The organism is Streptomyces sp. NPDC030183, from assembly GCF_055573455.1.
Genome location: NZ_JBVIBK010000026.1, coordinates 57,672 through 114,793, shown reverse-complemented (window position 1 = coordinate 114,793; position 57,122 = coordinate 57,672). Strand labels below are relative to the sequence as shown.

At 70.8% G+C, this 57,122-nt stretch carries 43 protein-coding genes and 6 pseudogenes (1 of these 49 only partly in view); 22 read left to right on the top strand and 27 right to left on the bottom strand.

Translation table 11 applies throughout. The features are described from left to right. The 7 genes from ACZ4Z2_RS28910 to ACZ4Z2_RS28880 form a co-directional block, all read right to left on the bottom strand. On the bottom strand, positions 1-933 hold the 5' portion of the coding sequence (locus ACZ4Z2_RS28910; RefSeq protein ID WP_468079945.1) for a hypothetical protein. Its footprint begins 249 nt before the window's first position; only the first 933 of its 1,182 coding nucleotides appear in the window; its start codon is at positions 931-933; its stop codon lies off the left edge, out of view. Between the two features lie 2 nt (positions 934-935). After that, positions 936-3,272: a DUF4135 domain-containing protein gene (locus ACZ4Z2_RS28905; RefSeq protein ID WP_468079904.1), complete on the bottom strand. Its 2,337-nt coding sequence runs from the start codon at positions 3,270-3,272 to the stop codon at positions 936-938. 111 nt (positions 3,273-3,383) lie between these two features. Then, positions 3,384-3,539 carry a hypothetical protein gene (locus tag ACZ4Z2_RS28900; RefSeq protein WP_468079903.1) on the bottom strand — a complete coding sequence of 52 codons (156 nt, stop codon included), beginning with the start codon at positions 3,537-3,539 and terminating at the stop codon, positions 3,384-3,386. A gap of 514 nt (positions 3,540-4,053) precedes the next feature. Beyond that, a complete protein-coding gene (locus tag ACZ4Z2_RS28895; RefSeq protein ID WP_468079901.1) occupies positions 4,054-5,334 on the bottom strand; it encodes a DUF4241 domain-containing protein in 1,281 nt (426 codons plus the stop codon). A 494-nt stretch (positions 5,335-5,828) separates the two neighbouring features. Then, positions 5,829-7,847, bottom strand: a complete 2,019-nt coding sequence (locus tag ACZ4Z2_RS28890) for an esterase/lipase family protein (RefSeq protein WP_468079899.1) — start codon at positions 7,845-7,847, stop codon at positions 5,829-5,831. Positions 7,848-7,897: 50 nt separating this feature from the next. Next, positions 7,898-8,377 carry a hypothetical protein gene (locus ACZ4Z2_RS28885; protein WP_468079898.1) on the bottom strand — a complete coding sequence of 160 codons (480 nt, stop codon included), beginning with the start codon at positions 8,375-8,377 and terminating at the stop codon, positions 7,898-7,900. 408 nt (positions 8,378-8,785) lie between these two features. Continuing rightward, complete coding sequence (locus tag ACZ4Z2_RS28880) at positions 8,786-9,208, bottom strand: secondary thiamine-phosphate synthase enzyme YjbQ (protein ID WP_055713212.1); 423 nt, start codon at positions 9,206-9,208, stop codon at positions 8,786-8,788. Positions 9,209-9,360: 152 nt separating this feature from the next. Between ACZ4Z2_RS28880 and ACZ4Z2_RS28875 the strand changes: the two are divergent. The 3 genes and pseudogenes from ACZ4Z2_RS28875 to ACZ4Z2_RS28865 form a co-directional block, all read left to right on the top strand. Then, a pseudogene (locus ACZ4Z2_RS28875) lies at positions 9,361-9,643 on the top strand (ABC transporter permease subunit); the annotation flags it as partial. Further along, positions 9,637-9,935 (top strand): annotated as a pseudogene (locus tag ACZ4Z2_RS28870) (ABC transporter substrate-binding protein); the annotation flags it as partial. The pseudogenes ACZ4Z2_RS28875 and ACZ4Z2_RS28870, both read left to right, overlap by 7 nt. Positions 9,936-9,978: 43 nt before the next feature. Further along, positions 9,979-11,070: an NAD(P)-binding domain-containing protein gene (locus ACZ4Z2_RS28865; RefSeq protein WP_468079896.1), complete on the top strand. Its 1,092-nt coding sequence runs from the start codon at positions 9,979-9,981 to the stop codon at positions 11,068-11,070. A gap of 32 nt (positions 11,071-11,102) precedes the next feature. Here ACZ4Z2_RS28865 and mltG read toward each other — a convergent pair whose 3' ends face one another. Both mltG and ACZ4Z2_RS28855 read right to left on the bottom strand, forming a co-directional pair. Beyond that, the gene (gene mltG, locus ACZ4Z2_RS28860; RefSeq protein ID WP_468079894.1) at positions 11,103-11,987 is read right to left on the bottom strand and encodes an endolytic transglycosylase MltG; all 885 of its coding nucleotides are present in this window, start codon (positions 11,985-11,987) and stop codon (positions 11,103-11,105) included. A gap of 43 nt (positions 11,988-12,030) precedes the next feature. Further along, positions 12,031-13,992, bottom strand: coding sequence for an ABC transporter ATP-binding protein (locus ACZ4Z2_RS28855; RefSeq protein WP_468079892.1), 1,962 nt, complete (start codon positions 13,990-13,992; stop codon positions 12,031-12,033). A gap of 184 nt (positions 13,993-14,176) precedes the next feature. On the opposite strand from ACZ4Z2_RS28855, the gene ACZ4Z2_RS28850 reads away from it, so the two are divergent. Then, positions 14,177-14,632 (top strand): MarR family winged helix-turn-helix transcriptional regulator, encoded by a 456-nt coding sequence (locus ACZ4Z2_RS28850; protein ID WP_468079890.1) that lies wholly within the window; start codon positions 14,177-14,179, stop codon positions 14,630-14,632. Between the two features lie 124 nt (positions 14,633-14,756). On the opposite strand, the pseudogene ACZ4Z2_RS28845 reads toward ACZ4Z2_RS28850, so the two are convergent. From ACZ4Z2_RS28845 to ACZ4Z2_RS28835, 3 genes and pseudogenes are all read right to left on the bottom strand, one after another. After that, positions 14,757-16,148 (bottom strand): annotated as a pseudogene (locus ACZ4Z2_RS28845) (cation:dicarboxylate symporter family transporter). 186 nt (positions 16,149-16,334) lie between these two features. Further along, positions 16,335-17,183 (bottom strand): annotated as a pseudogene (locus ACZ4Z2_RS28840) (peptide-N4-asparagine amidase); the annotation flags it as partial. A gap of 97 nt (positions 17,184-17,280) precedes the next feature. Beyond that, a complete protein-coding gene (locus ACZ4Z2_RS28835; protein ID WP_468079943.1) occupies positions 17,281-17,991 on the bottom strand; it encodes a hypothetical protein in 711 nt (236 codons plus the stop codon). Between the two features lie 294 nt (positions 17,992-18,285). On the opposite strand from ACZ4Z2_RS28835, the gene ACZ4Z2_RS28830 reads away from it, so the two are divergent. The 3 genes from ACZ4Z2_RS28830 (at position 18,286) to ACZ4Z2_RS28820 (ending at position 22,739) form a co-directional block, all read left to right on the top strand. Next, a complete protein-coding gene (locus tag ACZ4Z2_RS28830) occupies positions 18,286-20,142 on the top strand; it encodes an ABC transporter transmembrane domain-containing protein (RefSeq protein ID WP_468079888.1) in 1,857 nt (618 codons plus the stop codon). Then, a complete protein-coding gene (locus ACZ4Z2_RS28825; protein WP_468079886.1) occupies positions 20,139-21,920 on the top strand; it encodes an ABC transporter ATP-binding protein in 1,782 nt (593 codons plus the stop codon). The genes ACZ4Z2_RS28830 and ACZ4Z2_RS28825 overlap by 4 nt, the downstream gene beginning before the upstream one ends. Positions 21,921-22,268: 348 nt before the next feature. Further along, complete coding sequence (locus ACZ4Z2_RS28820) at positions 22,269-22,739, top strand: DUF5709 domain-containing protein (RefSeq protein ID WP_468079884.1); 471 nt, start codon at positions 22,269-22,271, stop codon at positions 22,737-22,739. 50 nt (positions 22,740-22,789) lie between these two features. Here the strand turns inward: ACZ4Z2_RS28820 and ACZ4Z2_RS28815 are convergent, their stop codons facing one another. Next, on the bottom strand, positions 22,790-23,584 hold the full coding sequence (locus ACZ4Z2_RS28815; RefSeq protein ID WP_468079882.1) for a metal-dependent hydrolase: 795 nt from the start codon (positions 23,582-23,584) through the stop codon (positions 22,790-22,792). A gap of 166 nt (positions 23,585-23,750) precedes the next feature. Between ACZ4Z2_RS28815 and ACZ4Z2_RS28810 the strand changes: the two genes are divergently transcribed. Together ACZ4Z2_RS28810 and ACZ4Z2_RS28805 are read left to right on the top strand one after the other, a co-directional pair. Continuing rightward, positions 23,751-26,264, top strand: a complete 2,514-nt coding sequence (locus ACZ4Z2_RS28810) for a DEAD/DEAH box helicase (protein WP_468079880.1) — start codon at positions 23,751-23,753, stop codon at positions 26,262-26,264. Positions 26,265-26,304: 40 nt separating this feature from the next. Then, positions 26,305-27,180: an acyl-CoA thioesterase gene (locus tag ACZ4Z2_RS28805; protein ID WP_468079878.1), complete on the top strand. Its 876-nt coding sequence runs from the start codon at positions 26,305-26,307 to the stop codon at positions 27,178-27,180. Positions 27,181-27,232: 52 nt separating this feature from the next. Here the strand turns inward: ACZ4Z2_RS28805 and ACZ4Z2_RS28800 are convergent, their stop codons facing one another. Both ACZ4Z2_RS28800 and ACZ4Z2_RS28795 read right to left on the bottom strand, forming a co-directional pair. Further along, positions 27,233-28,267 (bottom strand): DUF6397 family protein, encoded by a 1,035-nt coding sequence (locus tag ACZ4Z2_RS28800; RefSeq protein ID WP_468079876.1) that lies wholly within the window; start codon positions 28,265-28,267, stop codon positions 27,233-27,235. A 126-nt stretch (positions 28,268-28,393) separates the two neighbouring features. Further along, positions 28,394-28,807: a roadblock/LC7 domain-containing protein gene (locus ACZ4Z2_RS28795; RefSeq protein WP_468079874.1), complete on the bottom strand. Its 414-nt coding sequence runs from the start codon at positions 28,805-28,807 to the stop codon at positions 28,394-28,396. A gap of 96 nt (positions 28,808-28,903) precedes the next feature. Between ACZ4Z2_RS28795 and ACZ4Z2_RS28790 the strand changes: the two genes are divergently transcribed. After that, positions 28,904-29,332 carry a PPOX class F420-dependent oxidoreductase gene (locus tag ACZ4Z2_RS28790; RefSeq protein WP_468079873.1) on the top strand — a complete coding sequence of 143 codons (429 nt, stop codon included), beginning with the start codon at positions 28,904-28,906 and terminating at the stop codon, positions 29,330-29,332. Between the two features lie 46 nt (positions 29,333-29,378). Here the strand turns inward: ACZ4Z2_RS28790 and ACZ4Z2_RS28785 are convergent, their stop codons facing one another. From ACZ4Z2_RS28785 to ACZ4Z2_RS28765, 5 genes are all read right to left on the bottom strand, one after another. Next, positions 29,379-29,984 carry a GTP-binding protein gene (locus tag ACZ4Z2_RS28785; protein ID WP_468079871.1) on the bottom strand — a complete coding sequence of 202 codons (606 nt, stop codon included), beginning with the start codon at positions 29,982-29,984 and terminating at the stop codon, positions 29,379-29,381. 213 nt (positions 29,985-30,197) lie between these two features. Then, a complete protein-coding gene (locus ACZ4Z2_RS28780; RefSeq protein WP_468079869.1) occupies positions 30,198-30,614 on the bottom strand; it encodes a DUF742 domain-containing protein in 417 nt (138 codons plus the stop codon). A 19-nt stretch (positions 30,615-30,633) separates the two neighbouring features. Further along, positions 30,634-31,071, bottom strand: a complete 438-nt coding sequence (locus tag ACZ4Z2_RS28775) for a roadblock/LC7 domain-containing protein (protein WP_468079867.1) — start codon at positions 31,069-31,071, stop codon at positions 30,634-30,636. Beyond that, a complete protein-coding gene (locus ACZ4Z2_RS28770) occupies positions 31,068-33,605 on the bottom strand; it encodes a sensor histidine kinase (protein WP_468079866.1) in 2,538 nt (845 codons plus the stop codon). The genes ACZ4Z2_RS28775 and ACZ4Z2_RS28770 overlap by 4 nt, the downstream gene beginning before the upstream one ends. Before the next feature lie 53 nt (positions 33,606-33,658). After that, positions 33,659-34,435, bottom strand: coding sequence for an MHYT domain-containing protein (locus tag ACZ4Z2_RS28765; RefSeq protein WP_468079865.1), 777 nt, complete (start codon positions 34,433-34,435; stop codon positions 33,659-33,661). A 152-nt stretch (positions 34,436-34,587) separates the two neighbouring features. On the opposite strand from ACZ4Z2_RS28765, the gene ACZ4Z2_RS28760 reads away from it, so the two are divergent. From ACZ4Z2_RS28760 to ACZ4Z2_RS28750, 3 genes are all read left to right on the top strand, one after another. Beyond that, positions 34,588-35,187, top strand: coding sequence for a class I SAM-dependent methyltransferase (locus ACZ4Z2_RS28760; protein ID WP_468079863.1), 600 nt, complete (start codon positions 34,588-34,590; stop codon positions 35,185-35,187). Positions 35,188-35,349: 162 nt separating this feature from the next. Continuing rightward, entirely contained in the window at positions 35,350-35,646 is a 297-nt protein-coding gene (locus tag ACZ4Z2_RS28755; RefSeq protein ID WP_468079861.1) for a hypothetical protein, read from the top strand. 136 nt (positions 35,647-35,782) lie between these two features. Then, a complete protein-coding gene (locus ACZ4Z2_RS28750; RefSeq protein ID WP_468079860.1) occupies positions 35,783-36,628 on the top strand; it encodes a hypothetical protein in 846 nt (281 codons plus the stop codon). 63 nt (positions 36,629-36,691) lie between these two features. Here the strand turns inward: ACZ4Z2_RS28750 and ACZ4Z2_RS28745 are convergent, their stop codons facing one another. Next, entirely contained in the window at positions 36,692-36,880 is a 189-nt protein-coding gene (locus ACZ4Z2_RS28745) for a hypothetical protein (protein WP_055521015.1), read from the bottom strand. A gap of 262 nt (positions 36,881-37,142) precedes the next feature. On the opposite strand from ACZ4Z2_RS28745, the gene ACZ4Z2_RS28740 reads away from it, so the two are divergent. Both ACZ4Z2_RS28740 and ACZ4Z2_RS28735 read left to right on the top strand, forming a co-directional pair. Further along, positions 37,143-40,025 (top strand): DEAD/DEAH box helicase, encoded by a 2,883-nt coding sequence (locus tag ACZ4Z2_RS28740; protein WP_468079941.1) that lies wholly within the window; start codon positions 37,143-37,145, stop codon positions 40,023-40,025. Beyond that, entirely contained in the window at positions 40,022-41,293 is a 1,272-nt protein-coding gene (locus tag ACZ4Z2_RS28735; protein WP_468079858.1) for an SWIM zinc finger family protein, read from the top strand. Before ACZ4Z2_RS28740 ends, ACZ4Z2_RS28735 begins: the two co-directional genes overlap by 4 nt. 214 nt (positions 41,294-41,507) lie before the next feature. Here the strand turns inward: ACZ4Z2_RS28735 and xylA are convergent, their stop codons facing one another. After that, positions 41,508-42,674 (bottom strand): xylose isomerase, encoded by a 1,167-nt coding sequence (xylA, locus tag ACZ4Z2_RS28730; protein ID WP_468079856.1) that lies wholly within the window; start codon positions 42,672-42,674, stop codon positions 41,508-41,510. A 145-nt stretch (positions 42,675-42,819) separates the two neighbouring features. Between xylA and xylB the strand changes: the two genes are divergently transcribed. The 4 genes from xylB (at position 42,820) to ACZ4Z2_RS28710 (ending at position 47,870) form a co-directional block, all read left to right on the top strand. Next, complete coding sequence (gene xylB / locus ACZ4Z2_RS28725) at positions 42,820-44,265, top strand: xylulokinase (RefSeq protein WP_468079854.1); 1,446 nt, start codon at positions 42,820-42,822, stop codon at positions 44,263-44,265. A gap of 89 nt (positions 44,266-44,354) precedes the next feature. After that, positions 44,355-45,563 (top strand): ROK family protein, encoded by a 1,209-nt coding sequence (locus ACZ4Z2_RS28720; RefSeq protein ID WP_468079853.1) that lies wholly within the window; start codon positions 44,355-44,357, stop codon positions 45,561-45,563. 328 nt (positions 45,564-45,891) lie between these two features. Next, on the top strand, positions 45,892-46,491 hold the full coding sequence (locus tag ACZ4Z2_RS28715; protein ID WP_468079851.1) for an N-acetylmuramoyl-L-alanine amidase: 600 nt from the start codon (positions 45,892-45,894) through the stop codon (positions 46,489-46,491). A gap of 101 nt (positions 46,492-46,592) precedes the next feature. After that, positions 46,593-47,870, top strand: coding sequence for a GAF domain-containing protein (locus tag ACZ4Z2_RS28710; RefSeq protein ID WP_468079849.1), 1,278 nt, complete (start codon positions 46,593-46,595; stop codon positions 47,868-47,870). A gap of 100 nt (positions 47,871-47,970) precedes the next feature. Here the strand turns inward: ACZ4Z2_RS28710 and ACZ4Z2_RS28705 are convergent. Further along, positions 47,971-48,270 (bottom strand): annotated as a pseudogene (locus tag ACZ4Z2_RS28705) (transposase); the annotation flags it as partial. Between the two features lie 196 nt (positions 48,271-48,466). On the opposite strand from ACZ4Z2_RS28705, the gene adh reads away from it, so the two are divergent. Further along, positions 48,467-49,990, top strand: coding sequence for an aldehyde dehydrogenase (adh, locus tag ACZ4Z2_RS28700; RefSeq protein WP_468079848.1), 1,524 nt, complete (start codon positions 48,467-48,469; stop codon positions 49,988-49,990). 554 nt (positions 49,991-50,544) lie between these two features. Here the strand turns inward: adh and ACZ4Z2_RS28695 are convergent. Next, on the bottom strand, positions 50,545-51,219 hold the full coding sequence (locus tag ACZ4Z2_RS28695; protein ID WP_468079846.1) for a lytic polysaccharide monooxygenase auxiliary activity family 9 protein: 675 nt from the start codon (positions 51,217-51,219) through the stop codon (positions 50,545-50,547). 858 nt (positions 51,220-52,077) lie between these two features. On the opposite strand from ACZ4Z2_RS28695, the gene ACZ4Z2_RS28690 reads away from it, so the two are divergent. Together ACZ4Z2_RS28690 and ACZ4Z2_RS28685 are read left to right on the top strand one after the other, a co-directional pair. After that, complete coding sequence (locus ACZ4Z2_RS28690) at positions 52,078-52,818, top strand: class I SAM-dependent methyltransferase (protein WP_468079845.1); 741 nt, start codon at positions 52,078-52,080, stop codon at positions 52,816-52,818. 310 nt (positions 52,819-53,128) lie between these two features. Next, positions 53,129-53,890 carry a class I SAM-dependent methyltransferase gene (locus tag ACZ4Z2_RS28685; protein ID WP_468079843.1) on the top strand — a complete coding sequence of 254 codons (762 nt, stop codon included), beginning with the start codon at positions 53,129-53,131 and terminating at the stop codon, positions 53,888-53,890. Positions 53,891-54,114: 224 nt separating this feature from the next. Here ACZ4Z2_RS28685 and ACZ4Z2_RS28680 read toward each other — a convergent pair. From ACZ4Z2_RS28680 to ACZ4Z2_RS28670, 3 genes and pseudogenes are all read right to left on the bottom strand, one after another. Further along, a pseudogene (locus ACZ4Z2_RS28680) lies at positions 54,115-54,360 on the bottom strand (acetoacetate--CoA ligase); the annotation flags it as partial. A gap of 162 nt (positions 54,361-54,522) precedes the next feature. Continuing rightward, positions 54,523-56,013 carry an alpha/beta hydrolase gene (locus tag ACZ4Z2_RS28675; RefSeq protein ID WP_468079939.1) on the bottom strand — a complete coding sequence of 497 codons (1,491 nt, stop codon included), beginning with the start codon at positions 56,011-56,013 and terminating at the stop codon, positions 54,523-54,525. 222 nt (positions 56,014-56,235) lie between these two features. Then, entirely contained in the window at positions 56,236-56,898 is a 663-nt protein-coding gene (locus ACZ4Z2_RS28670) for an ABC transporter ATP-binding protein (RefSeq protein WP_468079842.1), read from the bottom strand. Between the last annotated feature and the right edge of the window lie 224 nt (positions 56,899-57,122).

Genomic DNA, 57,122 nt, shown 5'->3' with positions numbered 1-57,122 from the left:
GGCCGGCCGCAGCCGGTCCGCCGGTGCGAGGTGGACGGGGGACCGCGGGGCGGGCACGGGTTCCAGGGCGGCGGCGCTGACCCGGCGCGCCCACAGGATGCGCAGGACACGGCCGAGCCGGTCCTCCTCGGTGATGTCGCGCAAGCCTGTCCCTGTCTCGGCGAGTTCGGGTACCTCGGGCACCTGCGCCTCGCCGTCGGCGGGCGGGTACGGCAGGTAGGGCACGCGGTCGTGGCCGCGCCGCTCGTGCAGCATCCCGGCGACCACGTCCTTGAGCGCCTCGGTCAGCAGGCGGGCGTCGCCGGGCACGAGCAGCCGCAGCGCCAGGGTCCGCGGGCCGTAGCGCAGGACGTGCGGCCGTCCGGCCGGCCAGTGCAGCAGGTCTCCGGCACGGGCGGTCAGGGCCGGCCCGTCCTGCGCGCGCTCCGGGGCGGCGGTGACGGTGCCGTGCAGCACCCGGACGAGGCTGGAGTGCACGGGTTCGCGCCGCAGTCCGTCGCCGTCCGTGATCCGCTCCCCGAGGACGAGTTCGGCGACGACCGGCAGCACGGGGTGCCCGATCCGGTCCCACAGCGGTGCGACGAGATCGCGTACCTGGGCCCACAGGGCGTGGTCGAGCAGGAGCGGCTGTTCCACGGCGAGCAGCCGGCCCTTCCCGCCCGTCCGGGCGTCGACGCGCTCGGCGTACCGCTCGGCCGTGCTGTCCTCGGGGCCGGGCAGCAGATCGCCCGGGGCCCGGATGTGTCCGTCCTCGACGAGGAAGCGCACGTCGGGCAGGGCCCGGAACCGGGTGCCGGCCCGGAAGGGGCGCGCCGCCTCGACGATGACCGTGTACGCGCGGTGGGCGTCGATGTCGGCCGGCCCGCACGGCGCGGGCAGTACGGCGGGCTGCCGCCCCCAGTGGTGGGCGGCGAAGTCGTCCCAGGCGGACACGGTCAACAGGTCCGGATCGGATACCGGCGGCGCAGGCGGGCGGCGTAGCGGGCGAGCGGTTCCATTCCCAGGCTGCGTCGCAGTTCGTCCACCCGGTCGGGCTGTTCGATGGGACACGGCTCCAATTCCCCCTGGTTCATGCGGAACTTGGTCCCGTACACCTGCGGTCGGCCTTCTCCGACACGCAGCGCGTCGGTGACGTACGCCACCTGACGCCACGGCAGGTCCCCGTCGCGGGCGGCCTGTTCGATCAGTTGCAGGCACTCGTGCCGGAAGGCGAGCGGACCCTCGGCGTGCTGGACGAGACGGCAGGCGGCGGCCGCCGCGGTCGGCCCGACGAGGGCGCGCCCCGGCCAGCCGTGCCGTGCCACGACGTCGGCCAGCCAGCGCAGACCGGCGGTGGTCAGGGCACGAAGCCGCTTCTCGGCCTCCTCGTCGTCGAAGCCGGAGGCCACCCAGCGCTCGCGCAGGGCTGCGTCGACCCGGTCGGTGCGCAGCAGGCGCCGCCGCACGTCCGGTGCGGGGGCGGGACGGGTGAAGGGCTCCGTGCGGATCCGGACCGTGTCCCGGTCCCAGGTGTAGACGAGGCGCCGTCCCGCCTCGGCCCAGGTGAAGTCGGCCTCGCCGGTGTGCCGGTCGGTGACCTGGACGCGGACGCCGTCCCCGTGCAGCGTGCCGGGTCCCACGGTGTCGTACGCGTACGCGACGGCGTCGCGCAGCGCCACGCCCAGTCCCGCCAGGTCGCGGCCCCGGTCGTTCGCGACCGCGGCGGAGGGTGGCCACTCGGGGTGCGGCTCGGCGGAAACGGGGAGGTGCGCGGGGCCTGCGGCGCACAGCAGCGGGCCGCCGCGCGTGGAGCGGAAGAAGTAGGGGACGTCCCCGGCGTCGAGCTGGGCGGTCTCGGCCGGGCCGAAGTCGGCCCGGGCGGTGGCCCCGGAGGTGGTTCCGGTGAGGCGGTCGGCGAGGACCTCGGTGTAGGCCGCCGTCGGCTTGAGCAGCACGCGCACGTAGGCGTCCCGCGCGGCCCGGTCGAGGACGGCGCGGAGCCGGTCGTGGTGGCGGGACATCAGCGTCCAGGCGTCGAACATGCCGCGCAGGAAGGAGGGCAGGTAGGGGCCGTACCCACTGCGGCCCTGGGTGTCGGCGACGACCGTGCGGGTGGTGGTGCGGGTGCAGGGCCGGCGTCGCCCCACCAGTCGCAGGCCGCCGTCGGCGGTCTCGGTGAAGCAGGCGACGGGTCCGTCGACCGTGCACCAGCGGGGCCGGTCCTCCAAGCCCGGGTGGTGATGGTCCCCGGCGGCGGCGTCGGCGACGAGGCCGGTGTCGTACAGACGCCGCAGCGGCGTGAGGAAGATCTCCAGGTCGACGGGGTGGAGCAGGGGCTCCTCGTCCTCCGGTCGCGTCCCGGCCAGGAGGTTGCCCTCGCCGAGGTCGGCGATGCCGAAGCGGAACGCGGCGGCGGCGAGTGAGCCCGCCCGGTGCCAGAACCGTTCCGCCTGGCGGCGGCCGAGGCGGGTGCCGTGCAACCGCCGTCCCGGCGTCGAGCGGATCACGCCCCACTGCGCGGGCGGCTCGATCCACTCCTGCCAGGTGTACTCCCTCCCGTCAGGGCCGGAGCCCGGCGTGCAGCGCAGCACGGGCAGGCGTACCGGACCGGAGGCCGGCGGCAGGGCGTTCAGGAAGGAGAACACGGAGTCGTCCGGGGCGAGGAAGAGGACTTCGCCGCCCACCGGGCGTGGCTTGTAGGCGATGCTGCCGCCGCCGCTGAGGCGCACGCGCAGCACCCTGCGGCGGCCGTTGTGGGTCTCCCCGCCCTGAGCCTCGATACCGGTCACCGGCAGCCGCAGGCCGGGGTGGCCGAACCAGGACGTGCCGATGTCCCGGCCGAGGCGTTCCAGGAACCGGTCGAGAAAGCCCGTCCACCGGGCGCACTCCTCTTCGGCGGCATGAGCGACGCCCGCCGCGCAGGCGGTGAATGCCTCGCTCACCAGCGGCCCGAACAGAGCGCCGTCGGTGACGTCGGGGAGGCCCGGAGCGAGCAGCGTGGGGTAGCGGGTGGCGGTGCGGCGGCACCAGGCGTCGAGGGAGTCGAGCAGCGTGCGGAGCGGAGCGAAGCGGGGGGCGGTGAGTGCGGACGTCAAGAGCGCGGCGTCCGTCTCTCCCGACAGGTAGCGCTCGTGGGCGAGCAGGCCGTCGTCGAGGGACCGCAGCACCGGCGGGAACAACGGGCCGGCGCTCCCCGTCCGCACGGCCTCGATCACCCTGCGCACGGCGGGACTGTCCACCGGCGTGCTCTCCCCACCGGTCGGTGTGACGGCCTCCCACAGCACCTGGGTCATGGCGTCCTCAGCACCTGGGTCATGGCGTCCTTCCTGCGCGGTGCCGCCCCGCACTCGGCGGGACGGCACCTGGCTACCGTGCCCGTGGCCCGTTCTCGGCCGCGGCTGGTGTCAGAGGCAGTAGACGCGGATACAGGTTCCGGCCGCCGCCCCGGAGCGGGCCGGGATCTCCTGCTCGAGCTCGCCGATGACGAGGTCGAGCTCCTCCTCGGTGGTGGACACCGCTTCGGTGCGGGACTGGCCTTCGTGGGTGATGGCCTGGTTCATGGTGGTGGTCCTCCTGGGTCGTCAAGGGACACGCGTGCTGCCGCGGCAACTTGGCTGAGCTTAGGCAGCCGGGGACCGAGCGAAACAGGGGTGGAGTCGATGACTTCTGGCCAATTACTGACCGATTTGTTCCTCTGTCGTGGTGAACAGCCACGCGGTCGGCGTCACCACCTGGATGAACCGGCCCGAATCGCACAGTTCGGACTCGTCGACGCGACGTGCGGTTCGAACGCGTCGACGGCGAAGGGGTGATGTCGTCTCAGCCCAGGAAGCTGAGACGGACCTGCCGGTCGGGGTTGTCCTTGTTGGTGTCCGCCAAACTCCGTTAGGACAACCTCGATCGTAGCCATTCGGGCCGACCTGCTGACGAGGCGTTCGGCCACCACAACGGCGCTGCTCACCGTTCCATTGGGGGCGAAATCCTCGATAGAAGTGGCGAACCGGGCGAGATCCGCGTCGGCTTCCTCCGCACGACCGCAGCGCGTCAGGACGTCGGCACGCGCAAGCGTATCGATCAGGCCGGCCGCAGATCCGCCAGCCATGATGTGATCACCGCGACGGCGACCAGTTCGCCGGAATCGGAGCGGCCCAGCCAGACCGGGTGGATTCCGTCCCCGCCGGTGTGGAAGGACACCAGGTCGCCGCCCGATTCCTCGTCGGCTGTGTGTATGCAGCCGTCCGCGATGTTCTCGGCCGCGCTTCTGTCCCTGTCCATCAGGAAGCGACGGTACTTCGCGGACAGCGTCGCCCAGCCGGAAGCGTCCGCGAAGCTGCCGGCCGCGCCGTCGGTGCCGAAGCCGTAGGCGTGGCCGTCCAGGAGCAACCGGGGATCTTCGCCTGCGCTGAGGCCCATCTCCCAGGTCACCGGCGGTTCGTCGCCGATCAGCAGCCGTACGGCGGGCTGCTCCGTGACCGGGAACCGTTCGCCGTGGTAGTCGCCCTCACCAACGAGTATGGCGGCCTGCACGGGATACTCACCGGGCGGGACGCGCTCGATCAGTTCCCTGGGGCTGTGCTGTTCCATGGCGTCTGCGACGACCAGTCGGCCGCTGGGGATGCGGAGAGTGGCGATGTGCTGGATCTCAGCGACTGTCATCTCGCCCCAGGACTCCGAGATGAAGCAGGTGCCCGACCGGAAGACTTCGTTCAGAGCCAGCCCTGGCTTCCCCGGGCGGGGAGGCCGCCACGGGGATTCACGCTTCCCCACTTCCCCGTCGGCATTCCCGGTGGCTGCCGGGGATGGTAGGACGGCGGCGTCCAGGACTCTGGGCCGTTCCCGCCCGGCCGACCCGCAAAGGTTCGGGCTCCCGGCCGCATGCACGCCAAACCCCGACCGCGGGTACCACCGCTGCGGCTCCGGCTCGTCGGCGAGCGTGTGGAACGATCCGCCACCCTCACCGCACTCCTCGAGCACCTTCCTTCCCCTCTCACCGGGAAGGAGGTGCACGGTGAGACGCCACGCGTCGCGCGCGCGGTCGGACTGGTCAGTGGAGGAGTACCTCCGTTCCAGGTACTGCCTTGCGAACAGGCGGTCCGGTTCGAGCAGCCTCAGGTCCACCTCGTGGGTCCGGCGGCCCAGCTCGTCGTAGGCCCATATCCCGACGTAGTGGTCGCGCCAGGACACGAGGTGCACCTCCAGCGGCGCCGGGCGCCCCGGCACACGACGGACCACCACATACGGTTCCCCGCTCCTGTCCCGCGCCTCCGCCTCATCGGATGACAGCGGCCCGAACTCGCAACGGGCGTCGGCATCCCAGCCCTCCGCGTACGAGACCTCCACCACGGCCATACCCATCCGCGCCTCCCGCCCCGGCCCAGCCCCGGAGAGGCCGAACGATGTGCTTCCCTGATCAGCTAGGAGCACCGTAACGGCCACCTCCGACAAGATCGGCCGGGACCTCATCCGCGCGGAAGCCGAGAGCCTGCTGCGGATGGAAGGCAGGTATGCGCCCGAACTCACCGAGGCGGATTGGACTCCGCTGTCTGCGTGCGGCGGGCTGCCAGCGCACACAGGCCGGGGTGAGGCTGTGCCCGACCACGGGCTCGTCCTCGGCGAGGACACCACCCCCAGCGCCTACCCGCCGCTGGGTCCCGGCCCTGCCCCGTCATGCTGAGGGGCGGCAGCCGGATTCTTCCGGCTGCCGCCCCTCACTGGCCTGGTGACTCGGAGCCCCACGACGGAGTTACCGGCCTTCGGAGACAGCGGTTTCGCTTTTCGGGCGGGTGGCCTGTGGAGAGCCGGAGGCGATGAGGGCGGAGCCCGTGGCCGGGACCTTCTGCCGGCGTGGATCAGGTCACGTTGAACGAGGAAACCTGCCAGCGCTGAAATCCGGTCTTCGCCATGCCGAGCACGACGTACTCGCCGCCCTCGGCGGAGGTGGGCAGCAGACAGTAGCGTTCGGCGTCCACGATCTCCGGTACTCCAGTGCCGCCAAACCCTCCGGCGTTCGGCGGGAAGTCGCTGTTCGGGCCGTAACACGTCGGTTCGGCAGCGAGCGCATGAGGGTAGAAGCGGAACCGCTCGGCAGAGTTTGCGCCGACGCCGGGAGCGGCCATCGCGGACGCGGCCGAGGTGTCGTTCCTGCGCAAAGCGCTGAGGAAGCGGCCCACCGTGGCGCGCTCGGTGGTGACGCTGATACCGGAGGCGGCAACGGCGTTGCCGTCCCAGCGGAGCGTTGCGGTGTAGTCGAGGGTTGCGCTCGCCGCCGGGTCACCGTCCTGCTGGGTTGACCACTGAGTGACGACACCGCCGTCGGTGTACCGCAGGCGATGCACGTGCGCGTTCTGACCGGGGTCGTGTCCGGGCAGGTTGATGGTGCTCAGGCTTACGGACCCGAGCAGCGTGGGGCCGCGCTCGTAGAAGGCGATGATCTCCGGCCAGGACACGCCTCCCGCGTTGCAGTAGAGAGTCGCGGCGGCGTCGCTGGCACCATCCCTGTTCAGATCCCCGAACGCCAGCAGGTCAGACCGAGGCCGATCGGTCTCCACCCAGCTGAGCCCCATCACCCCATGTGTTTCGGGGATGCCGGGCAGTTTGCCGTCGACGAGTTTCCCTGCCCGGTGGCCACACGCCGCCGGAACAGGGGCGGACAGCAGACTCTTAGCTGTCACCGGCTGGCGGGACTCGATGTCGTCCGACACCGCCCCCAGCGCCTCGTTGGTGAGTTCGATGCTCCGCATGAGGTCGGGGTGGAAGCACGGACCCGACATTGCCTTCAACGGCACATCGGCGACATCGGCCTTGCTCGCCAGCCCGAACGTGAGCGCCAGCGAATCCATCGCCCCGCGGACCGCGTTGAGCTGATACGAACAGGAGACCGGCCTGGTCGAGTCAGCGCCCTGGAACGCGGAGGCGGTCGTGACGATCAGATCCCCAGTGTCCACGGACTTCGTGCTCCACGGCAACGCGAACCAACCCATGTCGGGGACCTGGAAACGAGTCTGCCCGCCCACCGCATTCACGTTGATCGACTTCGGCCATGGCTTCAGCGCCCGCAGCTCTGCGGAACCGGCGCGCAGTGCCCGGCCGGCCTTCGACTCGAACGCGCTGACCGGTGCGGGGAGCCGATCGCACAGTGTCCCCGTCACGATGTCGCCGCTTGTGAGCTGGCCGCAGGCGGCGAGAATCGTCCGTACGACGGCCAGCAGTTCGCTCGTCGCCGCACCGGCGTCCAGGCCGGCCTCAGTGAGCAGTGCAGCAACCGATCCGGTCTGCGGGGTCCCGAAGGTCACGACGGTGCTGATCTCGGCCGCCCGGTCGGAGCCGGACACACCGGGGTGGGTCGCCGCGTACCGCGCGATGAGGCCGCCCATCGAATGTCCAACGACGATTACTTTCTGGCCGCTGGCCTGGTAGAGGCAGTCGATGACTTTGCCCAGAGCGGGCCCCAGGTGGGCGTCGTCGACCCAACGTGCCGAGTAAGCGTGGTAGTCGAAGGTGAAGACCGCCGCGCCGGGTAGCGACTGGAACTGTCCGATCAGTGATCGGGTGGTGGTCACCTTGCCCAGTCGGTTGGCCGTGAGGTCGATGCGGTGCGAGAACGCGCCCAGACCCGCGTCGTCGTGTGTGCTGCTGCCGGTCCAGCCGTGCACCATGACGATCGGCGTGTAGGTGCCCCGCGTGTCGGGGGAATACGCGACCGGGGCCCCGTCGGGGGTCTTGTCCCTGGGCATGGCCGGCGCGAGCTGGACAGTGTCTTTGTCCAGCCCGAGCTTCGCCGACCCGCACCGCTCGCCCCACTCTGCGGGAGGATTCCGGATGGGTGCGGCAGAGGCTGCTGCCGTTACGCCGAGTTGACTTCCGGCCATGAGCGCAAGGGTGACGGCAGCGAGCACCGCCCGCCCAGTCCGCATGCACCTCATGGCGCCACCACCGCAGGGGTGGCCGTCGTGGGCCTCGCATCGGGCAGCTTCATCGTGGCCAGGACCTTCCAGGCGCCGTTCTCGTTCACCATCACCGCCGCGTAACTCACCGTCGGCCCACCCGGAGCAGCAACGGTGACCGCCATCACCCCGCCTCCCACGCCGTCCGGCGCCCACGTCGCGGGTTCTGGCGTGACCTTCGAACCCTTCGGCACGCCCTGGGCAGCGCGTCCCATGACCTCCGCCTGGGCGCCGGCCGCGACCAGCGATGAGGGGTTGGTAGCGAGCTTCTCCAGTGCGGCGGCGACCTGCTGCGCCTGCTCGTGCGAATCGGTGACCGGCGCCCGGCCATCCCCCTTCGACTCACCGACGGCGGTATCGTCCCCCGGCCTGATCAGCAGGACTACCAAGAGAGCGAGCAGGCTCGCCACCACGACGGACACCCCGACCAGCAGACCACGACGCGCACGCGCCACGCCAACTCCCCCCAGCTGTAGGGAATGAGGATGAGCGTATCGACCGCAATTGCGCAATACTCAGTTGACGCCTTTTCGTGACGTTCGATGACGATCCACCGCTGCCGCGCCCGGCCCTGCGCCTGTCAAGCGAACAGCAACTGTTCGCTTCATCCACGATCTGCGAGTGGCCGGCTCCTCTGGCTGTCGTGTGCGGCTGGCTGGGCAGTCAGCCTGCACCTGAGACAGTCCTTCGTACGACTCCAGATGACCAGTGGACGGTTGGCCATGCTGGGCGCGCAAGGTCTCCAACCGGCGCCGCCAGGAGGGCACCGTCGGGCGGCGCCGGACCAGGGAGCAGTTCGCCAGCCCCGCTCCCTGCCCCGTTCGGTGCGGCCGGACTTTCCCGCTACAGTCCCGCCACAACACCTAACCGAGGAAGCTCAGCCGGACCTGGCGGTCTGGGTTGTCCTTGTTGGTGTCGACGAGGCACACCGACTGCCAGGTCCCCAGTTGCAGGCTGCCGCCGACGACGGGAAGCGTGGCGTGGGGCGGCACGAACGCCGGGAGGACATGGTCCCGGCCGTGGCCGGGGCTTCCGTGGCGGTGCTGCCAGCGGTCGTCGGCGGGCAGCAAGGTGTGGAGGGCGGCGAGGAGGTCGTCGTCGCTGCCGGCGCCCGTCTCGATGATCGCGATGCCGGCGGTGGCGTGCGGGACGAAGACATTGAGGAGGCCGTCCCGGCCGGCGGCCGCCTCGCGGAGGAACGCCTCGCAGTCGCGGGTGAGATCGACGACCCGCTCACGGGAGCCGGAGGCGACGTTCAGGACTCGGGTGGTGAAGGCATCGGACATGACTCCATCCTCGCGCACGCCGAAGTCGTGACAGGGGAGCGGCAACACAGAAACAACAACACGGGAACGACGACACGAGAACGACGACGGGGAAGCCGCTCTCACTCACCGAGCGAGACCCTTCTCCTTCGGGCACCCCTCTACCAGGGCCGCTGATCGAGGCCGGGGAGTCCCTCGGGCTGTCGCGCTGGGGGCTCGTGCGGCACGTCGGGGTCCGGGAGTGCTGCCCGGGGCGATGACCGGGCTGCGCTACTCCCTCGGCATCGCGTGGCTCGCGCCCGTCTTCGCCGAGCAGATCAACGCGGGGGTCGGCATCGGCTTCCTCATGGTGCAGGCGGGACTCCCTGCGGACCGACGTGATCGTGGCCCGCCTGATCGTCTACGCCCTTCCTCGATCTCCTCGCCGACTTCATCGTCCGCTCCCTCGAAAGGCTCGGCGCGCCTACCGGTGGGTGTACGCGTACGAGGAGGAGTGGGCAAAGGTGTGGGCGAAGGACACGGGCCTGCCTGAGGATGTGGCGCCGGCGGCGGTGAAGCGGACGTACAAGACCCGGGTCGCGGTCGCCGTGGAGGGCGGCTCATCGCCTCCGAACAGCAGATCGCCGATACCTTCACGCGGCTGAAGCTGATCGCCCGCGAGGTCGACTTCGGTGACTTCACGGACCAGCGGTTCAACGGTGGCCTCCCGCCGTCGACCACCGCACCCCGGCCCTCCGAGGGCTCCTGACCGGCCGGGGAAGATCCGGGGCCCACCCCTGGTTAGTACAAGCGTGAACAATGTGCGTGAGGTCGAGGTGGTCGTCATAGGCGCCGGTCAGGCAGGACTGGCCGGTGCCTATCACCTGCGGCGCGCCGGTTTCGAACCGGAGCGCGACTTCGTGGTGCTCGACCACTCCCCCGGCCCCGGCGGCGCCTGGCAGTTCCGCTGGCCCTCGCTCACGTACGGCAAGGTCCACGGGATGCACGCCCTGCCGGGCATGGAGCTGACGGGTGCCGATCCCGCACGGCCGTCCTCCGAGGTCGTCACGGAGTACTTCGACAGCTACGAGCGCACCTTCGACCTGCGGGTACGGCGTCCCGTGGAGGTGCGCGCGGTGCGCGAGGGTGAGGGCGGGCGGCTGCTCGTGGAGACCTCGGACGGTACGTGGTCGACGCGGGCGCTGATCAACGCCACGGGCACCTGGGACCGGCCGTTCTGGCCCCGCTACCCGGGCCAGGAGACGTTCCGGGGCCGTCAGCTGCACACCGCCCAGTACCCCGGCCCGGAGGCGTTCGCCGGGCTGCGGGTGATCGTGGTGGGCGGGGGCGCGTCCGGGACGCAGCACCTCCTGGAACTCGCCCCCCTTGCCGCGGCGACCACGTGGGTCACCCGGCGTCCGCCCGTGTTCCGCGAGGGTCCGTTCGACGAGGACGCCGGTCGCGCGGCGGTCGCCCTCGTGGAGGAGCGGGTCCGGCAGGGTCTGCCGCCGAAGAGCGTGGTGTCGGTGACGGGGCTGCCGCTGAACGACGCGATCCGGCAGGGCATCGCGGACGGCGTCCTGGACCGGCTGCCGATGTTCGACCGGATCACACCGGACGGCGTGGAGTGGGACGACGGGCGCCGCGTGGACGCCGACGCGATCCTCTGGGCGACCGGGTTCCGCCCCGCCATCGACCACCTCGCCCCGCTGCGGCTGCGGGAACCGGGCGGCGGCATCCGCGTCGACGGCACCCGCGCGGTCGCCGACCCCCGCGTCCATCTGGTGGGCTACGGCCCCTCGGCCAGCACCATCGGCGCCAACCGGGCGGGCCGCGCCGCGGTGCGGGACATCCGACGACTCCTGGCGGACGCGCCGGGCACCGTTGCCACCGCTGCCGCCTGAACCGGCGGAGGCGCGGCGGGCCTTCACGTTCCTCAGCCGGCCGCCGGTGAGGGTTGCCCGCTGGTCGCCCCGGCGGACTCCGACGGCTGCTTGCCGCGGTGCTCATTGAACTCGGCGACGTTGCGCAAATGTTCCTCGTAGTTCGCCGTGAAGCGGGTGTCGCCGGGCTTGACCGTGACGAAGTACAGCCAGTCCCCGGGCGGCGGGCTCGTCGCGGCGCGCATCGCGTCCTCGCCCGGGTTGTCGATCGGCGTGGGCGGCAGCCCCATGCGGCGGTACGAGTTGTAGGGGCTGTCGATCTTCGTGTCGGCGACACTCGTGTCCAACGTGGAGCGGTTCAGCGCGTAGTTGAGCGTGGAGTCCATCTGCAACGGCATCCCGCGCTCCAGCCGGTTGAACACCACACGGGCGACCTTGCCCATGTCCGCCTTGGTGGCGGCCTCGGCCTGCACGATGCTCGCGATCGTGACCGCCTGGTAGACGTTCATCGCGTTGCGCTGCGCCCCGGCCGTGACCTGACCGCCGTTGAACTTCTTGTGCGCGGTCTCGACCATGAACGTCAGCAGCGACTCCGGCGTCGTCGTCCTCGCCAAGGGATAGGTCGCCGGGAACAGATAGCCCTCCGGATTGCCCTGGGCCTCCGCCGGGAGCGACAGCCGCGCCTTGGCCAGGGACTTCTTCGTCGATCCGGCGGGCAGGCCGAGCGCCTTGTCGACGGCGTCGTAGACCTGCACGGCTCGCCAGCCCTCCGGGACCACCAACGACGTGGGCCGCTCGGCCCCGCCTTCACCGCTGTCCACGCTCAGCAGCGGCACCGCCACGGCGGCGGCCGCCACGACCGCCCCGGTCGCGATGAGGGCGGCCCGGCCCCGGCGAGTCAGTCGAATCGTGCTCCGTGGCGGAGTGTTCATCTGCATGCGGGCACGGTAACCCGCATATCACGTCAAAACCGACATATCTTCATCTTGTCGACTCCATCGGCCGCAGCGGCGAAGCCTTTTGGCCGGGGGCGTCGTCCGACTCGGCGCCGGGGGCGTCGTCCGACTCCGGGCCGGGAGCGGTCTGGGAGTCGGCGGCCTGGGGGTCACGAGCCGGCTCCAACTGGGCGTCGCGGCGCACGAGGGCGGCGTAGCGGCCGTTCTGCTCCAGCAACTCCTCGTGGGTGCCGCGTTCGACCGCGCGCCCGTCGTCGAGGACCACGATCTGGTCGGCACCCCGGACGGTGGAGAGCCGGTGGGCGATGGTGATGGTGGTGCGGTTGGCGGAGAGCGCGTCGATGGCCTCCTGCACGGCGTGCTCGGTGCGGGTGTCCAGGGCGCTGGTCGCCTCGTCGAGGATGAGGACGGGCGGGTCGCGCAGGATCGTGCGGGCGATGGCGAGGCGCTGCTTCTCCCCGCCGGAGAAGCGGTGGCCGCGCTCGCCGACGACCGTGTCGTACCCGTCGGGCAGGGACGTGATGTGGTCGTGGATCTGCGCCGCCCGCGCCGCCGCGTGGAGTTCGTCGTCGGTGGCGTCCGGCTTGGCGAAGCGCAGGTTGTCGGCGACGGTGGCGTGGAAGAGGTACGTCTCCTGGGAGACGACGCCGACCGCGCGGGCCAGGGTGTCGAAGGCCAGGTCGCGGACGTCGACGCCGTCGATCAGGACGGCGCCCCCCGTCACGTCGTACAGCCTCGGCACCAGGCAGCCGAGCGTCGACTTGCCCGCGCCGGTGGGGCCGACGAGGGCGAGGCTGCCGCCCGCCGGGACGGTGAGGTCGATACCGCTGAGTATCGCGGCGGAGGCGCCCTTGCCGTCGTCGTAGCGGAACTCGACGTCGTCGAAGCGGACCTCGCCCTTCACCTGGTCGAGGCGGACCGGACGCTCGGGCTCGGTGATGTCGATGGGCAGGTCGAGGTACTCGAAGATGCGCTGGAAGAGCGCGAGCGATGCCTGGATCTGGACGCCGGTGGACAGCAGGCTCACCGTCGGCCGGAAGAGGTTCTGCTGGAGCGAGACGAAGGCGACCAGCGTGCCGACCGAGACGGACGGGCCGCCGAACTGGAACGCGAGGCCGGCCGTCCAGTAGATGACGGCGGGCATGGCGGACATGACGATCGTGATGATGGCCATGCGCCAGCGCCCGGCCATGTTCGACCTGACCTCCAGGTCCACGAGCGCCTCGGACTCCTCGGCGAACGACCGGGTGAGCGAGTCGGAACGGCCCATCGTGCGGCCGAGCAGGATGCCGCTGACGGAGAGCGACTCGGTGACGGTCGCGGCCATCGCGGCCATCTGCTTCTGCCGCTGGGTGGTGATCTTCTTTCGTTCTTCGCCGACACGGCGGCTTATCCACACGAACAGCGGCAGCAGGAGCAGGGTGACCACGGTGAGCCGCCAGTCCAGGGCGACCATGGCGACGATCGTGGCGACCACGCTGGTGAGGTTGGAGACCAGAGAGGTGGCCGTGGACGTGACGGTCGCCTGCATGCCGCCGATGTCGTTGGCGATGCGGGACTGCACCTCGCCGGTGCGGGTCCGGGTGAAGAAGGCGAGCGACATGCGCTGCAGCCGGCCGTAGACGGCGGTGCGCAGGTCGTGCATCACGCGCTGGCCGACGGTCGTGGAGATCAGCGTCTGCAGCACGCCGAAGATGCTCGTGAGCACCGCGCTGAGGATCATCCCGAGCGCGAGCAGGCTCAGCAGCCCGAGACGGCCCTCCGGGATCGCGGTGTCGAGGATCTCCTTGAGCAGGAAGGGCGTCGCCACGGAGGCCAGCGACGCGGCGCCGACCAGCAGTCCGACCACGGCGAGCCGGCCCCGATAGGGGCGGAAGAGCTTCAGGATGCGGCGGACCTGTCGCGGCGCGGCAGCGTCGGTGGCCCCCTCGGCACCACCGGGCGCGGTGCGGGCGGGGGTCCAGGCGGGTTGGTCGTCGGGATGCATGGGCTCCTACGGGGTGAGTCACGGATCGCGCTGCTTCGTCCTCCGTCATGAGTTCGGCGGCGCGTCCGGTATTGGATTCAGCGAGGTGCGGGTCACGGCTCCGGGTTCCCCGCGGAGGCGATTCCGGAGCCTAGCTCATTGTTACCTATACTCACAATGAACATCATCCTGATATTGTTCCCGCATGACCGCCCCCGATGCCGACGGCCTGCTCGCCGAGCAGTTGCTGCGGCTGACCCGCCGTGTGCACCGCATCCAGAAGCGCCACCTTCTGCAGAGCGGGCTGGACATCACCCCTGCACAGTCCCGGTTGCTGCGGACCCTCGCGCACTACGACGCGCCCCCGCGCATGGCCGATCTCGCCGAGCGCCTGGAGGTGGTGCCGCGCGCCGTGACGACCCTGGTCGACGGGCTGGAGGCGAGCGGCCGGGTACGCCGGGCGCCCGACCCCACCAACCGGCGGGTCATCCGCATCGAGGTCACGGACGAGGGCCGCAAGATCCTGGAAGAGTTGCACCGCGCTCGCCGGTCCGCCGCGGAGGAGATCCTCTCGCCCCTGTCGGACGGCCAGCGGGAGGTACTGGGCGACCTCCTCGACACGCTGGTGGACGGGGCGCCGGGGGTGGAGCGGGCGTGCTGAGCCCCGATATACGGGCGCGGTGACACGGAGCGGCGCTCGACGCCGGCCCTCGGGGCGGCCCGCCGCACAGGGAAAGGCCCGGCGCCGAGGTGCGGCGCCGGGCCCCTGTCGTCGGTGACGGTGATCAACTGGCCCCGGAGGCAGGCTCCTTGACCCCACCGCCCGGCTGCGCGGGGACCGCCTTGACGGTGCTCACGGCGGCGACGGTCGAGGCGGCGGGCGCCGTGGGCGCGTTGTCCGCGTCCGCGGCCTCTTCCTCCACGAACTCGATCTCCCCGTCCAGCATCTTCCTCGCACGTACGGTGCCCAGCGCGCCCTCCCACCTGGAGACGACGAAGACGGCGACGCAGTTGCCGAGCAGGTTGGTGGCGACGCGCATCGAGTCCATGATCCGGTCGACGCCCAGGAGCAGGGCGACGGCACCGGCGGGGATGGCCCCGAGCGAGGCGGCGGTGGCCGACAGGGCGAGGAAGGCGGAACCGGGGATGCCGGCCATGCCCTTGCTGGTCAGCATGAGGACCAGGACGACGGTGACCTGCTGGCCGAGACTGAGGTCCACGCCCACCGCCTGCGCGATGAAGAGCGTGCCGATGGAGAGGTAGATGGACGCGCCGTCGAGGTTGAACGAGTACCCGGTGGGCAGCACCAGCCCCACCGCGTCGTCCCGGGCGCCCGCCTGCCGCAGCTTCTGCATCATGCGCGGCATGACGCTCTCGCTGGACGCCGTGCCCAGCGCCAGCAGCATCTCCGCACGGGTGTAGCGCACGAACTTTCACAGGCTCAGCCCGGTCATCAGCTTCAGCGCGACGCCCAGCAGCACGAGGAAGACGGCGGCGACGGCGTAGCAGAGGATGATCAGCTTGGCGTAGGTCTTCATCACGCCGAGGCCGTACTCGCCCACGAGGTGGACCATCGCACCGAACACGGCGAGCGGGGCCAGCTTCATCACGAAGCCGACGATCGCGAAGATGACCTCCTGGGCCTGCTCGATGACGGGCAGGATCTTGGGCACCTTGGTGTGGCCGAGGTGCAGCAGCGCGGCACCCGTGAGGCAGGCGAGCACGAGCACCTGGAGCAGCGCGTTCTCGGCGAACGCGCCGATCGCGCTCTGCGGCAGCGCGTTGAGGATGAACTCACCGGTCGTCGGCAGCTCACCGCCCGCCGTCTTCGCGTCCACCGCCGAGGTGTCGAGCTTCGAGGGGTCGACGTTCATGCCCGCGCCGGGGCCGAAGACGTTGGCGGCGATCAGACCGATGAGCAGCGCGGCCGTGGACGCCACCTCGAACCAGATCAGCGCCTTGAGCCCGATCCGCCCGAACGCCTTCAGATTGCCGGCCTTGGCGATACCGACGACGACCACGCAGAACACCAGCGGCGAGATGACGGTCTTGATGAGCCGGATGAAACCGTCGCCGAGCGGCTGGAAGGTCGTGGCCGTGTCCGGCCACAACCTCCCGACGACGATGCCGAGCACAAGCGCGACTCCGACTTGTGCGAACAGTGAGGTACGCAGCATGCGTGCGACGCGTCGCGGCAGGGACGGTACGGACTGCGGCACGGGCACTCCTCCGAGGGGACTTTCTGGTATGCGGAAAAGCACTTCCGCGCCGATCACTATCCGGGAGTCGCCGCTCATGGGGAAGACCGTCGCGTTTCCTCGACGTAAATCATCGAACAGACGTCACATCACACGCATTTGGCATCAGCAGGCCATTCGGTCCTCGGTCAGCACTCCCTGTACCGAGACCAGCGAACGGTCGTAGCAGCCGTCCGAACCGTGCACGCGGTAGCGCTCGCTCGTCGTGCCGACGGCATGCCGCTGGTCACGCGGCACGTACGCCGTGTATGTGGCGTCTCCCGTGTAGGTGTCGTCGAGCCGGGACCACGCGGTGCGCCGACCGCCGTGCGTCGCGGTGACCGTCGCCCGGTCGCCGAGCGTGAGCACCGTCCGCAGCCGGTCCCCCGCACCGAGCGTCGTCGTGCCGTCCATCGTGTACGACCGCCGGCTGCGGGTGGTCCGGGCCGGGCCGGGTCCGTCGACGGTGACCGTCTCGTCGTCGCTCCACCTCGCGTCGAGTGCGTCGGGGTTCTCGCCATCGGACCAGGTGTGCACGGAGGTGTGGGAGAGGCTCCGGCGCACGGTGGTCGTCACTCTGCCGTGCGAGGTGTCGACGTACCCGGCGACCGTCAGCCGGTGACTCCCCTCGGTGTCGAGCCGGTGCTCCGTACCGGGCGTGTACGTGGACGAGTTGGCGAGGTCACCCGCCCGGACCTGCGTCAGGGCACCGGTGACGCGGTCGCTCCTCTCGTCCTGCCACACCAGCACGTTGACCGGGGTGCTCCAGCCGCTCTGTCCCTCGGGTACGCCGACGACGGAGACCTCGACCCGGTGCGGGCGCCCGTCGTTGAGGAGGCCGGCGAAGGGCGTGAGGTCGTAGCGGATGGGCTGGATGTCGAAGGCGCGGGGGCCGGGGACGACGTACCAGAGGAAGGGGTTGGACCAGCCGCCCGTCCACACCGTCGGGAACGGCGTGGCGATTCCCGCCGGTTGCTGACGATCCGGTTTCTCATGGGCGGAGTTCTACGGGCAGTCGACGCCGCGCACAATGACGCCTCCGGTCACACGAGTGGCCGGAGCCCCCTGCGAGTCAGGCTTTCAGCGACGCCTTGTCCCCCATCACGATCACCGGGTGCGCGGCCGGGTCGAGGGTGCGCAGCAGGTACTCCATGCCCGACTTGGACAGACTGACGCAGGCCGACGTCCCGCTGCCGTGGTCCATGTGCAGCCAGATGCTGCCGCCCTTCGACTGGCCCGCGGGGCGCGTCGGATCGATCGGCGAGGTGCCCTTGACACGGTTGTAGTCGATCGCGATGACGTAGTCGAAGTCGTGCCAGTGCGACTTCGCCCAGTAGTGCGGCGCCTGGAACGCCGGCGACTGGCTGTACGGCAGCTTCGCCCCGGGATCGGCGAGAACACCACCCGCGTCACTGAGCGTGAACACTCCTACGGGGCTGCGCTTGTCGCCCTCGTGATGGTCGGCCGTCCAGCCCTTCTTGCCGTTGTGCCCCAGCCAGGTCCTGGTCTCCTTCCAGGCGGACCCGCTCTTCGTGTACAGGACGATCTTCGAGTCGGCGTCGTTCACGCCCTCGCCGTACACGGCCACCACCTGACGGGACTCGGCGGGGATCCGCTGCTGGAGGCGGTCACCGACGTCCGGGATACGGGTCGGGTCGGCCTTCCGCTCCTCGGAATGCCCCGCCCTGCCCCCCGAGTCCGTGTCGGCCCCGCCGGTCCGGCCCGCGTCACCCGAACCCCCGCACGCCGCCAGCGACACCACCAGAGCGCCGCAGACCACCATCGCCGACCCGGCTCGCCTCACGCCCCTGACCTCGCTCGCACCGCCGACCGCCCCACGCCTCGTACCGCCTATTCGCATGCGCTCCATCGTCGCACCGCGCGCCGACTCCCCGCGTCCAACGCCCCCGCCGAACCGGCGTCGCGAGGGAGGTCCAGGCCGAAACTTTGCCCGGCGACGGAAAACCGTTTGCCTCGGGCCACGCGGTGACGCGAACCTTTCACGGCCGGTCGCCGGGCCTTGCCGCCCCTTTTGCACCCTCATCCCCCCTCCTCTGACACGACCCACAGGGACGTCATGCAGATTCAAGACCTTCCGTACCAAGACCCCGGTGTGCCGGACGCGCGCTCGGGTCCCCGATTCCTGTGGTGGCTGGGCCGCAACCAGCTCGGCGGACAGTTCAAGGCGCTGGCGTGGGGACTGCTGCACTTCACCTCCGTGGCCGGACTGCCGTTCTGCGTCGGCGTCGCCATCGAGGCCGTGGTCGCCCGCTCCGGCACCCGACTGGCCCAGTCGGGCGCGCTGCTGGCGCTGTGCGGAGTCACCATCGCGCTCGGCGACACCTTCCTGCACCGCTCCGCGGTCACCAACTGGATCACCGCCGCCGCACGCGTCCAGCAACTCCTGGCCCGCAAGACGGCCCAGCTCGGCTCGGCGCTGACCCGCCGGGTGGCGGCCGGCGAGGTCGTCGCCGTCTCCACCGGCGACGTCGAGAAGATCGGCTGGTTCGTCGAGGCCGTCTCCCGCTTCACCGCGGCGGCGCTCACGGTGGTGCTGGTCTGTGTCGCCCTGGTGGTCTACCAGCCCGCGCTCGGCATCGTCGTCGCCATCGGCGTGCCCGTCCTCGCCCTCGCCGTGCTGCCGCTGCTGCCCCGCGCGACACGACGCGCCGACTTCCAGCGCGAGAAGGCCGGCCGCGCCACCGAACTGGCCTCGGACACCGTCGCGGGCCTGCGCGTGCTGCGCGGCATCGGCGGCGAGGAGCTCTTCCTCGACCGCTACCGTCGCGCCTCCCAGGAGGTCCGCCACGCCGCCGTCCGCAGCGCCCGTATGTGGGCCCTGATCTCCGGCATCCAGGTCCTGCTGCCGGGGCTGCTGATGATCGCGGTCGTCTGGTACGGCGTGGGTCTCGCCCGCGACGGCCGGATCAGCGTCGGCGAACTCGTCACCGTGTACAGCGCGGTCATGCTGCTCGGGTACCCGCTCAGGCACTTCGAGGAGATCGCGATGGCGTACTCCTTCTCCCGCCCCTCCGCCAAACGGGCCGCCCGCGTGCTGTCCTTGGAACGGCCCACCGACACCGAGGGGTCACGCGAGGCCGCTGTGCCGTCCGGAGACCTGTACGACCCGGCGACCGGACTGCTCGCCGCCGCCGGACGTCTCACCGCGGTGGTGTGCGGCGACCCGGACGCCGCCGGAAGGCTCGCGGAACGGCTCGGCGGCCACGCGTCGGAGGAAGGCACGTCGGTGCTCCTGGCCGGTGTCCCCCTCGACGAGTTGCCGCTCGACTCCGCCCGCACGGCCGTCCTCGTCCAGGACAAGGACCCGGTGCTGCTCTCCGGCACCCTCCGCGAACTGCTCGACGTGCCGGCCTCGGGCGAGGTGACCGCCGAACAGGCACTGGCCGCCGCCCAGTGCGGAGACGTCCTGGAGGCCCTGGCCCAGGGATCGTTGGACGCCGAGGACCCCCTGGACGCCCACATCACCGAGCGCGGCCGGTCCCTGTCCGGCGGCCAGCGCCAACGTCTGGCCCTGGCCCGCTCCCTGATCACGGACCCGGAGGTCCTGGTCCTCGACGAGCCGACCTCCGCCGTCGACTCCCACACCGAGGCGAGGATCGCGGACGGCATCCGGTCCCTCCGCGCGGGCCGCACGACGCTCGTCCTCACCTCTTCCCCGCTCCTGCTCGACCTCGCCGAACGCGTGGTGCTGGTGCACGAGGGCGAGGTCACGGCGGTGGGCGTGCACCGCGAACTCGTGCGCGAGGAACCGCGGTACCGGGCCGTCGTCACCCGTGAGACGGACGAGGAAACCGCCGCGGACACCGGGTGGAACGACCGCGCCGCCCTGCGCGAGGACACCGTGCCGAAAGACCGCAGGACCACGCTCAGCGATGTGCTGGACGAACTGGAAGAGATCGAGGAGACCGCATGATCGGCGTGGCGCCACCGGCGTACGACCCGGCCGCCCCGACGACGGCGAACACCCTGCCCGTCGGCGCCCCCGCGACTGTACGCGCCTACGTGGCCGAACTGTTCCGCCGCCACCGCCGGGCCTTCGCCCTGCTCATCGGCGTCAACACCGTCGCCGTCGTCGCCTCGATGGCGGGCCCCTACCTGCTCGGCGAGCTCGTCGAACGCGTCTCCGACGGAGCACGCGAACTCCATCTGGAGCTCACCGCCGGGGTGTTCGTCGTCGCCCTCGTCGTCCAGGCGGTGTTCGTCCGCGAAGTGCGGCTGCGCGGCGCCATGCTGGGCGAGCGGATGCTGGCCGACCTGCGCGAGGACTTCCTCGTACGGTCGGTCGGTCTGCCGCCTGGCGTCCTGGAGCGGGCCGGGACGGGTGATCTGCTGTCCCGGATCACCACCGACATCGACCGCCTCGCCAACGCGATGCGGGAGGCCGTACCGCAGCTGGCGATCGGAGTGGTGTGGGTGGCCCTGCTCCTCGGCGGGCTCGCCGTGACCGCTCCGCCACTGGCGCTCGCCGTCCTGCTGGCGCTGCCCCTGCTGGTGGCGGGCTGCCGCTGGTACTTCAAACGGGCGCCCTCCGCCTACCGTTCCGAGTCCGCCGGGTACGCGGCCGTCGCCGCCGTCCTCGCGGAGACCGTCGACGCGGGGCGCACCGTCGAGGCCCACCGCCTCGGCGCACGCCGCATCGAGCTGTCCGACCAGCGCATCCGCGAATGGACGGCATGGGAGCGGTACACACTCTGGCTGCGCTCGGTGCTCTTCCCGGTCATCAACTTCACCCACAGCATGGTCCTCGGCGCTGTGCTGATCGTCGGCGGTGTCTTCGTCCTCCAGGGCTGGATCGGGCTGGGCCAGCTGACCACGGGCGCCCTCATCGCCCAGATGCTCGTCGAGCCGGTGAACCTCATCCTGCGCTGGTACGACGAGCTGCAGGTCGCCGAGGTGTCGCTGGCCCGGCTGGTCGGCGTGCGGGACATCGAACCGGGCGCGGGTGATCCCGACGTGGTCCCCGAGGGACGCCATGTCCACGCCGATCAGGTGCGCTTCGGGTACCGCGAGGGCGTCGACGTGCTGCGCAAGGTCTCGCTGGAGGTCGCGCCCGGCACCCGGCTGGCCCTCGTCGGTCCCTCCGGTGCCGGCAAGTCGACCCTGGGCAGACTCCTCGCCGGCATCTACGCGCCCCGCCACGGCCGGATCACCCTCGGCGGTGCCGAGCTGTCCCGGATGCCCGCCGAGGACGTCCGCTCCCATGTGGCCCTCGTCAACCAGGAGCACCACGTCTTCGTCGGCTCCCTGCGCGACAACCTGCGGCTCGCTCGTACCCATGCCGAGGACGCCGAGCTGTGGGCGGCGCTCGGCGCGGTCGACGCCGACTCCTGGGCGCGGGCGCTCGAGGACGGCCTGGACACCGAGGTCGGCTCGGGCGGGCTCGCGCTCACCCCGGCGCAGGCCCAGCAGATCGCGCTCGCCCGGCTGGTCCTCGCCGACCCGCACACCCTGGTCCTGGACGAGGCGACCTCGCTCCTCGACCCGCGTGCGGCCCGGCATCTGGAACGCTCCCTCGCCCGTGTCCTCGACGGCCGCACCGTCGTCGCCATCGCCCACCGTCTGCACACCGCGCACGACGCCGACGTCATCGCCGTCGTCGAGAACGGCCGCATCAGCGAGCTGGGCAGCCACGACCAGCTCGTCGCGGCGGACGGTGCGTACGCGGCGCTCTGGCGGTCTTGGCACGGCTGAGCCTGGTCCCGGGCGGCGCGGGAAGGCTCGGGGCCTGTCGTCACCGGCAGAAGCCGCCCGCCGTGGGCGCATCCCCGGCCCGGTCTCGGCGACCGCCCGCTCCCGGGCGGTCCTCTGCGGGACGGCCGGGGCCGCCCCCGCCGCCGGGGCCGCGGGCCCGCTCGCTCCCGGGGTTGGTCCCCTGACGTTGCGTGGTGCCGACGGCGAGTGGAACTCTGGTGGTGGGCACTGATTCGGGGGACGCCCGTGAGCCGCCCGGTTCCCGGGGGTCGGACCGTTGCCCAGGGGTTCGCGCGCCCACCGTCGCCACACGGTGGCACCGGGCCCGTCCCACCACTGGAGGTACCCGTGGACAGAGCCGGCGGATGGGGAGACGACGTCTACCAGCCAGACGCTTCGGAGATCCAGGACGACGCCGGGCTGCTGGACGCCGAGGACACCCTGGTCGCCGACGGTGTGGACGACCCGCTCGACCGGGGCTGGTCGCCACCGGAGCGGCCATGGGCGGTGGAGCACACCGGAGTGACCGCCGCGGAGCGCCTGCGCGGCGAGACCCTTGACCAGCGGCTGGCCGAAGAGCTGCCGGATGTCGCCTCCGTCGACGGGGACGGCATCGGCGACGCCCAGGACACCGACGGTGAGCTGCTGGACAACGAGGTGGGAGGCCCTCGCTCCGGCCGCCTCGTCGCCCCCGACGAGGGCGCGCACGAGGACGAGGAGAACGGACTGATCGCCACGGACGTGGGCATCGACGGGGCGGCCGCCTCCGCCGAGGAGGCCGCGATGCACATCGTGGACGAGGACTCGGTCGCGGGCTGACCCGGCCCGGCCGGCTCCCTCCTCGCCCGGACGGCGGGTCGCCCGCGCTGTCAGATGACGTTCAGGGCCGCGGCCGCTCCGACGCCGCCGAGCACCATGAACACCGGCATGAGCACCCTCAGCTCGACCCAGCTGCCGGCCCGGAACCGCATCGCCTTGGGCGGACCGATCGGGTACCAGCGCTTGCGGCCCACCGGTATCGGCCACAGGATCGGGCAGCCCGAGACGGTCAGCGCATCGCCGATGTCGTGCACCAGCGCGCCCAGCAGGATCGGCAGGCCGAGCCACAGGTACTCCTGGCCCGGCTCGGTGAACAGCCAGTCCGCGCCGTTGCCCGGCTTGTCCAGGACACCGGCGATGATCCAGGCGCTGGTCGCGGCCAGCAGCCACACCAGCACATCGCTGCTCGATCCGCGGGCCGCCCGCCACAGCAGACCCTCGATGGCCAGCACCATGTGCACGAACAGGATCGCCAGCACCGCCCAGCGTCCCCCCGTGATCGCAACGGCGGAGGCGCCCGCGCCGAGCAGCACCGCCCACAGCCAGGTGTGGGTGAGTGTGCGGTGACCGCCGGAGCGGCGTGGGTCGCCCTGCTTCTTCGTCGCCTTGTAGACGGCGTAGGAGAGCTTGTCGACGATCTCGCACACCCAGCGGGAGAGCGGGCCGAAGGAACGGGAGATCGTGGCCGCCTTGTGGTCCAGGTCCGGGGCGAGCGCGGCGCCCGCGCAGATCAACGCGCCGGCCAGGAGAACCGGCCAGGGCATGGTGTGCCCGGTCGCGGCCGCCGCCGCCCCTACACCGAGCCAGGCCGCGGCCCCGGACAGTGAGTGTGCTGGTCCCATCATGGCCGTGCCCCGTCCCATTCCTTCTGTGCCGCTGTCCGGTTGCCCCGGGCCGCTGTCCAGTTGTCCACGTGCGTCGACGCTCCGTCGGCGGCACAGCGTAGCGTTCGCGATCTTCGACCGGGTATCCGATTCCCGCCTTGGGGACCCGGGCAGGCAAGATGGGGGCGTGACCCTCATCGATCAGCTGCCGCGGACCGCCGACCCCGACGCCCTCTACGAAGCCTTCGAGTCGTGGGCCGTGGAACGCGGTCTCACCCTCTACCCCCATCAGGAGGAGGCGCTCATCGAGGTGGTCTCCGGCGCGAACGTGATCGTGTCGACGCCCACCGGCTCCGGCAAGAGCATGATCGCGGCGGGTGCGCACTTCGCCGCCCTGGCCCGCGACGAGGTCACCTTCTACACCGCCCCGATCAAGGCGCTGGTCTCGGAGAAGTTCTTCGAGCTGTGCAAGATCTTCGGCACCGAGAACGTCGGCATGCTCACCGGCGACGCGTCCGTGAACGCCGACGCCCCCGTCATCTGCTGCACGGCCGAGGTCCTCGCGTCCATCGCGCTGCGCGACGGCAAGGACGCCGACGTCGGCCAGGTCGTCATGGACGAGTTCCACTTCTACGCGGAGGCCGACCGAGGCTGGGCCTGGCAGATCCCCATCCTGGAGCTGCCGCAGGCCCAGTTCATCCTGATGTCGGCGACCCTTGGCGACGTCTCGATGTTCGAGAAGGACCTCACCCGGCGCACCGGCCGTCCCACGTCCGTGGTCCGCTCGGCCACGCGCCCCGTGCCGTTGTCGTACGAGTACGTCCTGACGCCGCTGACGGAGACGCTCACGGAGCTGCTCGCCACCAAGCAGGCACCCGTGTACATCGTGCACTTCACCCAGGCGCAGGCCGTGGAGCGGGCGCAGGCGCTGATGAGCATCAACATGTGCACGCGGGAGGAGAAGGACCAGATCGCCGAACTGATCGGCAACTTCCGGTTCACCACCAAGTTCGGTCGCAATCTCTCCCGTTACGTCCGGCACGGTATCGGCGTGCACCATGCCGGGATGCTGCCCAAGTACCGGCGGCTGGTGGAGAAGCTGGCCCAGGCCGGTCTGCTGAAGGTCATCTGCGGCACGGACACCCTCGGCGTCGGCGTCAACGTCCCCATCCGGACGGTGCTGTTCACCGCGCTCACCAAGTACGACGGCAACCGGGTGCGGACGCTGCGCGCCCGTGAGTTCCACCAGATCGCGGGCCGTGCCGGACGGGCGGGCTTCGACACGGCCGGCTTCGTGGTGGCGCAGGCGCCCGAGCACGTCATCGAGAACGAGAAGGCACTCGCCAAGGCGGGTGACGATCCGAAGAAGCGCCGCAAGGTGGTCCGCAAAAAGGCACCCGAGGGGTTCGTCGGCTGGACGGAGAACACCTTCGAGAAGCTCATCGCCTCCGAGCCCGAGCCGCTCACCTCCCGCTTCCGGGTGACGCACACGATGCTGCTGTCGGTGATCGCACGCCCCGGCAACGCCTTCGAGGCGATGCGGCGGCTGCTGGAGGACAACCACGAGCCGCGCAAGCAGCAGCTGCGCCACATCCGGCGGGCGATCGCCATCTACCGTTCGCTCCTGGACGGCGGCATCGTCGAGAAGCTCGACGAGCCGGACGCCGAGGGCCGGATCGTCCGTCTGACGGTCGATCTTCAACACGACTTCGCGCTCAACCAGCCGCTGTCCACGTTCGCGCTGGCCGCGTTCGAACTGCTCGACCCGGAGTCGCCGTCCTACGCCCTGGACATGGTCTCCGTCGTGGAGTCGACGCTCGACGACCCGCGGCAGATCCTTGCGGCCCAGCAGAACAAGGCGCGCGGTGAGGCCGTGGCGGCGATGAAGGCCGACGGCGTCGAGTACGAGGAGCGCATGGAGCGGCTCCAGGACGTCACCTACCCCAAACCGCTGGAGGAGCTGCTCTTCCACGCGTACAACACGTACCGCAAGAGCCACCCGTGGGTCGGCGACCATCCGCTGTCCCCGAAGTCGGTGATCCGGGACATGTACGAACGGGCGCTCTCCTTCACCGAGTTGGTGTCCTTCTACGAGCTGGCCCGCACCGAGGGCATCGTGCTGCGCTACCTGGCCGGCGCCTACAAGACCCTCGACCACACCGTCCCCGACGACCTGAAGTCGGACGACCTGGAGGATCTGATCGCCTGGCTGGGCGAGATGGTCCGCCAGGTCGACTCCAGCCTCCTCGACGAGTGGGAGCAGTTGGCCAACCCGGAGGAGATGACCGCCGAGGAGGCCCAGGAGAAGGCCGACCAGGTCAAGCCGGTCACCTCCAACGCGCGTGCCTTCCGCGTCCTCGTCCGCAACGCCATGTTCCGTCGCGTCGAGCTGGCTGCCCTCGACCAGGTCGACGAACTGGGCGAGCTGGACGCCGAGTCCGGTTGGGACGCCGAGCGGTGGGGTGAGGCGATGGACAAGTACTGGGAGGAGTACGACGAGCTCGGCACCGGTCCCGACGCCCGCGGCCCTCGTCTGCTGATGATCGAGGAGGAGCCGCAGAACGGGCTGTGGCGTGTCCGTCAGACCTTCGCCGACCCGAACGGCGATCATGACTGGGGCATCAGCGCGGAGGTCGACCTCGCGGCCTCCGACGCCGAGGGGCGCGCCGTCGTCAAGGTCACCGACGTCGGTCAGCTGTGAGCAGGCGTCGGTCAATCGTGAGCACCGGAGAGGCCAGCAGATGACGTCCAACCCCGCCGAGCGGCTCGTCGACCTTCTCGACCTGGAGCAGATCGAGGTCAACATCTTCCGCGGGCGCAGCCCGCAGGAGTCCTTGCAGCGGGTCTTCGGCGGCCAGGTGGCCGGCCAGGCGCTGGTCGCCGCCGGACGCACCACTGAGGGCGACCGGCCCGTGCACTCGCTGCACGCGTACTTCCTGCGCCCGGGGCGTCCGGGGGTGCCGATCGTGTACCAGGTCGAGCGGGTCCGCGACGGGCGGTCCTTCACCACGCGTCGCGTCACCGCCGTGCAGCAGGGCCGCACGATCTTCAATCTGACCGCCTCCTTCCACAAGCCTGAAGAGGGGACCTTCGAGCACCAGCTGCCGCCGGCCCGTGAGGTGCCGGACCCGGAGTCGTTGCCGACGCTGACGCAGGAGATCACGGATCATCTGGGCGCACTGCCCGAGAGGTTGGAGCGCATGGCGCGGCGTCAGCCCTTCGACATCCGGTATGTCGACCGGTTGCGCTGGACCCCCGAGGAGATCGAGAACGCGGAGCCGCGCAGCGCGGTGTGGATGCGGGCCGTCGGTCCCTTGGGGGACGACCCTCTCGTCCACACCTGCGCGCTGACGTACGCCAGTGACATGACGCTCCTGGACGCCGTCCGCATCCCCGTCGAGCCGCTGTGGGGACCGCGTGGCTTCGACATGGCGTCGCTGGACCACGCCATGTGGTTCCACCGGCCGTTCCGTGCGGACGAGTGGTTCCTGTACGACCAGGAGTCGCCCATCGCGGTGGGCGGACGTGGTCTTGCCCGTGGTCGCATCTATGACCTGGAGGGGCGTCTGCTCGTGTCGGTCGTCCAGGAAGGGCTGTTCCGCAAGCTCGGTTCCTGACGCGTCCGTCGGCCGGCGCGGGAGCCGGGTCACACCGCGCGCGGCGGGCTGGTCAGGGGTGTCTCCGGGCCAGCCATCCGAGCAGACCGGGTCGCTTCTCGGACACCGGTCCCGGCATCTCGGGGCGTTTCCCGGGGCGCCTCACGTTCCTCGCCGGGCGTGAGGCCGGTTCCTTCCTGCGGGGCCTGGGCGCGAGGCGGTGTGCGCGGGCCTCCACGAGGGCCTGCCTCAGGTCCGCGCGCAGCCATTCGATCTCGTCGGCGTGGTCCGCCGTCATGATCGTGGCGGTGAGCAGGGCCGCGGGTGAGTCGGGCGGGCCCTGGTCGGCCCGTGGAGGCCGGTGGCGGTTGAGGTGGGCGCGCTCGTAGGGATCCCGGACGATCTCCGCGATCTCGACGGGGTCGAGGAGTGAGGCCGGCGCGGCGGCGCGGGCCCAGGGGTCGTCGGCCTGCCTCAGCAGGAATCCGAGATGGCGTCCGCGCCAGTTCCTGGGCCGCAGGTCGAGACCCGTGTCCAGTTGGGTCCTCAGCTCTTCCGGCAGGCGGCCCGTCAGCCAGTGGGCGTTGTTCTCGTCGGCCGCGAACGCCCTCAGTTCTTCTGCCAGATAGAGCCAGACGACGGCTCGGTAGCGGTTCAGATAGAACTTGACCGGTGTGACGAGCCCCAGTCGTGCGAGGCGCACGAAGCGCGTCGGCGCCACGTCGAGGATCGCTGCGGCTTCCCGGGAGCCGACGGCTTCGACCCGTGCGCGCAGCGTCTCCGGGAAGCCCTCCTCGGCGCGGAGCCGGTCGATCTCGCTTCGGACGATCCGGCGTCCTCCGCCTCCCTCGTCGGGGACGGTTCGTACACACCCGAGGTGTACGGCGAGGTCGAGCTGGCTTCGTTTCAGGCCCAGTTCGCGTGCGGCCCGGCTCTGGGCCAGTGGCCGGTCGGCCGCCCCGGAGGATGTCGGGGCGGCGACCGCCGTGGTGGGTGTCGGGGCGGCCGTCGCCGTGGTGGGTGTCGGGGCGGCCGTCGCCGTGGTGGGTGTCGGGGCGGCCGTGGCCGTGGTGGGTGGAGCAGGTCGCGTGATGGTGTTGCCGGACATGGTGGTTCTCCCCCGTGCTCTGCTGCGGCGGCGCCGGTTCGCGTCGCCTCGGGAAAACCGTAGCCCGTTCGCGGAAAGTCGGGGCGGGCCTGTGGATAACTTTGATCGGGCTGGTGAACCCGCAGGTCAGAGGTCCCTGCCGGCGGAGTGTTCGGGCTGTCGGGCGTCCACGCCGAGGTGTTCGCCGACACGGTTCACCATCAGGGTCATCTCATAGGCGATCTGCCCGATGTCCGCTTCCGCGGCGCTGAGCACGCAGAGGCAACTGCCCGCGCCGGCGGCGGTGACGAAGAGCATGGCGTCGTCGAACTCGATCATCGTCTGCCGTACGTCACCGGCGCCGAAGTGGCGTCCCGAACCCTTGGCGAGGCTGTGCAGACCCGAGGAGACCGCGGCGAGGTGCTCGGCGTCCTCCCGTCTCAGGCCGGTACTGGCCGCCGTGACCAATCCGTCGCTGGACAGCACCAGTGCGTGTCGTACGGGTTCGACGCGCTCGGTCAAGTCGTCCAGCAGCCAACCGAGTCCCGCGTTCTGCGGCATTTTTCCTACTCCCCGTTTTCGTCGTTCCTCCTGCCGAGGAGGATCCGACGGTTCAGCCTTCCCCACTGCCGCCGCCGGAGCAAGCAGGATGGGGACATGGCAAAGAAGATGACCGACAAGGAATGGCGGGACTTCGTCTCACACGGAACCCGCACCGGAAAACTGGCGACCTCCCGTGCCGACGGACGTCCTCATGTGACGCCCATCTGGTTCTTGTTGCACGGTGACGAGGTGCTGTTCAACACCGGCAAGGAAAGTGTCAAGGGACGGAATCTGGCCAGGGACGGCCGCGTGGCGCTCTGCGTGGACTCCGACGTACCGCCGTACGACTTCGTGGTGCTGGAAGGCCGGGCCGAGCTTTCCGAGGACCTCGACGAGGTACGCCACTGGGCCGCGCGGATAGGTGCTCGCTACATGGGCGAGGACCGGGCCGAGGAGTTCGGTGCCCGCAACGGCGTGCCGGGCGAGCTCCTGGTGCGGATGCGCGTGGACAAGGTCCTCGCGTACTCCGCCGTTTCCGACTGAGCGCCGGCCCGGTCGCCACCTGTCTTCACCGGAGGGACCGGGCGGTTCAGCTCACGGAGTCGAGCAGCCGGGCGGTGTGCATCCGTCCGGCGTACTCGACGAGGCGTATCAGGACGTCCTTGCCGGAGTCACGGTCCCGCGCGTCGCAGAGGACCACAGGAGTGCCCTGATCGAGATCGAGGGCGCGCGACACGTCGTCGGTGCCGTAGGCGCCGGCTCCGGAGAAGCAGTTGACGGCGACCACGAACGGGATGCGCCGGTGCTCGAAGAAGTCCACCGCGGGAAAGCAGTCCTGGAGTCGCCTCGTGTCCGCGAGGACGACCGCCCCCAACGCGCCCTGGGCCAACTCGTCCCACAAAAACCAGAACCTGTCCTGCCCCGGGGTGCCGAACAGATACAGCGAGAGTCCGGACCGGATGGTGATGCGGCCGAAGTCCATGGCCACGGTGGTGGTCACCTTCTGGTCCACTCCACCGGTGTCGTCCACCGTCTGACCGGCCTCGCTGAGGAGTTCCTCGGTGCGCAGCGGCTTGATCTCGCTGACCGCGCCCACCAGGGTGGTCTTGCCCACGCCGAAGCCACCGGCGACGAGGATCTTCAATGCCAGGGCGCCCGTGTCGCCGTCTGCGGTGTCGGAGTACTCGGAGACCATCGATCACTTCTCTCGGGAGGGCGGGGCAAGGTCGGCATAGGTACTGCGGTGCGAGCCAGCATCATGGCAACTGCCGCTCCACAAAGGGGTGTTGGTTCGCTTTTTCATGGCATCGACCGACTCGTGCGCGTTCGGTGTCCGGTTGGGTGCACAAGTTCGTACGGGACCGACCCGCACCGTTGCCCATCCCCCACGATCCGCACGGTTGTTCCGTTACAGGGCCCTCAGCCCTTCGATCACCTCACGCAGAATGCGTTCGTCGGGCAGCTGCGCGGGCGGGATCGGCCGGCTGACCGTGACGTGGCCCAGTTCCACGAGGTCACCGAGGAGTACGCGCACCACACCGACCGGCAGGTCCGCGCCCGCGGCGAGTTCGGCGACCGACTGGGTCTCGGTCCGGCACAGTTCGATCAGTGTGCGGTGCTCGGGGCCGAGTGACGTGTCGCCGTCGACGTCGGGTGCGCCGATGTGGAGGGACACCAGGGCGATCAGATCGAGGCGGACGCCGCTGAGGCCGGGTTCGGTGCGTCCGCCGGTCATCGCATAGGGGCGGACGAGGGGCCCGGCCTCGTGGTCGTACCACTGGCTGCCCGGCGGCTCGTGCGGAGCACTCGCGCTGTCCTCGGTCATGAGCACGGCTCGTTCCCGTTCATCCGGCGGCGGGCGGGCGCGCGCCGGCGCGAGGCGGCGTGTAGAGGTGCTCGCCCACGCGTTTCACCAGGCGTGCCATCTCGTACGCCACGAGCCCGATGTCGGCGGTGACGGAGGTGAGGACGGCCAGGCAGGAGCCGTCCCCGGCGGCCGCCACGAAGAGGAACCCGTCGTCCATCTCCACCATGGTCTGGCGCACCCCCCCGGTGCCGAAGTGCCGGCCGGCCCCCTTGGCGAGACTGTGGAAGCCGGAGGCGACGGCGGCGAGGTGCTCGGCGTCCTCGCGTACGAGGTCGGTCGACGCGCCGACGGCGAGACCGTCGTTGGACAGCACTACCGCGTGTCGCACCTCATGTACACGCAGGACCATGTCGTCCAGCAGCCAGTCGAGTTCGCCGGACCGTCCGTTGGCCCTGGTGGTCGGGTCCTGGATCATGCGGGGTCTCCTTTGCTGCTGTCGCCGCTCGTCGCGGGGCCGTGGGTGACGCCTCGTCCGGGTGCCCTGCCGCCGCCTCGCGCCCAGCCGTCGCGGTAGGCCGCCATGCGGTCCCGTACGAGTTCGGGGGTGCGGTCGTCGTCCGCCGCGTGGCTCGGGGCCGGGTCCGGCCCGCCGCTGTGCCCGTCGCGCAGCTGGGGGGCGAGGTTGGCCTGCCGTACTCGGCGCGGCAGTTCGCCGGCGTGGTCCGGTTCCCGCGCAACGCGGTGCTGCGGCAGGGCGGTCACGCCGGGCGGAGGAGGCTCGGGCGGGCTGCCCGCCGCGGCGTCGGGGGAGGAGGCCACGGGAGCCATCAGTGCCCGCCGGTCGACGGACTGCTCCACAGGATACTGCCGCGCACCGGCGTGCACGGGCGCGTACTCCCGTTCCTCGGGCTGCCGCCGCGCCTCGGTGACGGCTCCCGGGGAACGTTCCGTCATCCCGTTGTGGAGCAGAGCGGTCGGGAGGAGCACCACCGCGGTGGTGCCGCCGTACGGAGAGGTCCTCAAATGGACCTTGATGTCGTGACGGGAGGCGAGCCGGCTCACCACGAAGAGACCGAGACGGTCGCTGTCGAAGAGGTCGAGGGCTTCGGACTGCTCGATCCTGCGATTGGCCTCGGCGAGGGTCTCCTTGCCCATGCCGAGTCCGCGGTCTTCGACCTCGACGGCGTATCCGTTGCCGACCGGTTCCCCGGTGATCCGCACGCGCGTGTGCGGTGGGGAGAACTGGGCGGCGTTCTCGACGAGTTCCGCCAGGAGGTGGATGAGGTCGGCGACGGCCGCACCCGCGATCCGCGCCTCGGGGAGTTGTCGTACCTCCACGCGCGCGTAGTCCTCGATCTCGGAGACGGCGGCGCGGACGACGTTCGTCAGGGAGACCGGCATGCGCCAGGCGCGGCCGGGAGCGGCCCCGGAGAGGATGATCAGGCTCTCCGCGTGGCGCCGCATGCGGGTGGTGAGGTGGTCGAGCCGGAAGAGGTCGCTGAGCTCGTCGGGGTCCTCGGACCTGCGTTCCATGCTGTCGAGGAGGCTCAGCTGACGGTGGACGAGCACCTGGCTGCGGCGGGCGAGGTTGACGAACACCCCCGAGATGCCGCCGGCCAGTTCGGCGCGCTCGACGGCCGCACGGAGGGCGGCACGGTGGACGATGCCCAACGCCTCGGCGACCTGGCCGGTCTCGTCCTCGGCGGCAGGCCCCGGCGGGGCCTCGGCGTCGACGTCGATCTCCTCGCCGGCCCGCAGTCTCCGCATGGCGTGGGGCAGTTTGCGACGGGCGATCTCCAGGGCACCGTTGCGCAGGCTCACCAGCTCGATGACGAGGGTGCGCCCGATGCGTACGGAGATCACGAGCGACGCGGCGACGGCGGCGAGGCCGAGGAGCACCGCGGCACCGGCCGGGGTGAGCAGGGCGCGCGTGAACGGGTCGGCCCGGTCGGCGACGTCGCGTCCGGCGTCGGCCTCGATCTTCCGCATCCCGTCCCGCACGCGCGTGTGTGCCGTCCGCCAGGCGCCCTCCGGTGCGGCGGTGAGCGCCTTGGCGCCGGGACGGCTCTTGAGCACCGCGTCCTCGGCCGCGCTGACGTCGGTGTACGCGTCGCCCTCGGCGAGTTCGCGCCAGGCGGTGCGTTCGGGGCCGCGCAGGTCGGCGGTGGCGGCTTCGGTGAGGGTGCGGCGGGTGCTCACGGCGCCGCCGAACAGACGCAGTCGCTCACCGTCGAGGGTCCCGGAGAGGCGTGCGCCGGCCAGCAGCGCGTCCTCCTGGGCGAGGGCCTCGGCCGCACGGGAGAACTCGAGCAGCACGCGCGCGTCGGAGCCCGCTTCGGCGTCCTGGATGCCGGTGAGCGCGCCGCCGACGCCGTAGGCCGTGGAGATGGTGGCGGTGTACCGCTCGTACGTCTCGGCCCAGCCGCTGCGACGGTCCAGCACCGACGCGCGCAGTGACCGCAACTGCTCGGCACCGGAGACGAAAGCCGCGAGACGCCCGGCGACGCCGGCGGGCAGGTGGATTCCGTCGGCGACGGTGTGCCGATCACCCAGACGCAGTCGTGCGACCGCGCGATCGGAGGCTCGGGCGAGCGTCCTCAGGGCGCTTCCGTGAGCGTCGGAGGGTCGCGTCGTGTACCGCACGGCGGCGGTGCGTTCGGCCTGGAGCGCGGCGACGGCGTCGGCGACCGGGGCGCGCACGGAGGCGTCGACGCGCTGGAGCTGCCGAAGGCGGGCGACGTCCTGGGCGGTGGTGACGGTGGCGTACGCCCACAGGGCGAGCAGGGAGACGACGGGCACCATCAGCAGGCAGACGATCTTGGCCCGGACGGTGCGGGGGCGTATGCGCGGGCGGCCGGTGCGTCTGGGCGGGCCGGTCGTGGGGGCTCCGGTCTCGTCGGGGTCGAAGCCCTCGTCGGCGGGTGGTCCCGCGTGGGCGCGGCGTCCGCGCGCCGCGGGCCGGGTCGGCGTCTGGACGCCGGTGGTCGAAGTCCTGCCGGGTGTACGCATGGCCTCCTCGCTCAAAATGGTCGGGCGTGCCTTGGTGCCTCCGAGGTGCGCTGCTAGCGGGCGGCGGCGCTCTCGACCGGCCGCTGGGCCGAGGCGGAGGCCTCGCGTTCCCCGGCCGTCGGCGACAGCGCCACGAACGCCGAGGTGAGGAAGAGATAGGACCCGAGGCCGACGGCGAGGGGGAAGATGAACTGCATCGCCGTGGCCCCGGGCAGGCTTTCGCCGGAGGGAGCCACCTCCACGCGCACCGCCCACATGGCGGTGTAGTGCATGCTGCTCACCGCGCCGCCCATGACCAGAGAGGCGATGGTGACGGCGAGGGGCGACCTGATGTTGAGCGCCGCCCACAGGGCGGCGGTCGCCGCGACCACGGCGATCAGCACGGAGAGCGCGACCAGCGCCGGGTCGTAGGTCACCTCGCCGTGCATCCGTACCGCCGCCATGCCCAGGTAGTGCATGCTGGCGACGCCCAGCCCGGTGGTGAGACCGCCGAGGAGGAGTGCCCGGCCGCGGTTCCCGCTGTAGCCGACGGCGAAGACCCCGCCGCAGACGACGGCCATGGCGACGAGCAGACTCAGGTTGGTCAGCGGCACGTCGTAGCGGATCTCGGTGCCGCTGACGCCGAAGCCCAGCATGGCCACGAAGTGCATGGTCCAGATGCCGGTCCCGATGGCGGACGCCGCGGTGAGGAGCCAGTTGCGGCGCGACCGGCCGGTGGCGCCCAGCGCACGGACGGTGCAGCGCAGGCCGAGTGCCGCGCCCGTGCAGGCCATCGCGTACGACAGCACGGGGGTCAGCCAGCCGAAGGTGGCGTGGTCCAGGTGTCCCATGGCTCCGGGACGCTAGTGGGGGCACGGGTACACGAAGGGGGCGCATTTCGAAAGGTAGTGGAATGTGTCGCATATATGCGCTGGAACGATCGCCTCACGCTCGAACATGCGCACCGCGCCCGCTCACCCGGTGGTGGGGGATCATGCGGAGCATGAGCGACGACCACACACACGTCCAGGAGTTCTTCACGGCGCGCGCCGCCGACTGGGACACCCGGTTCCCCGACGACGGGCCCGCCTACGCCGCCGCCGTCGCCGAACTCGGGCTGCGGTCGGGTGATCGTGTGCTCGACGCGGGGTGCGGCACGGGGCGGGCCCTGACGCCGTTGCGGGCCGCCGTGGGCGTCTCCGGGGTGGTCCTCGGGGCCGATGTGACCCCGGCGATGCTGGAGGCCGCCGTCCGGGCCGGCCGGCACCACGACGGGCAGCTGCTGCTCGCGGATGTGGCGGTCCTGCCGTTGCGGACGGAGTCCCTGGACGCGGTGTTCGCGGCGGGGCTCATCGCGCATCTGCCGGATCCCGCGGCGAATCTCCGGGAACTGGCACGGGTGGTCCGACCGGGCGGCGTCCTGGCGCTGTTCCATCCGATCGGCAGGGCCGCGCTGGCAGCGCGGCAAGGGCGGGAGATCACCCCGGCCGATCTCCGGGCGCAGGCGAACCTCGGCCCGCTCCTGGCCGGTTCGGGGTGGCGCATGACGTCGTATGTCGACGAGGACAGCCGATTCCTCGCGCTCGCCGAGCGCACGGCCTGACCCCGCGGGACCTCCCTCGACCTGGGCTCCATCAGGGTCGCGGTCCTGCAGAATCGGCCCTGTCGCCGGGTAGACCCTCTTCTGTCCATGCCACTCCCTCTCTACGTTGAGTAGGAACACGTGAACGGTCTGTGAATACCGAGACGAGGGAAGGAAGCCCTTATGTTCGACAGGCTCCGCAAGTCCTTCGGCAGATTCCTCAACTCGCAGCGCACCGAGGCGACCTCGCCGGAGGAGAAGCACACGCACAACCTGTTCGAGGCGGCGGCCGCTTACATCTCGGCGTGCGCCGACGACGACCAGGACCGGATCGACGAGACCGTGACCTGGGTGTCGCCCGAGGCGCTGTCCTTCGGGGTGAGCGAGCTGGCCTGTCGTGCGGTCATAGCGCTCGCGCGGGAGCGGGACGAGTCACCCCTGACGGTGGCGCGGTCTCTTCTGGGGCTGCCCGCCGCCTGAACCAGCGCCAAGCCCGGGCGATTCGCCCCTGTCCGGCCGGACACCGCAGCTCTGCGTGGGTTTCACTCTCGTGACAAGCGCCTGCCGGGCGCATTAGGGTGCGCCGACGGACGAGCGAGAGCGATGGGAGGCCGGCATGGCCGGGACGGACGAGGACGCCGTCGCCGCCGGGGACGACGACGCGCTGTACGTGCTGACGGCGGTACTGCTCACGCCCGCGAACTTCCCCAGTGTGCTGGGCGACGACTACCCCGAGGCATGCGCGGCGCTCGGTCTCGCTCCGCTCGCCGACGGTTACGGGATCGTCCTGGGGCAGGACGGCGACGGCGCCCGGTGGACGGTCGTGGTGGACGACGTGTCCCTGGTGGCCGTGGCCATCGCCTCGTGGGACTGCGGCATGGAGTACGACCTGTCCCCCGACGAGGACTCCGTGGTGGCCGCGTTGCCCGGCTGGCCCCTCGCGGTGGCCGTGGCCGCTCCCGGGGTGCCCGCTCCGCACGACCCGGACCCGGAGGTCGCCGACCGGCCGCCGCTGAGCCCGCCGGACACCACCGTCTGGGGGCCCGCCCAGCGGCGTCTGGGCGCCGATGAGATCGCGCTGCAGTGGAGCATCTGGCGGGAGCAGATCGACGACTCCTCCTTCACCGGACAGAACGGCACGAGCGCGACGGCGACCGGTGACACCGGGGAGGCCGGCGGCGACGAGGGCGGCGTCCGCACGGGCATCCGCCGAGTCCTCGCGGAGGCACGCGCCTACGTCGAGTCGCCGCCGCCTCTCGGGCGTGTGCGCTCGTCCTTCGCGCCGGGTGACGCCCGGACCCTTCGCGCCGACGGTCCTGGTTGGTCGATGGTGGCCAGGACCGACGACATCGCCTTTGTCCTCCTCGACGACGAGCCGGGGGAAGTGCTGCCGGTGGGCCGGGGCCCGGAACTGCCCGGCCTCCTGGAGTCCCTCGACAAGATCGCGGTACGCCCCAACTGAGTCCCGGCACACTCGCGCCGGCTCTGCCGCCTGTCACCGGCCCTGCCGCGGGCCGGTGACATCTCAGCGACCGAGCTCCTTGCGGCCGACCCGGCGCAGCCTGCGTCGCTGTGAGGGGTCGAGCGTGAGGTACGCGGCCGTGGGGATCCCCAGGACTATCAGGAGATTGGCCCAGAAGGGGAACGGCAACAGGAACAGCAGGACGATCCCGATTGCCGCACCCCCCGCGACGATCTTCGTGCTCTTCGACATCTCCGTCGCCTCCTTCGCGGCCCACTGCCGCTCTCTGTCCTGAAAACGGGTCCCCGCTCCCCGCAGTTCCGGACCACGACCCTGACGCAACCCTGACTCCGTCCCCGGCGCAACCCTGAGACGTCGCGCTTTTCACGCCACCGCCATCCGGCGCAGTGACCCACGTCACTCCCGATCACACCCCCCGGAAGTTTGAAGTGCTGTACTGTCGGCGATTCTGAGTTCAGTAGTCAAATTTGAGGAGTCCGGAATCCCTGTGCCCATGAACCTCGCGGCGACTCCTACCGATGTCTCCGAGCTGGCACGCTGCCGCGCCGCTTTCGTGGCCGACGAACCGGCTCGCGCCGGCCGTTTCGTCTTCCGGGGGCCCGATGGCGCGGCGCCACCGCGCGTCACGGTGGGCCACGTCGGGGAGTCGGCGGTCGTCCTGCCGGTCGATAAGGATGTCCGGCTGATGACGGTGCCCGTCGTGTCGCTGCCGGTGAGCGCCGCCCTGCCGGTGCTCACCCGCGCGCGTGCGACGGCGGGCGCCGACAGGTCGACCCTCTTCTGGGGTACCGCCGCCGTCCTGGCCCTCCAACTCGTCGCACGGGGACTCCTGTTGCCCGGTGTGACCACGGGGGGCCATGACGCCTGGCGGATCGGCCCGCTGCGGGCGGAGGACCTGGAACGGGTCCGCGAGCTGGCCGCGGCGATGCCGCCGGAGGCACATGCCGTACCCGTCGACCACGCGCTTCCGCTGCGCCTGCCGGACCCCGAGCGGCTGCTGCGCGCGTTCCTCGACGCGGTGGCCGACTCGCTTCCCCGCTCCCCCGCCGCCGCCCTCGCGGCGGGCGGCGCGGCCTTCGCGGCTCGGCAGCCGCAGTCGGTGCCCGAGCACCGCGCCTGGGCCGCCGATGTGGCCGCCGGCCACGATGCCGGGGTCCGCCTGTCGCTGCGGGTGGAGGTCCCCGCACTTGCCTCGGCCGACGCGGGCGCGGGCGGGACACCGTTGTCGTTCCGGGCGGTCCTCCAGGTGCACAGCGTCCGCGACCCGGCGCTGGTCGCGGACGCCTCCACGGTGTGGACCGGCGCCGGAGGGTTCGGCCCGCGCGCGCGGATGGACGCTCTGCTCGCGCTGCGCCGCGCGGCCCGTGCCTGGGCCCCGCTCGGTCCCCTGCTGTCGGCCGCCGTGCCGGACGCGGTGGATCTCGCCGACGATGAGGTCACCGACCTCCTCGGGGAGGGAGCCCGGGTGCTGGCCACCGCCGGTGTCGACGTGCACTGGCCCAAGGAGCTGACCCGGAAGTTGACCGCCCGCGCGGTCATCGGCCCGCCCGACGACGCGCAGGACTCCGGCAGGGGCGGTCCGGCCGCGTCAGGCGCCGCCGTGCTCTCGTCCGGCACTCCGTCGTTCCTGTCGGCCGACGCTCTGCTCGCCTTCGACTGGCGGTTCGCCCTGGGAGACCAGCGGCTGACCCGCCAGGAGCTGGACGTGCTGGCGGAGGCGAACCGCCCGATGGTGCGGCTGCGTGACCAGTGGATCCTCGTGGACCCGGACGAGATCCGCCGCGCCCGCGCGCAAAGGGACCGCAAGGTGTCTCCCGTCGACGCGCTCGGCGCCGCCCTGACGGGCTCCACCGAGATCGACGGCCGGACGGTCGAGGTACGGCCCACGGGGTGGCTGGCCGATCTGCGGGAGCGGCTGTCGGACCCGGAGGGGCAGCAGCCGGTCGGGCAGCCGTCCGGGCTCGCCGCGACCCTGCGCGACTACCAGCTGCGGGGACTCAACTGGCTGGCCCGGATGACGTCTCTGGGACTGGGCGGCTGTCTGGCGGACGACATGGGGCTCGGCAAGACGATCACACTGATCGCCCTGCATCTTCACCGGCAGTCGGACGCCTCCTCCGCCGGCCCCACGCTCGTCGTCTGCCCGGCCTCCTTGATGGGCAACTGGCAACGCGAGATCGAGAAGTTCGCGCCCGGAGTCCCGGTGCGTCGCTTCCACGGCGCCCGGCGCACCCTGGACGGGCTGGCGGAAGGGGAGTTCGTTCTCACCACGTACGGCACGATGCGCCTCGACGCTCCGCGGCTCGGCGAGACTTCCTGGGGCATGGTCGTCGCGGACGAGGCACAGCACGTGAAGAACCCGTACTCGGCCACGGCGAAGGAACTGCGCACCATCGGGGCACGCGCGCGTGTGGCGCTCACCGGCACTCCGGTGGAGAACAACCTGTCCGAGCTGTGGGCGATCCTTGACTGGACGACCCCAGGGCTGCTCGGCAGACTCGGCGCCTTCCGCACCCGGTACGCGCAGGCCGTCGAGGGCAGCCGCGATCCCGCCACCGCGGAACGGCTCGCCCGTCTCGTACGGCCGTTCCTGCTGCGGCGCCGCAAGTCGGACCCGGGCATCGCCCCTGAACTGCCGCCCAAGACCGAGACGGACCGCGCCGTGTCCCTCACCAGGGAACAGGTGGGGCTGTACGAGGCGTTGGTCCGCGAGACCATGGCGGAGATCTCCGCCGCCGACGGCATGGAACGACGCGGCCTGATCGTGAAGCTGCTCACCGGGCTCAAGCAGATCTGCAATCACCCGGCGCAGTTCCTCAAGGAGGAGCGTCCGCGGATCGCCGGCAGGTCGGGGAAGCTGGAGCTGCTGGACGAACTGCTGGACACCATCCTCTCCGAGGGTGCGAGCGTTCTGGTGTTCACGCAGTACGTGGGGATGGCACGGCTCCTGGAGCGCCATCTCGCGGCGCGCGGGGTGCCGACGCTGTTCCTGCACGGAGGGACACCGATTCCGGAGCGCGAGGCGATGGTCGAGAGCTTCCAGGAGGGTGGAATCCCCGTCTTCCTGCTGTCGCTGAAGGCCGCCGGCACCGGTCTGAACCTGACGCGCGCCGAGCATGTCGTGCACTACGACCGCTGGTGGAACCCGGCCGTCGAGGCGCAGGCGACCGACCGGGCGTACCGCATCGGCCAGACACGGCCGGTGCAGGTGCACCGGCTGATCACGGAGGGAACGATCGAGGACCGTATCGCGGCCATGCTGGTCCGCAAGCGTGCGTTGGCCGAGGCGGTGCTCGGTGCGGGCGACGCGGCTCTCACCGAGCTCTCCGACGCCGCACTGGCCGACCTGGTGGAGCTGCGTGGAGGCGCACGATGACGGAACACACCGGACAGGACGAAGAGCGCACGTTCGCCGCACTCGCGCCGGTGCGCGGGCGGAGCTTCGCGGAGACGTGGTGGGGCCGGGCCTGGTTGGCGGCGCTGGAGGACGCGGCGCTGGACTCCGAGCAGCTCAAGGCGGGGCGTCGACTCGCGCGCGCGGGAGCCGTGGGCGCCGTGACGGTACGCCCCGGGCGGGTCACCGCCGTGGTCCAGGACCGCGACGGCACAGCCCATCGCGCCGACGTCCTGCTCCAGGAGCTGTCCGGGGAGCACTGGGACCGTTTCCTCGGGATGGCCGTCGAGCGGTCCGGGCACATCGCCGCGCTGCTCGACCGTGAGATGCCGCCGCATCTCGTCGAGGACGCCGCGACGGCCGGGGTCGATCTGCTGCCGGGGCTCGGCGATCTGGAGGCGGAGTGCGACTGCGGGGCGTGGGACCACTGCGCGCACACGGCGGCGCTCTGCTACCAGGTGGCGCGCCTGTTGGACCGTGATCCGTTCGTCCTGTCGCTGATGCGAGGGCGGGCCGAGCGGGCGCTGCTGGACGAGCTGCAGGTCCGCAGCGTCGCCCCCCAGGCGGAGGAGCAGAGGGCGCCGGACAGCCCTCAGGAGGGCCTGGACGCCGTCGAGGCGTACGCGGTCGGGGACATCCTTCCTCCGCTTCCGGAGCCGCCCGGGCTGCCCGTGGAGCCGGGGCTGCCGCTGTCGCTTGAGACCGAGGTCCCGCCCGGCCCCGGCATCGACCCGGGCGCGCTGGAATTCCTGGCGGCGCAGACCGCGAGGGAGGCCCACAGGCTGCTGACCGAGGTCCTGCGCCCCGGACATGATCAGCAGCCCGTGGAGGAAGAGCCGACACCTGACCAGGACGCGGTGCGCCTGGCCGCCGGTGCCCCGGAGCCGAGTGTCGCGGCACGACTCGCGGAGGGCTCCGGGCGGGGCCGGGAAGGGCTTGCGCTCGCCGTCCGTGCCTGGCGGTACGGCGGCGCGGCCGGCCTCGCCGTGCTCGACGAGGAGTGGCCCGTGCGGGCGGAAGCGCTCGCACGCGCGCGTGCCGCCCTGGAAACCGCCTGGGACGAGGACGAACGGCCACCGCTGCGCCCCACCCACAACCGCTGGACCGTGGTCGGCGGCTCGGCCCAGCTGCGCCTCGGCCGGGACGGCCGCTGGTGGCCGTATCGCAAGGAGCGGGGCCGCTGGGCACCGGCGGGCCCGGCCGCCCACGATCCGGCGACGGCACTGGCCTCGATCGACACCGAGGCGTAAGCCCACCGAGCACGCGCGCGGGTCTCCCGGCCCATGAGGGGCCACGCGCGCGTGCGCACCTCGGGCTACGGCGCCTCGTGGTCGACCTCGGACGGGAGGAGCGAGCCGAGGTCACCGCCAGAAGTGACGAGAATGGGTGGATGACCCGTTTTCGGGAGCGGCAGGAGGCCCGCCACCGCTGTGAGCGGCGGGGGCCTCCTCCACGCGCGCGTGATCAGCCGCGGGCGCCCAGCAGGTGGTCCATCGCGAGCTGGTCGAGCCGCTCGAAGGCCATTCCGCGGCCGGCGGCGGCCTCGGCGTCGAACTCCTCGAAGGCCGCGCGGTCGGCGAGCAGTGCCTGCAGACCGTCGGCGGCGGTCGGCTGGGCCAGCTGGTCCAGGCGGGCCGCACGCAGCGCCTCCTGCACCTCCGGATCGGCGCGGAAGGCGGTCGCCCGCTCCTTCAGGATGAGGTAGTTGCGCATGCAGCCCGCCGCCGACGCCCACACCCCGTCGAGGTCCTCGGTGCGCGGCGGCTTGAAGTCGAAGTGCTTCGGACCCGCGTAACCGGCGCTCTCCAGGAGGTCCACCAGCCAGAAGGCCGAGCGCAGGTCACCGGCGCCGAAGCGCAGGTCCTGGTCGTACTTGATGCCGGACTGACCATTGAGGTCGATGTGGAAGAGCTTGCCCGCCCACAGGGCCTGCGCGATGCCGTGCGGGAAGTTCAGCCCGGCCATCTGCTCGTGGCCTACCTCGGGGTTCACGCCGTACAGCGCGGGGCGCTCCAGGCGCTCGATGAAGGCCAGGGCGTGGCCGACCGTGGGGAGGAGGATGTCGCCGCGCGGCTCGTTCGGCTTGGGTTCGAGCGCGAACTTCAGGTCGTACCCCTGGGAGGTGACGTATTCGCCCAGGAGGTCGAATGCCTCCTTCATCCGGTCGAGCGCCACGCGCACGTCCTTGGCGGCGCCGGACTCGGCGCCCTCACGGCCGCCCCAGGCGACGTAGATCTTGGCGCCGAGCTCGACCGCCAGATCGATGTTGCGGATCGTCTTGCGCAGCGCGTAGCGGCGTACGTCCCGGTCGTTGGCTGTGAAGGCGCCGTCCTTGAAGACGGGGTGGGTGAAGAGGTTGGTGGTGGCCATCGGCACGGTCATGCCGGTGGTGTCCAGGGCGGCGCGGAAGCGCTTGATGTGCTCCTCGCGCTCGCTGTCCGAGGACCCGAAGGGGATCAGGTCGTCGTCGTGGAAGGTCACACCGTAGGCGCCCAGTTCCGCCAGACGCTGCACCGTCTCGACCGGGTCGAGGGCGCGCCGGGTGGCGTCACCGAACGGGTCCCTTCCCTGCCAGCCGACGGTCCACAGGCCGAAGGTGAACCTGTCCTCGGGGGTGGGCTGGTAGTTCATGCCGCGGCTCCTTGCGCTCCGACTATTTCGTCATGGCGATTTACAAATTAGTATGCGGACGCGCCCCCGGGAAGACAAGACGTCGCCCGCCGGAGGCGTCAGCCGCGTCAGCGGCAGTCATGAGCCGCGTGAGAGGGAGAGCCCGATGTCAGCAGCCGAGGGTCCGCTCGTCGTCGGTGTGGACTCGTCCACACAGTCCACCAAGGCCCTGGTCGTCGACGCGTCGACCGGACGGGTGGTGGCGAGCGGGCGGGCACCGCACACCGTGTCGTCCGGCGCGGGCCGGGAGAGCGATCCGCGGCAGTGGTGGGACGCCCTGTGCGAAGCCCTGCGCCAGTGCGGTGAGCCCGCGCGGGAGGCCGCCGCGGTGTCGATCGGCGGTCAGCAGCACGGCCTGGTCACACTCGACGCCCAGGGCGAACCGGTGCGCCCCGCACTGCTGTGGAACGACGTGCGTTCCGCGCCGCAGGTGCGCCGGCTGGTGGCGGAACTGGGTGGCCCGAAGGCCTGGGCCGAGCGCACCGGAAGCGTCCCGGGTACGTCCTTCACCGTCACGAAGTGGGCTTGGCTCGCCGAGAACGAGCCCGAGGCGGTCCGGGCCACCGCCGCCGTCCGGCTGCCGCACGACTATCTGACCGAGCGCCTCACGGGCCAGGGCACGACGGACCGAGGCGACGCCTCCGGCACCGGCTGGTGGGCGTCGGGAACCGAGGCGTACGACGAGGAGGTACTCGCCCATGTGGGCCTGGACCCGGCGCTGCTGCCCCGGGTGGTGCGGCCCGGCGAGGTGGCCGGCACCGTGCGGGACGCCCACGATCTGCCGTTCGCCAAGGGCACCCTCGTGGCCCCCGGTACCGGGGACAACGCGGCCGCCGCGCTGGGCCTCGGTCTGCGGCCCGGCACACCGGTGCTGAGCCTCGGCACATCCGGCACGGTGTACGCCGTCTCGAAGCACCGTCCGGCCGACCCGACCGGTACGGTGGCGGGTTTCGCCGACGCCCACGGGGACTGGCTGCCGCTGGCCTGCACCCTGAACTGCACCCAGGCCGTCGACCGCGTCGCCGCGCTGCTGGGCCTGGACCGCGAGGCCGTGGAGCCCGGCACGAGCGTCACCCTCCTTCCCTACCTGGACGGCGAACGCACCCCGGCCCTCCCCCATGCCTCGGGTCTCCTCCACGGGCTCCGGCACGACACGACCGGCGGCCAGCTCCTCCAGGCCGCGTACGACGGTGCCGTGCACTCGCTGCTCGGTGCCCTCGACCTGGTGCTCGACGCGGACGCGGACCCCTCGGCTCCACTGCTGCTGATCGGCGGCGGTGCCCGGGGCACGGCGTGGCAGCAGACCGTGCGACGGCTGTCCGGGCGCGCGGTGCAGGTCCCGGAGGCCAAGGAACTGGTCGCGCTCGGCGCCGCCGCGCAGGCCGCGGGGCTGCTCACCGGCGAGGACCCGGCCGCGGTCGCCCGCCGCTGGGACACCACACGCGGGCCGGTGCTGGAGGCGGTGGAGCGCGACGAGGAGACGCTCGCCAGGATCTCCGGCGTACTCTCCGACGCGGCGCCGCTGCTGGAGCGCGAGCCGGGCGGCCACTGACCGGGAAGGGGTGCCTCAAGTGGGGAGATACGCTTCCGGCATGATCTGAGAGCCACCCGTCACGACACTTGAGGGGAACCGGGGGAGGTATGACGGCACCGCTGCACGAGGCGCACCCGAGCAGTCCCGGGCGCCGCCTGCCCGACACCCAGCAGGGGATGCGCCGCCGCAACCTCTCCCGGGTCATGCACACCGTCAACGCCGAGGGCCCCCTCTCCCGCGCTGCGGTGGCCTCGCACATCGGCCTCACCCGGGCAGCGGTGTCGACGCTGGTGGACGAGCTGATCAGGGCGGGGCTGCTGGAGGAACTGGGCCCGGAGCGACCCGGCCGGGTCGGGCGCCCCGGTTCGGCGCTCGCCCTCAGCGGACGGGGTCCCGCCGGAATCGGCGCGGAGATCGGCGTCGACCACCTCGCGGTGTGCGCGGTGGACCTGCGCGGCGAGGTACGGGCGCGTGCCGTGCGGTACGGCACCAACCGCGGCCGCTCCCCCGAGCCGGTCATCGACGAACTGACCGCTCTCGTACGACGGGTCGTCACCGAGGCCGAGCAGGAGGGCCTGTGGGCGGCGGGCCTCGCGGTGGCCGTGCCCGGGCTGGTGGCGCGGGACGCGCGCACCGTGGTCCGGGCCCCCAATCTCGACTGGCACGACACGGACCTCGGCGAGCTGCTCCCGGAGGATCTGCCGCTGACCGTCGACAACGAGGCCAACTTCGGCGGTCTCGCCGAACTCTGGCTGGGCGCCGCGACCCCACGCGACTTCCTGCATGTGTCCGCCGAGATCGGCATCGGCGGCGCGGTGGTCGTGGACGGCCGGCTCCTGCGGGGCACCCGAGGGTTCGCCGGCGAGCTGGGCCATGTGCCCGTACGGCCCGAGGGACCGGCGTGCGCGTGCGGAGGGCGAGGCTGCCTGGAACAGTACGCCGGTGAGGAGGCCGTGCTGCGGGCGGCCGGGCTGGAACCGGGCGAGGACCGGGTGGAACTGCTCGCCGAGCGGGCCGCCGCCGGGGACCAGGACGTGCGCCGGGCGCTGCGCGGCGCCGGTACGGCGCTGGGTATCGCGCTGACCGGTGCGGTCAATCTGCTGGATCCCGAGACCGTTGTCCTGGGCGGTGCCCTGGCCGCCCTCTCCCCCTGGCTCGTCCCGTCACTGGAGCGCGAGCTGGCCCGGCGGACAGCGGGCCCCGCGTGCGCCGTGACGGTGTCCCGCCTGGGCTCGGAAGGGCCGTTGCTGGGTGCCGCGCATTCGGTGGTGCGGGCGGTGCTGGACGACCCGGCGACGGCCGGGGTGCGGGCGTAGGCGGGGCCCAGGTGTAGCCGAGGCCGCGGGCGAAGCCGAAGAGGAAGAAGGGGTCCGAATCCCCCAAGCCCACGCCATCTAAGAAATGCCCGGTTCCCTGCGGCATGACGCCATTCCCCGAGCCGCGCCGCCATCTCACCCTCGTGGGTGGCCGAGTTATCCACAACAGTCTGCTTTTCCACCGTTTCTCGCACGTTCCGACGGGTGTCCGCCGATCGCCGTACCGTGAATCACGCGAGGCGCAGCCGTTCGACCTGCGGATGCGTCTCACACCTGGGCGCCCCCTCCCCACAGATCGGATGCAGCACCACTTCGGAAAGGCAGACCAATGGAGCAAGCAGAAGCGTTGCCGAGCAGGCGGCGGCTGCTGAAAGGCACCGCTTTCGCCGCGATCCCCTACGCGCTGCTCCCGAGCCCCCGCGCCGATGCCCACCCAGCTCCCGTGGACCACCCCCACGCCCTGTGGGAGCCGGCGAGCGAGGCCAACTACACGGCGGCCAACCGCCCGACGAGCCACCCGGTCGATCTGGTGATCATCCACGTGACGCAGACGACGTACAAGAACACGATGCCCGTCTTCTGGAATCCGGCGAAACAGGTCTCCGCGCACTATGTGCTGCGGTCGACCGACGGGAGGATCACCCAGTGCGTCCGTGAGCGGAACATCGCCTGGCACGCGGGCAACTGGGACTACAACGCGCGCAGCATCGGCATCGAGCACGAGGGCTGGATCGAGCGTCCCGAGTACTTCACCGACGCCATGTACGAGCGTTCGGCGGCCCTTGCCTCGGAGATCTGCGACCGGTACGGCATCCCCAAGAACCGCGACCACATCATCGGCCACCACGATGTGCCGGGCACCGACCACACCGATCCCGGGCCGCACTGGGACTGGGGCCGGTACATACGGATGGTCAACGCCGTCTGACGCCATGGAGGCGGGACCGCCGGGTACGTCTGGTGGCTTGTCGGGCGCGTGTGCGAGGTTGACGATGGACCCTGCCATGCACGGACTGCCGGGAGGCCGAGTTGACCGATCCTTGGGTGGCTCTGGAGCCGGGAGCCGACCCTGTCGAGCGAATGCGGGTGCTGCGCCGTGCGCATGAGGCGTTCACCCAGGGCGGCGCGGTCACGCGACCGGTCCGATCCGTGGTGGCCGATTCATGGCGGCGTTCAGCGAAAGCGGGCGTGGGACCGGAGGGCACCGCGCGCGTGGAGCTGACGGACGGCGACCTCGGTTCCTATCGCGCGGAGCACCCTTTGGCGAAGGTGATGCCGCTGGTCCGCGAGTTGCTGGGCACCTTCGCCGCCGACGGCGAGCATCTGCTGGCCGTGTGCGACGCCCAGGGCAGGCTGCTGTGGGTGGAGGGGCATCCGGCGACCAGACGTCGGGCCGACGGGATGAACTTCGTGCCGGGCGCGCGCTGGGCGGAGTCCGATGTCGGTACGAACGCTCCGGGTACCGCGGTCGCCGTCGACCGGCCTGTGCAGGTATTCGCGGCTGAGCACTTCATACGGCGGGTTCAGCCGTGGACGTGCGCGGCGGCGCCGGTGCACGATCCACGCACCGGGCGGGTGCTCGGCGCGATCGACATCACCGGGGGCGACCGGCTGGCGCATCCGCACAGTCTCGGTTTCGTGCAGGCGGTGGCCCGGGCGGCCGAGTCGCAGTTGGCCCTGCTCGCACCGCCCGGCGCCGCGGCCGACGCACTGGAACTGACCGCTCTCGGCCGGGACGAGGCGCAACTGCTCGTGCCGGGAAGGAAGGTGAGGCTCAGCCGACGGCACAGCGAGATCCTGGTACTGCTCGCCGCACATCCGGAAGGGCTCTCCGGCGACGAGTTGCTCTGCGCGCTGTACGAGGACGAGTCGGTGACGCCGGTGACGTTGCGGGCCGAGTTGGCGAGGCTGCGCCGGCTCCTCGGCCCCGGGCTGCTCGCGTCGCGGCCGTACCGGCTCACGGTTCCGGTGGAGTCGGATGTGGCGGTCGTGGAGCGGAGGCTGGAGACGGGTGCGGTGACGTCGGCGGCGACGGCGTACGCGGGTCCGCTGCTGCCTGGTTCGCAGGCCCCGGCGGTCGTCCGTCTACGCCACAGGCTGACAGAGGGGCTGCGAACGGCGCTCATGGCCCGCCGCGACCCGGATCTGCTGGCGGACTGGGCGCACGCGCCCTGGGGCGAGGACGACCTCGACGTATGGCGGGCACTCGCGGCCGTACGCCCGACACCGGCGGTACGCGCCCGGCTGCAGGACCTGGAGGCGGAGCTGAGGGCACCTGTTGGGTGGACACAGCGGAGACGGACCTGAGCGAGAAGGGAGATCACGGCCAGGGCCTGTCCGGCGGATCTTGCCTGATGATCGTCAGCAGGTGTGTGACCAAGGGATTCTGGTCGTTCTTTGCGTGGCTTCTTGGTGGGCCTGAGCGAGCGCCTGCCGCATGCTGATGGGCACGGCAGGATGTGGAGTCCACGCCGACCATGCTCCAGTCGATCCGGCCTTCAGCATCGGCGTCGGCCCGGATCGCCCGCAGGACCTTCTCCCATGTTCCGTCCGCCGACCACTTGCGATGACGGTCGTGGACTGTCTTCCACTTCCCACAGCGGGACGGCAGGTCTCTCCAGGGCAAGCCGGTCCGCTGCCGGAGCCGAATCCCGTTGATCACTCCGCGACGGCACTGCCAACGCCCGCCTCGTTCGAGGTTCCGGGGAGGGTCGAGTCCCCCTCGGGGGGTGGCCGAGGGGGAGGAGGAAGCCGGGTGGTGGAGGGGGCCGGGCGGTGGAGGGGCCGGGGGCGGGGCCTCCTCGCGGCTCCCGTCGCGCAACGTCGTTGCAACCGTCGGGTTCCTAGCCTCCACACGAGAGCCGCCCAACGGCGGGTGGCGCTTGTGGGGAGGCAGGTATTCCATGACCCGTTTCGCAGCACCCGGTACGGAGGGCGCGGTCGTCTCCTACGAGGCGCGGTACGACCACTTCATCGGCGGTGAGTACGTGCCACCGGCGCGCGGGCAGTACTTCGAGAACCCGAGTCCGGTGAACGGGCTGCCGTTCACGGAGATCGCGCGGGGGACGAGCGAGGACGTGGAGCGGGCGCTGGACGCGGCGCACGCGGCCGCTCCCGGCTGGGGTCGTACGTCGGTGACCGAGCGTTCGGACATCCTGCGGAAGATCGCCGACCGGATGGAGGCGAACCTGGAGAAGCTGGCGGTCGCCGAGAGCTGGGAGAACGGCAAGCCGGTGCGCGAGACGCTGGCCGCCGACATTCCGCTCGCCATCGACCACTTCCGTTACTTCGCGGGGGTGGTGCGGGCGCAGGAGGGTTCGTTGGCGGAGCTGGACGACGACACGGTGGCGTACCACTTCCACGAGCCGCTCGGTGTGGTCGCGCAGATCATCCCGTGGAACTTCCCGATTCTGATGGCGACGTGGAAGCTGGCGCCGGCGCTGGCCGCGGGCAACGCGGTCGTGCTCAAGCCGGCCGAGCAGACTCCGGCGTCGATCCATGTGTGGCTGAGCCTGGTCGCGGACCTGCTGCCCCCGGGCGTCGTGAACGTCGTCAACGGGTTCGGGGTGGAGGCGGGCAAGCCGCTGGCGTCGAGTCCGCGGGTGGCGAAGGTGGCGTTCACGGGTGAGACGACGACGGGGCGTCTGATCATGCAGTACGCCTCGGAGAACATCACGCCGGTGACGCTCGAACTCGGTGGGAAGTCGCCGAACATCTTCTTCGACGACGTGTGGTCGGCGAACGACGACTTCCGCGACAAGGCCCTCGAGGGCTTCACGATGTTCGCTCTCAACCAGGGCGAGGTGTGTACGTGTCCGTCGCGGGCGCTGGTGCAGCGCGGGCACTACGCCGAGTTCATCGAGGCGGCTGTGGCCCGCACGGAACAGATCAAGACGGGGCACCCGCTGGACACGGACACCATGATCGGGGCGCAGGCGTCCAACGACCAGTTGGAGAAGATCCTCTCCTACCTCGACATCGGCAGGCAGGAGGGGGCGAAGGTCCTGACGGGCGGCGAACGCATCGAGCACGGCGGCGAGTTGAAGGGCGGCTACTACGTCCAGCCGACGATCTTCGAGGGCGACAACCGTATGCGGATCTTCCAGGAGGAGATCTTCGGTCCGGTCGTGTCGGTCACGTCGTTCGACGAGTTCGACGACGCGATCAAGATCGCCAATGACACGCTGTACGGCCTGGGGGCGGGCGTGTGGACGCGGGACGCGAACACCGCGTACCGGGCGGGTCGTTCCATCCAGGCGGGGCGCGTCTGGACGAACTGCTACCACGCGTACCCCGCGCACGCCGCGTTCGGCGGCTACAAGGGCTCGGGCATCGGCCGCGAGACCCACAAGATGATGCTGGACCACTACCAGCAGACGAAGAATTTGCTGGTGTCGTACTCGCCGAAGAGGCTGGGCTTCTTCTAGACATATAAAGGCGCCTGACCTGGGCAGATACCCGTCAGGCGCCCATGTCCGGGTGCGTCTGGGTCACGAGGCGAGATCAGTCCACCCTGGTGCGCCGCCCGACCGGGGGTGCATCGCCCGGACGCCGGTGAGAGCCCGTTCCGGGACGAGCCGATACGGCTCAACTCCCCTGACGACGCACGTCGGCTGGGCATCGAAACGGTGCACCAGACCCGCGGACTGATCGAGGACCTCCCGGTGTGGCAGAACCTCTATCTCAACCGGGAGCTGGCCCAAAAGTTTCGGACCCTTCCAGCTGCTGGACCGGAAGTCCATGATCGGCCACAGCCAGGACATCCTGGCCCATTGTGCGGCGACGGTGCGCGCTTCGGCGATCAGGCCCTCCGGCAAGGCGGTGAGGACACCCGCATTCCGCCAGAGCCGGAAGCGTCCGCAGGAAGCCCCGTCGAGGCAGGGTGACCACATGGGTCCCCTGGCCCGACGGGGCTCGGTCGGCCGGACGGCGGGTTACCGGCGCCCGGCGGGGACCGGTGCCGTGTGCGGCGCTCCCCGGCTCAGCCGAAGTTCACGTCGCTGCACCACATGTAGGCCTGGTCGAGGTGCGAGGCCTGCCAGATCACGAACACGATGTGGTGTCCGGTGTAGCCGGAGGTCTGTACGGGGAACGTGATGTCCTTCGCCGGGGCGAAGCGGCCGGTCTGTGTGATGAAGTCGAGGTTGCTCCAGCCCAGGGTCTGGGTCTTGGGGTTGAAGCCCTGCTTGCTCACGTAGACCTTGAAGTAGTCGGCACCGTGGGACGCCTGGTCGTACAGATGGACCGAGAAGTTGTTGCCGACGGTGGTGGTCTTCCACGGCCCGGGCTTGTTCAGGCTGGCGTTCCTCGAGAGGTTGTTGCTGCACAGCGTCCCGTCGGGGGTCCGCGCCTGGAACTGGCCACCAAGGCCGTCGCGGAGCGCGCTCATCCAGTTCCACATGGTGTCGGGGTTGGCCTGGAATGCCTGCCAACACATGGGGTCCTGGGTCTGCATGGCCGGGTTCGTGTGGTTGCTGCCCCACGTCTTCCAGCACTGGTACGCGCGGGTGGCGGGGCCGACGACGGTGCCGTGGGCCTGAGCGGGGGCCGACCATGTGAGTGCGCCGACGACCACGGCGAACAGCATGACGAGCACCTGGAGAGGCCGACGGAGGGGCGACCGCGAACGCCCGGCTAACGGACTCTGTTTGCGCATGTGGGGGGACTCCTTCCAGTTGCAAGGCTGTGATGGGAGCGCTCCCAACGGTAGGTATTCTGAGCGAGATGTCAATGAAACGAACGGAGTTGGTTTCCGGGGCGGGCGGCGAGCAGGGAGTCTGCCGTGAGCGGGGAGACAGAACCAGTCACCGGGACCGGAAAGCGAGGACGCGGCCTGGGCTGGTGTGCGGGGCGGCACCGGGGAGGGGGTGTTCGCAACGCGGGATCGGGACCTGGTGCCGGCGTGAGGGCTGTCCGGTCTGAGGTTCCCCTGGCATGCGGGAGGTACTGATCAGCTGGTCAGGGCCGGGTGGCGGGGTGTCAGGTCCGTTCGGTCGGCCGTTGCGGGGTCGGCGTAGCACTTCTCCTCGAATTCGATCGGCCGAGGAGCCGAGCCGGTCGTGAAGGCGGCGCCGGGTGCTGGAGAAGTCGTCGATGTACTCGAACAGTGCGAAGATTCGCCTCGGCCCGGGTGGTGAAGACGCGGCCGCGGATGCACTCTGCCTTGACGATCACCTACGGGTTCGCCATGAGGGCGTTGTCGTAACCACCCCCGGCGGAGCTCATGGACGCTGCGCCCTCACGCTCGCCGTAGTCGAGTCGATCGCTTCGCGAATGTGTATTTGCAGAACTGGTCCACGTAGATCAATGTGCCCGGTTCGGCTTCCCGGCTTGCGAGCGCGTACTCGAGGGTGAGGGTGCGTGCCGGCGCCGTGAGGGCTGTACGGGACTTCAGAACACCCCCTGGGGCTCGTCCGGCGGCTCGATGGGCCGAGCCAGGGCGGTACCGAAGTGAGGGCCGACCAGTGCCTTAATCGTGTTGACCTCCTCCGGCAGCCAGTGCTGGAGTCGGCAGGTGGACAGCATCCCCGCCAACCGGCGGTTCTGGAACCAGATCAGCAGCGCCTACCAGCACGAGCACGACCCGCGAATCGGTGCCACACCCCGGCTGTGGGGCATGTACTCGATCCCCGACGCGCACCTGGACGCCCTGGGCGACGTCACCGGCAAGCGCGTCCTCGAACTCGGCTGCGGTGCCGGCCAGTGGTCGAAGGCGCTCGCAACCGAGGGCGCCGCCGTGGTCGGGTTCGACCTGTCCGAAGCCCAACTCGACGCAGCGGCCCGCGCGATGGGAGCGGCCCGTTACCCGCTAGTGCAAGGCGCCGCCGAACAGCTCCCCTTCGCCTCCGACAGCTTCGACCTGGTGTTCTGCGACTTCGGTGGGCTCAGCTGGGCGCCCCCGCACCTGGCCGTCCCACAGGCCGCACGCGTCCTGCGCCGAGGCGGGCGCCTGGTGTTCAACGTCGCCAGCCCATGGTTCGAAGCCTGCTACGACGAAGCCGCCGGCCGCGTGACCACGACGCTGCAGAAGGACTACTTCGGGCTGAACACCATCACCGAAGACGACGGCGCGACCAGTTATCAGCTCACCTACGGCGGCTGGGTCAAGGTCCTGCGCGGCGCGGGTCTCGTCATCGACGACCTCGTGGAGCCGCGACCCGAACGGGGAACACCCAACGGCTACAACGAAACCGACCCACCCGACTGGGCACACCGTTGGCCGGCGGAGCTGCTCTGGATAACCCACAAACCGTAAGTTCCGCCGCGCGGAAATGCGAAGGATTCCCTCGGCTGACGGACCTGGTAATTCTCGTCAGGCCCGTCCCGGCCCCTGGTTCTATTTTGCAGCGAATGGTCGCCCGCACGGGGTGCACAGGTGCACAGGTGCACAGGTTGCCGGCCCAGCACCTCCAGCGGGTCCTGGAGAGCGATCGGTGACGGCCGTGCGGATGGGCGCCGACGGTGACGCCTGCTTGGCCGTCGTGCCAGCCGCGCGTCTCGAGGGAGTATGGCGCCGTCGGGAAATCCCGTTGCCGGAACAGCAGCATCGTCGGTCGAATGTCCCCATGACTCATGACGCCATGGCGGACCATGTGAAGCAGAACCGACGCTTCTGGGATGACGAGGCGGCTGCGTGGCACGGGCCGCTCGCCCGTGGTCACTGGGCGCAGGTGGAGCCTTCCTGGGGATTGTGGTCCACGCCTGAGTCGGAGGTTTCCTTGCTTCCCGACGGCATCGAGGGGATGCGCGCGATCGAGTTGGGCTGCGGTACCGCCTACGTTTCCGCCTGGCTGGCCAGAGCAGGGGCCCACCCGGTCGGGATCGACGTGTCGGAGAAGCAACTGGCCACCGCCCGCGCGATGCAGTCCGAGTTCGGTATCGACTTCCCCCTCGTCCTGGGCAATGCCGAGAAGGTGCCCTACGAGGACAACACCTTCGGCCTGGCGATCAGCGAGTACGGCGCCTCGCTGTGGTGTGACCCCTACAAGTGGATCCCGGAGGCAGCCCGGCTTCTCGTTCCTGGAGGCCGGCTGGTGTTCTCGCGCTACTCACCGCTGTTCGCGCTGTGCGTACCGCCCGAGGGACCGGCATCCACCACTCTGTTCCGCAGCCAATTCGGTCTGACGCGGTTGGAATGGGAAAATCATGTGGAGTTCGTCCTGCCGCACGGCGAGATGCTCCGTCTGCTGCGGACCTGCGGCTTCGTCGTCGAGGATCTGATCGAAATTCAGGCACCCCCGTCCGCGCGGGACTATTCGGAAGTTTCCGCCGACTGGGCCCGGCAGTGGCCCAGCGAGGAGATCTGGAAGGCCCGGCTGGCGGGCTGACAGTTCCGCAGGTACCGCGTATGCCCTCGCGTTGCTCATCCCGCGAAGCGCTTCGCAGATTCCATCGCACGCCCTCACGTGTTGCCGTTGACGGAACTCATTGAAGTCCACGTCTGTGGGTGGCCGCCGCTGGCTGCTCAGGTCGTCCGGCTCCCCGTACAGGTCTTCGAGGTCGTCCCGCGGCGACCAGAGGATCAGCATCGGGCGCTGGATCTGTGTCCCGGCGTCGGCAACGGACGGGCGAGTCCGAGGACGGTGTAGCGGCGGTCGCGGGTGGGGCCGTTGGAGAGGTAGCCGTCGGCGGCGATCAGCACGGTGAGTTCGAGCTGGATGAGGCGGTCGGCGGCGGCATGCGGGGCGTGGGTCCTGTCCGCACACCGACCAGACGGCGCCCAGGCATGTGGCGTCGTGGAACGCGGCGATGACATGCGGGTGTTGGGCAGGTAGCCCACCACGCGGCCGGGGGCACCGCCGACCCTCTGTGGAGCGACGGCGGGGGATGGTTCCACACCGTTCACCTCCTGACGCCCTGAGCTTGACCGCCGGTCCGCCGTGGCTCTTCGGGGCCACGGCGGGCTTCGGCGTTCACGGGCTGCGGCGTTCTCGGTCGTTCCACGGCGGCCGCCGGGCGCTCACCGCCCCTTGCAGGTCACGTCCTTCGCCGGCAGCTTGCCGGTGGTCAGGTAGGCGGTGGCCGTCTTGTCGGCGCACGAGAAGGAGCCGTAGACGCCGTGTCCGACACCGCCGGCGACTGTGACCATCTTCGCCCCCTTCATGACCCGGCGCAGGCCCTGGGCGCTGGCAAGCGGCGTCTGGGGATCCCACTCGTACTGCAGGATGAGCGCGCCGACCTTGTTGTCGATCCTGGTGGCGGGCTCACTGCCTTCCGTCTTCCAGAAGGCGCAGGGCTTGATGTTGGACGTGAAGTCGCCGTACAGCGGGTAGGTGGCCTTGTCCCGGATGGCGTCGCGGCGGTACTGCTCCGGATCACGCGGCCAGTCGCGCGTGTCGGCGCAGGCGAGGGACCAGAAGAGAGCCTCATGGTTGTCCGAGGGCACGGCACGGCCGAACGACGGCGAATCCTGCGGGGCTGATGTCTTGAGGTCCTGGCCGGCGGACGGAGCGCTGCTCCCGGCGGCCTTCTTCACCTTGGCGATCCACTCGGCGGCGTCGCGCAGGTAGAAGAACCTCATGCGGCTCTCGGAGCGGATGTCGGCGCCGGTCAGTGAGGTGCCGTCGAAGTGGATCGGCTCGCGATCGGCCTGGTCGACCAGGGCGTAGAACGTCTCGCGGACCGCCTCCGGAGTCTCACCCAGCCCGTACTCGGAGTTCCGCTCGGCGGTCCACTTCGTCCACCTGGTGAAGGCGGGCTCAGCGCCCGTCGCCCATCCCTGCATGACGCCGCGCCAGACCCAGGCCGGGTCGACGGCGCTGTCCAGCACGAAGCGGTCGGACCGCTTCGGGAACATCTGCGTGTACACCGCACCGAGGTAGGTGCCGTACGAGATCCCGACGTAGGAGATCTTCTTCTCGCCGAGCACGGCACGGATCACGTCCATGTCCCTGGCGGTGTTGCGGGTGGTGATGTGCCGCAACGTGTCGCCCTGCTTGGCGTAGCACTTCTCGGCGACGCTCCGGGCCCACTTGACGTCCTTGGCGAACGTCTCAGCCGTGTAGGGCCGCTCCCGGTTCTGCTCCTTGGACGTCAGGCCGCAGCCCACGGGGGAGCTCTCACCGACGCCCCGCGGGTCGAAGCCCACGAGGTCGTACTTCCTCGTCACGGACTTCGGCAGTATCTTCGCCATCTCCGCCGACATGTCGAGGCCCTCAGTGCCCGGGCCACCCGGGTTGAACAGGAGCACACCGCGGCGCTCCTTCTTCGTACTCGTCCTCACCCTCGATATCTCGAGGGTGATCCTCTTGCCGTCCGGGCGGCTGTAGTCGAGCGGAACCTTGATCGTGGCGCACTGGAAGGCGGCAGGCAGCGTCTTGGCGCAACGGTGCCAGGCCGGCTTCTGCCCGTGGTACTGGCCGAGGGGATCGTTGCCCGTGGCGGGCGCCGTGGTGGGGGCGAGCACGGGAACCAGGGTGCCGACGACACCGGCAGCCAGGAGGAGGGCCATTAGACTTCTTCGCACGGGACGGTCCTCGGGGTCAGCGGGTTGGTAAGCGCTGACCATGCCAGGAAAGGCAGTTGGGCGCATCCATCGCATGGCCATCATTTCTCCGCCCGTGGATGGAGGGGCCGGTGTGACAGATGGTCCTTGCGTCGCACAACCGCGACCGTCCCCGCGACGTCTTCCTCAACTGGCCCTGACAATCGGTGAAGGCCGTCCCGGTGGGTTTCAGCACTCGGTCTCCTCGAAGTGCAGGCGGCTCTGGCGAAGATGCGCGATCGCGTCGAAGTGGTGTGCGTCGTGCAGCAGGTGAGAGACCACGATGATCGACCGGCCCTGATCGCGCAGGGCGGCGGCCAGGGCCCAGAACCGTTGATGGGTGTCCCAGTCGAAGCCTTGGTAGGGCTCGTCCAGGACGAGCAGCTGTGGATCGTGCATGAGGGCGATCAGCAGGTTCAGCTTCTGCCGTGTTCCGCCACTGAGTGTGCCGACCTGCTGCTGTCGGCACATGATCATCGCCAGCAGCTCCATCAGTTCACCGGCCCGTTCCAGCGTGGGCAGCCGGTAGGCCCTCTGGAACAACCGCAGATGCTGTTCGACGGTGAACGCGTCGTTCAGTACGGCCCGTTGCGGGCAGTACCCCACTGCACCGGTCCGTGTCACCGTTCCGCGGTCGGGTGCGAGGTGGCCTACGGCGATCTGCAGCAGAGTGCTCTTTCCCGCACCATTCTCGCCGACGACTCCCACCAGCGTCCCGGCAGACACGTCAAGGTCCACATCACGCAGGACCTGCCAGCCGCCGTACGCCTTGCAGACTCCGCTGATCCGTAGCCGTGGCCGTGGCCGGGGAATCGGACAGGTGTAGCGAGCCGTTCCGGAGGAATCCCCCATGGAGGCCGCGGCCGTGCAGGCTCATGCTGTGCTGGCCTGCGCGGCTCACGGCTCATGACCCCTCAGGGACCTGCGAGTAAGGGCGGCGCCGCCTCAGCCCCTCGCGGGCCGGCTCTCGGGGCGACCGAACCCTCCCGCAACGTCTGCTGCCCGGTGACCAACGAGTCCGCACCGCCGGTCTAACGGGAGTCACCTCCTGCGTCGTTTCCGGCAGTTGGGCGTGA

Coding starts and splice junctions, on each gene's coding strand:
- ACZ4Z2_RS28765 (WP_468079865.1), bottom strand. CDS start 34,435: ATGGGACACCTGGACCACGCCACCTTCGGCTGGCTGACCCCCGTGCTG.
- ACZ4Z2_RS28670 (WP_468079842.1), bottom strand. CDS start 56,898: ATGGGGGATTCCTCCGGAACGGCTCGCTACACCTGTCCGATTCCCCGG.
- ACZ4Z2_RS28880 (WP_055713212.1), bottom strand. CDS start 9,208: ATGTCCGATGCCTTCACCACCCGAGTCCTGAACGTCGCCTCCGGCTCC.
- ACZ4Z2_RS28850 (WP_468079890.1), top strand. CDS start 14,177: ATGACCGCCCCCGATGCCGACGGCCTGCTCGCCGAGCAGTTGCTGCGG.
- ACZ4Z2_RS28785 (WP_468079871.1), bottom strand. CDS start 29,984: ATGGTCTCCGAGTACTCCGACACCGCAGACGGCGACACGGGCGCCCTG.
- ACZ4Z2_RS28720 (WP_468079853.1), top strand. CDS start 44,355: ATGACGGCACCGCTGCACGAGGCGCACCCGAGCAGTCCCGGGCGCCGC.
- ACZ4Z2_RS28825 (WP_468079886.1), top strand. CDS start 20,139: ATGATCGGCGTGGCGCCACCGGCGTACGACCCGGCCGCCCCGACGACG.
- ACZ4Z2_RS28755 (WP_468079861.1), top strand. CDS start 35,350: ATGTTCGACAGGCTCCGCAAGTCCTTCGGCAGATTCCTCAACTCGCAG.
- mltG (WP_468079894.1), bottom strand. CDS start 11,987: ATGCAGATGAACACTCCGCCACGGAGCACGATTCGACTGACTCGCCGG.
- ACZ4Z2_RS28780 (WP_468079869.1), bottom strand. CDS start 30,614: ATGACCGAGGACAGCGCGAGTGCTCCGCACGAGCCGCCGGGCAGCCAG.
- ACZ4Z2_RS28740 (WP_468079941.1), top strand. CDS start 37,143: ATGAACCTCGCGGCGACTCCTACCGATGTCTCCGAGCTGGCACGCTGC.
- adh (WP_468079848.1), top strand. CDS start 48,467: ATGACCCGTTTCGCAGCACCCGGTACGGAGGGCGCGGTCGTCTCCTAC.
- ACZ4Z2_RS28800 (WP_468079876.1), bottom strand. CDS start 28,267: ATGTCCGGCAACACCATCACGCGACCTGCTCCACCCACCACGGCCACG.
- ACZ4Z2_RS28675 (WP_468079939.1), bottom strand. CDS start 56,013: ATGGCCCTCCTCCTGGCTGCCGGTGTCGTCGGCACCCTGGTTCCCGTG.
- xylA (WP_468079856.1), bottom strand. CDS start 42,674: ATGAACTACCAGCCCACCCCCGAGGACAGGTTCACCTTCGGCCTGTGG.
- ACZ4Z2_RS28790 (WP_468079873.1), top strand. CDS start 28,904: ATGGCAAAGAAGATGACCGACAAGGAATGGCGGGACTTCGTCTCACAC.
- ACZ4Z2_RS28890 (WP_468079899.1), bottom strand. CDS start 7,847: ATGGCCGGAAGTCAACTCGGCGTAACGGCAGCAGCCTCTGCCGCACCC.
- xylB (WP_468079854.1), top strand. CDS start 42,820: ATGTCAGCAGCCGAGGGTCCGCTCGTCGTCGGTGTGGACTCGTCCACA.
- ACZ4Z2_RS28715 (WP_468079851.1), top strand. CDS start 45,892: ATGGAGCAAGCAGAAGCGTTGCCGAGCAGGCGGCGGCTGCTGAAAGGC.
- ACZ4Z2_RS28815 (WP_468079882.1), bottom strand. CDS start 23,584: ATGATGGGACCAGCACACTCACTGTCCGGGGCCGCGGCCTGGCTCGGT.
- ACZ4Z2_RS28770 (WP_468079866.1), bottom strand. CDS start 33,605: ATGCGTACACCCGGCAGGACTTCGACCACCGGCGTCCAGACGCCGACC.
- ACZ4Z2_RS28895 (WP_468079901.1), bottom strand. CDS start 5,334: ATGGGTATGGCCGTGGTGGAGGTCTCGTACGCGGAGGGCTGGGATGCC.
- ACZ4Z2_RS28905 (WP_468079904.1), bottom strand. CDS start 3,272: ATGACCCAGGTGCTGTGGGAGGCCGTCACACCGACCGGTGGGGAGAGC.
- ACZ4Z2_RS28830 (WP_468079888.1), top strand. CDS start 18,286: ATGCAGATTCAAGACCTTCCGTACCAAGACCCCGGTGTGCCGGACGCG.
- ACZ4Z2_RS28835 (WP_468079943.1), bottom strand. CDS start 17,991: ATGGTGGTCTGCGGCGCTCTGGTGGTGTCGCTGGCGGCGTGCGGGGGT.
- ACZ4Z2_RS28795 (WP_468079874.1), bottom strand. CDS start 28,807: ATGCCGCAGAACGCGGGACTCGGTTGGCTGCTGGACGACTTGACCGAG.
- ACZ4Z2_RS28735 (WP_468079858.1), top strand. CDS start 40,022: ATGACGGAACACACCGGACAGGACGAAGAGCGCACGTTCGCCGCACTC.
- ACZ4Z2_RS28775 (WP_468079867.1), bottom strand. CDS start 31,071: ATGATCCAGGACCCGACCACCAGGGCCAACGGACGGTCCGGCGAACTC.
- ACZ4Z2_RS28805 (WP_468079878.1), top strand. CDS start 26,305: ATGACGTCCAACCCCGCCGAGCGGCTCGTCGACCTTCTCGACCTGGAG.
- ACZ4Z2_RS28855 (WP_468079892.1), bottom strand. CDS start 13,992: ATGCATCCCGACGACCAACCCGCCTGGACCCCCGCCCGCACCGCGCCC.
- ACZ4Z2_RS28760 (WP_468079863.1), top strand. CDS start 34,588: ATGAGCGACGACCACACACACGTCCAGGAGTTCTTCACGGCGCGCGCC.
- ACZ4Z2_RS28695 (WP_468079846.1), bottom strand. CDS start 51,219: ATGCGCAAACAGAGTCCGTTAGCCGGGCGTTCGCGGTCGCCCCTCCGT.
- ACZ4Z2_RS28745 (WP_055521015.1), bottom strand. CDS start 36,880: ATGTCGAAGAGCACGAAGATCGTCGCGGGGGGTGCGGCAATCGGGATC.
- ACZ4Z2_RS28750 (WP_468079860.1), top strand. CDS start 35,783: ATGGCCGGGACGGACGAGGACGCCGTCGCCGCCGGGGACGACGACGCG.
- ACZ4Z2_RS28685 (WP_468079843.1), top strand. CDS start 53,129: ATGACTCATGACGCCATGGCGGACCATGTGAAGCAGAACCGACGCTTC.
- ACZ4Z2_RS28900 (WP_468079903.1), bottom strand. CDS start 3,539: ATGAACCAGGCCATCACCCACGAAGGCCAGTCCCGCACCGAAGCGGTG.